The following is a 57,156-nucleotide window of genomic DNA, read 5'->3' on the forward strand; positions in this document are numbered from 1 at the left end:
CTCAAACGCCGGACGGGCTGACTTGTGCCTGGCTGGGCTGAGTAGCTGAGCTGAGCAGAAGCGCCCCTCAGGGGCGCGGGGAACTGCGCGACCAGCCACGACCGACCCGCAGCCGACACACGACCCATCAGGGAGCCCAGGGGCGCAGTCCCTGGCGGGGTCGAAGGGGGCTGCGCCCCCTGTTCAAGCCTGCGCAGCGATCCGCGCGAGGCGCCGCGCCTCCTCCCGCGTAGAGCGGGCAATGGCGTCCTCGTCGACGTGCAGCAGGCGGCCGTTCTCGGCGATCTGCCTGCCGCCCACGAAGGAGGCGGTGACCGGTGCCGCCGCGCCGAAGACGAGGGCGGTGACCGGGTCGGCGATCGAGGCGTGGGCCAGGGTGTCCAGCCTCCACAGCACCAGGTCGGCGAGTTTGCCCGGCTCCAGGGAGCCGATCTCCCTTGCCCTGCCCAGGACTTGGGCGCCTCCGTAGGTGCCGAGGCGTAGCGCCTGACGGGCGTTCAGGGCGGCTTCCCGGTGTGCGCCGAGGCGGTTGATGAGGAGCGCGTTGCGCAGTTCGGTGTGCAGCTCGCCCGACTCGTTCGACGCGGTGCCGTCGACGCCGAGGCCGACCGGGACGCCGGCCGCCAGCATGTCGGGGACCCGTGCGATCCCGGCTGCCAGCCGGGCGTTGGACGAAGGGCAGTGGGCGACACCCGTCTTCGTACGGGCGAAGGCGGCGATGTCGGAGTCGTTCATGTGGACGCAGTGCGCCATCCACACGTCCTCGCCGAGCCATCCCGTGGACTCGAAGTAGTCGGTCGGGCCCATGCCGAACAGTTCCTTGCAGAACTGCTCCTCCTCGACGGTCTCCGAGCCGTGCGTGTGCAGCCGTACGCCCTTGCGTCGCGCCAACTCGGCGCCCTGCTGCATCAGTTCGGTCGACACCGAGAACGGCGAGCAGGGGGCCACGGCCACCTGCGTCATGGCGTCGAAGGAGTCGTCGTGGTGTTCGTCGACGGTCGCCTCGGTGGCGGCGAGCGCGCCATCGAGGGTCTCGACGGCGAAGTCCGGCGGCAGACCGCCGTCCTTCTCGCTGCGGTCCATGGAGCCACGGGCGAGGGTGAAGCGGACGCCCGTCTCGCGGGCGGCGCGGATGATGGCGCCGGACAGGTCGCCGGAACCCTTCGGGAACACGTAGTGATGGTCAAGCGCGGTGGTGACACCGCCGCGGGCCAGCGTGGCGAGTGAGCCCTGGGCCGCCGCGTACGTCATCTGCTCGTCGATCCGCGCCCAGGTCGGGTAGAGCGCGACGAGCCAGTTGAAGAGGTTGTGGTCGGTGGCGAGGCCGCGGGTGAGCCACTGGTAGAAGTGGTGGTGCGTGTTGACCAGGCCGGGCGTCACTAGGTGGCCGGTCGCGTCGATGCGGCGTACGACGTCCTCCAGGCCCTCGGGGGCCTTGCCCGCGCCGAGCGACTCGATGCGGTTGTCAGCCACGACCACGTACCCGGAGGCGTACTCGGTGTCGTCGGCGTCCACGGTCGCGATCGCGCAGTTCTCGATGACGATGCGCTGGGCCATCGTTCGTCCCTACTTTCGTGTACTTTTCCGTGTCCGCGTCAGAGGTTGCTGAGGTCGACCGGGATGTGCGCCTCGCAGCCGTCCCGCAGGACGGTGGCCTCGATCAGGCCGTACGGGCGGTCGGCGGCGAAGTACACAGCTCCGTCGGCGGTGTCGTTCTTGAGGCCGAAAGGCTCCAGGTCCACCAGGAAGTGATGCTTGTTCGGGAGCGAGAAGCGGACCTCGTCGATCTCGTCTCGGTGGTCGATGATGCGCGCGCCCATGGCGTAGAGCGTCTGCTGGAGTGAGAGAGAGTACGTCTCGGCGAAGGCCTGGAGCATGTGCTTCCTGACCTGCTCGTACGACGTCTCCCAGTCGGGCATCTCCTGCTCGTCGTCGGTCCAGTTGAACCGCCAGCGCCCGGAGACCTCGGTGGCCAGGATGCGGTCGTACGCCTCGGGGAGTGTCGTGTACTTGTCCTTGACGTAGCCCCAGAACTCGGAGTTCGTCGAGTTCATCACGACCAGGTCCTTGAGGCCGGAGACAACCTCCCACTGCTCGCCGTCGTACGTGATCTGCGCGAGGCGGGTCTCCTGGCCCTTGCGGACGAAGGAATGCGTGCCCTCCCCGGAGTTCTCGATGCGCTCCCAGGCGTATTCCTCGATGCGGATGCGGGCCCGGTGGATCGGCTGCTGACTCGTCACGAAATGGCGGGCGAGATGGATGCCGAACTGCTCGGCGGAGTCGATGCCGTGCTCCTTGGCGAAGGCGTACACGGTGTTCTTGGTGGTGTCGGTCGGCAGGACGTTCGCGTTGGAACCGGAGTAGTGGACCTCGTCCATGTCGCCGCTCAGCGACACCGAGACGTTGAGGTCCTTGATGTGATGGGTGGCGCCGTCCCGCGTGACGCGTACGACCCTGTTCTCGGCCTTGCCGTACTGGTTCTGTCCAAGGATGGGCATCGGGCACTAGCTCCCTCGGTATACGGAGTAGCCGAACGGGTTGAGCAGCAGCGGTACGTGGTAGTGCTCGCCGGGCGCCACGGTGAAGGTGACGGTGACCTCCGGGAAGAACGCGGCCTCGTCCCGGTGCGCGGAGAGGTACGCCTCGGTCTCGAAACGGAGCCGTACGTGTGTGGTGCCCGGCGGCAGCGCCGGGAGGTCCTTGCAGCGGCCGTCGGCGTCCGTGGCGGAGGCGCCGAGCGCCGTCCACTCGGCGCTGCCGCGTGCCGACAGCGCGACGGGCACGCCCTGGGCGGGGCGGCCGATGCTGGTGTCCAGGATGTGGGTGGACACCGATGCGGTACTCATCAGTCGTCGTCCTGTTCTACGAGTCGGGCCAGGCGGATACGGTTGATCTTGCCCAGCTCGGTGCGGACGATCTCCCGCTCCTGCTCCGGCGAGTTGCCGATCCGTACCTTCACCGCGTCCCGCATCTGCTCGCCTGTCAGGCCGGTGGCGCAGATCAGGAAGACATGGCCGAACTTCTCCTGGTACGCCAGGTTCAGTTCGAGCATCTCCGCCTTGAGCTCCTCGGAGGCGCCGGCCATTCCGCGCTGCTCACGCGAGCTCGTCGGGTCCCCAGGCTTCGGCCGCCCGATCGGCGGGTGCCCGGCCATCGCCTCCGCCAGGTCCGTGCTGGTCAGCTCGGCCATGGCGGCGTCGCTCGCGGCGAGGAGGTCGTCGACGGCCTCGTACGGGCGCCGCACGAGCAGTCGCCCTGCCCACGCCGTCGAGGCGCACACCTCGTGGAGGGCGGCGAGGGCGGCGGGCTCCTCCAGGGCGTTGAAGCGGGCGAGGCCACCGGGTGTCGTACTCGAAGTCACGGAGTCAGCTAACGCCCTCGGAAACCCCGCGTCAACAGTTTGTTGAAGAATTCAGGTGCCGAGGCAGCGAGGATCAGGGCGGCCGACGGGGGCACGAGCCGCATCCGGAACCGCCGAGCCGTTTCCGGCAGTAGATGTCGGAGGGCAGCCTTGTGAGCTGTCGGCTCAGCACGCCCGCACCCGTCGGCCGACCCAAAACCAGCTCGGAAGCCCTTCAGCGGGTCACTTTCAGACCGCGTCGGTGGGTCGAGGTGTGGATCGAGGTTCAGTGCCCCGCGTGTGCGTGCGGTGTACGCACCTTGCCCGCCTTCTCACCCTTCTCGACGACCACGAACTGCCCCATCATCCCCAGGTCCTCGTGGTAGAGCAGATGGCAGTGGTACATGTACGGCGTGTCCGGGTCCGCCGGTCCGTCGAAGCGCATCACCAACTTCACCGTCGTGTTCCCCGGGACGAAGACCGTGTCCTTCGCGCCGCGCAGCTCGGCCGGCGGCTCCTTGCCGTCCACCTCCAGCACCCGGAACTGCACATCGTGGATGTGGAAGTTGTGCGGCGTGCTGTGCTCGTTGCGCACGGTCCAGGTCTCCGCGGTGCCTCGGGTGACCGTCTCGTCGACCCGGCCCATCTCCATCTTCTTGCCGTTGATGCCGGAGGTGCGCAGCCCGAAGAACCGCCCGCGTACCGAGTCCGACTCGTCCGGAACCTCCAGCTCGCCCAGTGTGGCGGGCAGTTCGGGAGAGGACCGCAGGCTCTTCGCTGCCCGCAGCTGCAGTATGTCGAAGGAGTCGTCACCGCCTGCGAAACGTGTCTGCCAGAAGTCCCCGTAGTCGTCCTGCGGGAAGCTGCGCAGAGTGGTCTTCTCGCCCGGCTTCATCCGCACCACGATCTCGGCCCGCTCACCCGGCGACAGCCCGATCCGGTCCATCCGGGTCGTCTTCTCCAGCAGCCCGCCGTCCGTCCCGATCAGCGCGAACTCCCGGCCGTCGGAGAATCCGAAGTCGTATATGCGCGCGGTAGAGGCGTTGAGCAGCCGCAGCCGTACGAGCTCGTCGCCGATCTCCTTGTACGGATCGAGGGTGCCGTTGACCATCGTCCGGTCCCCGAGGAATCCGGTGTCCGACATCAGCTTGCGGCTGTGGTCGAACTTCGCCCCGTCGAACTTCACGTCCTGGACGATGACCGGCAGATCGTCGACTCCGTACTTGTCGGGCAGTGCGAGACGGTCGGACTTCTCGTCGTGAAGGAGGAACATCCCGGCCAGCCCCCGCTGCACATGCTTCTCCGTCTTACCGTGCGGATGCGGGTGATACCAGAGGGTCGCGGCCGGCTGATCCACGGTCCAGCGTGGGGTCCAGGTCGCGCCGGGGGCGACCATCTGGTGCGGACCACCGTCCATCTTCGCGGGCAGGTGCATCCCGTGCCAGTGCACGGTGGACTCCTCCCCCAGCGCGTTCTCGATCTTCACCTGAACCTTCTCACCACGCTTGGCACGCAGCGTCGGCCCCAGGTAATCCCCGTTGAAGCCCCAGGTCGGCGTCTTCTGCCCGGCCCTGAACTCCTTCTCCCCGGCCCGCATCGTCAGATCGAAGACCCGGGTCCCGTCGCTCTTCACCGTCGATGTCGCCAGCGGTGGCACCGCCAGCTCGTTGCTGAAGTCGGTCGAACCGACGGTCGACACCTTGGCGTCGGAGTACAGCCACAGGGCGCCGCCGACGAGCGCGAGGCCGAGGACGACAGCAACGGTCGTGAGAATGATGAGGACGCGTTTGAAGCGAGACATGACTCCAGCGTCCTGGCGGGCGCCGGTGCCGACATCGGGGACGGCCCCCAGCCGCCCCCCACTCAACTCCTCATGGTTCCTCAGGGATTTCCCCTACAAGTTCAGCAGACCAACCGCGAGGCGGAGCACGCAGCCGCACCAGATACGCCAGGAATCCGCCACGCGGGTGCGAGCCGCCTGTCACGGGCGGCTCGCACCCGCTGCCTACCGGCGTGCGTGCGAGTTGTTCGTGGCGTCCGGCGTGCCGGCGATCGCGGCGAGTCGTGCTCTCGTTCGGCATCCCCTTCGCGCTGATCCCACTGGTCCTGCTGAGCCGCCGCAGGGACCTGATGGGAGACCTGGCGAACCGGCCCACGACCACCTTCTTCGGCTGAAAGCGACCGGCTCCGCCGACGCGGCCGTCCGGCCAGGACGTCCGGGGCGGTCGGGTCGGTCGGCGGAGCCCAGTGGTCAGAGGCCTGGCCGCTCGGCAGGTGGTCCCGCTCTGGACAACGCCTCCATCGCCCGCCGCCTCTCCCTCTCCGAAAAGACGGTGCGCAACCGGGTCAGCGACGTCCTGGCCAAACTCCGCGCACGTACCCGCGCGGAAGCGGTGGCCCTGGCCCGGGACGCAGGCCTTGGCCTGCCCTGAAGCCACAGCAGCTCGTCAAAGTCTCCAGGAGCGCAGCTGCTCGGCGACCGCGTGGACGCTGAAACGGGTGTCGCGGATCTTGCGCACGAGATCGGACAAGGCGCCGTAGGGAGGGTCTATGCCCTCACCGGACTGGTCCATGTACTGCGCGGTGACGAACGCCGCAAACAGGCTGTTGCGGTGCGGGAGCGGTTCGAGGCGGACGAGGGTGTGCATCAGCGCGGCCGCGCGCCATGCGGCGTCCGGGTCGGAGGTTTCGAGGGTCGGCAGTCTGGTCTTGTGCCGTGCGACGGCCGCTACGAGCGCGGAGTAGTCCGAGACCGTCATGTCCTCGTGTCCGAGGGCGGTTTCCTGGACATCCAGAAGCCAGGGGACGTCGATGTAGGGGACGGGCGGCATCAGGCTGCTGCGGCCCCGTCGCGTTCGGAGGGCGGCACCTCGTCGGGGAAGGCTGCGTCGAACTCGCCGCGCAGCCTGTCGGCCCACGCGGTGGCGCCGGTGACGAACCGCTGGCGCTGCATCTCGCGTACGCCGAGGTCGTGCAGGTACTGCTTGAGGCTCTTGCCTTCAGCCGCGGCGGCCGCGCGTACGCCTTCCAGTTCCTCGTCGGTGAAGGACACGTTCAGGGATGGCATACCCATGATGGTACCTAGTTGGTGCCTGCCCTGCGAGGCCTTCGGCTCACGCTCCCGTCCGAGCCATGCCGCGCTGCGTCGGTCCCCCTGCCGCGGCGGCTCGGATCAGTTGCCCTTCGCCGCGTTCTCCCTGTTCAGGTAGTTGTAGACGGTGAAGCGGCTTACTCCGAGGGCGCTCGCTACGGTTTCCACGCCGTGCCGTACGGAGAATGCTCCGCGTGCCTCGAGTATCCGTACGACCTCCTGCTTGGCCTTGCGGTCGAGTTCGGCCAGCGGCTTGCCCTGCTTGCGCTCCAGGGCCGCCAGGATGTGGTCCAGCGAGTCGGCGAGCTGCGGCAGGCGTACGGCGACGACGACGGCGCCCTCCCAGGTGAGTACGACATCGTCCTCGCCGGCCTGGTCCGGCGGGAGCATCTCGCCGCCCATGGCGTCGACCAGTGGCTTCACGGCCGTGATGAAGGGCTCGTCCCCGGTGCCGGTCACGCCTCGCCCTCCGCGATCACGTTGAACTGCAGCGAGATCCGGGTGGCGCCGGACTCGAGGGTCTTGCGCAGCAGGGCGTCCACGGCGGTGAGCACGGCGTCGGCGCTGCCCTCCGCGGTGTTGCCGAACGGGCCGACGTCCACCGCGTCCAGCTCTGCCGCCTCGATGACCTCGCGGGCGACCAGCGCGTGCGGCGGCGCCTCGTCGAGGTCGAAGGGCTCGGTCGTGAACTCCACTCTCAATCGCACGCGCTCAACCTAACGCGCGCGGGGCGGCCACGGGGGGCCGCGCCCGGATCGGGCTCCGCCCGCTGCCGGGTCACGGGCCCGGACAGGCCTCCCCCCGGCCCTGATAGGTCCTGTAGAGCGGCGACTTGTCTTGCCGCTCCTCCGGGAAGGTCACCACGGGTACGGGTTTGCACACCGGCCAGCGCCCGATCACGGCCTCTTCTTGCTCCTTGTCAAGCTTGATGTTCTCGTTCGCGAAGGCGAAGACGCCGCTCGCGCCTGGTACGCATCCCCCGACGCAGCCTTCGGAGGTGTTGAGCCGGCTCAGTTCGTCGTAGATGTCGCGGTGGCGGATGGGGTCGACCCCGTTGGTCTCGGCCTCGGTCACAGCTCTCCCCACGGCGGTGAGAGCGTCGTGGTACATCACGGCGTAGCCATCGTTCAGGGCGTTGTCCTGCTCCTCACCGAAATACTCCTCGTAGGAGCGGGCGAAGCCACTGAAGTACTGGGGAACCTGGTTGTCACCGCTGCTCCCCGCACGCCAACGAGGTGCGTCCACGGCGGCCGCGGTCACGATCTCGACGTGCTTCCGCTCCGCGATGTCGCGCATCGAGGGCTTCTCGGTGACCGGGTCGCGGCCCGTGCTGACGCGCAGGATGCGCAACGGCTCGTCGTCCGTGCCCTGGTCACAGGAAGGCTCCCGGCCGACTGCCGTCAGGAAGGGCGGCAGGTCCACATCGCGGCCCGCCAGGAACACCGTCTTGGCGCGGGCCGCGCACATCCTGGTCACCGCCTGCCGGAATTTCCGCTTCTCGCCCTCTGCAGAGCCCTGCTGACCCAGATACGTCGCGATCCGCGAATCCACCGCGCCGTCGTCGATGCCGTACTCCTCGCCGAACTCCGCGAAGAAGACCTTGCGGAGATTGTTGACGTAGTTGTCGGACTTCTGGTCGTCGGCGATCATGAACGTGTCGGCGCGGTTCACGCGGTTCGCCTTCGCGTTCACATAGCGCTTGAGAGCGTCGACGAGATGGTCGGTGGAGGGCGAGACCTTGAAGAGGTGGGGGTCCTCCATCTCGCGGGAGCTGAGCACCGCGCTGACCGCCGGGATGTCGTAGCGCCCGAGTCCCTGCTTCACGGAGTCGAGCGTTTCGTCGTTGCTGTTGGGAAAGCCGATGGCGGCGACGAGGGGGGCCCGGCCCTTGACCCGGGATTTCAGTTCGTCGGTCACGGTCCGCCAGTGGTTCAGGTTCTCGCCGACGTTGGCGAAGAGGAGCCGGATGGCGGTGTCGGAATCCTGGTTGTTGTCGCGCTGGGCGACGTAGGCGCCCTGGAGGGAGCGCCGGATCAGGCTTTCCGACACGGCGGCGCCCTCGGTCTCCTGGGTGTACGGCATGACGACGGCGACGCTCACCACCTGCTTGCGCGAGTGAAGTGCTGCCTCGTTCTCCTTCTCGATCTTTCCCAGGACGTCGGTGAGGTCCGGGGCAAAGGGGTACGCCGAGGCCGTGACGCCGATGCACTCGTCGCCCATGCGCCGCAGCTCCTGGTTCTCGGTGCAGTAGTCGCGGTTGTCCCGGTAGGCGTCCAGACCCCACCAGGCACCGGCTCCCACCAGCGCGGAGACCACCACCCACAGGGCCACCACGTCGATCAGGCCGAGCACCCGGAAGCGCAGCCGGCTCGGCAGCCAGACCCAGTTGCGGCGGTCCGTACGGCTGCTCATCGCGTCCCTCCCGTTCGCGGCTGGTCGCCCTGCCAGTGGCGTTCGAGGGGCCAGTCCTCGCCGTCCTTCACGGCGCGGGGCCAGCGGATGGCGGCCTGGGCCAGGACCGCTCGGCCGGTCAGATGCTGGGCGGAGAGGAAGGACAGGTCCTGGCCGATCCGGTCGACCAACGTCCGGTCCGCCTCGGCCAGTTCGTCGGCCGCGTACCACAGGGCGTGCAGGAGCCGGTTGACGGCCTGCTTCTCCAGGCCCACTTCCGGGTCCGCCTGGAGTTGCAGCCGGTCCCTGCGCCCCTTTCCGACCTCCTGGCACTGCTCGAACCAGATGTCGCCCGGCGGGCGTGGCGCATGGGCCACGGTGCGCAGGATGTGCAGCCAGTCGACCGCGTCGCCGTCGTCCCTGAGGAACTCCGCGTGCAGCCAGGCGACGACCTCCTGCGCCTCTCCCCCGGCGAGCCGGTGCCACAGAAAGCGGGACCGCTCGGCCCTTTCCGCCTGCCCCGAGCGGCCTTCGGCCCGCTGCCGGTGGTGCTCGGCGAGCAGGGCGTGCGCGCTGAACCAGTCCACCCCGCTGCCGCCGCGCCCGCTGCGCATCTGATGCACCAGCAGGGCACGCAAGAACCGGTCCGTGATGAACGGCCGGCTGCCCGTTCCCCGGGACCAGCGCTCCCGCTCCAGCTGGGCGGCGGCGCCGTCGGCCGCGGGCAGGCCGTCGATCCGGCGCGGCACCCATCGCTCGGCCAGTTGCTCGGCCGCCTCCCGGTCCCAGGCCAGGGAGAACAGGCACAGCTCGTCGTGGTTCTCGCTGCCGACAAGGGTGTTGAGCAGCCGCCAGATGACGGATTCGCCGACGCCGTCGGGATGGGTCAGGTCGAGGAGTTCCTCGGCCGTCACCCACCCCTCGGTGCCTGCCTTGCGCACCACGGCGTCGCACAGGCGGCGGGCTCCCATGGGGTGGCCGCGGGTCAGATCGTGTACGGCGGTGGCGATGTACGGGTCGAAGGAGGCCTGCTCGTCGCGCTTCAGCATCCGCTCCACGTGCTCCGTGTCGAGCGGTGGAAGCGGCAGGACCAGTACGCCCGCCGAGGGAGCGGTGCCGCTGCGGGTCCACCTGGAGTTCGTGCCGACTTCGTGCAGGGAGCGGTACGTGGCCTCCGGATAGGGGTCGTTCTCCTCGTCGGGGGTGTCGTCCCGGGTGGCCGGGTTGTCGTCGCCGCGCAGCTCGGTGGCGATCACGACCAGCTGGTCGCGGGCGTCACGGCTCTGCCGCGCCCGTTGCTCCAGGAGCAGTTCGAGGAAGTCGCGGCCGATGTCGGTGTGCACGTTGTCGAGGAGGAGCAGCGGGCGCGGGGCGCGGTTCGCCCGCCGGAAGGGCCCGTAGCGCACATCCGCGAGGAACGCGGCCATCAGCATGCGCTCGACGCCACGTCTGAACCCGCGGCCCTGGTGGAACTCCCGGCAGAGCCGGGCCACGGCACCCGCACGCTCCGCGGCCGGCACCGGACGCGCATGCGCGTCCGCGCCCGGCGGCAGTCCGCGCAGCCGGTTGTCGGCCTCTCTGCGGTAGTTCTCGTACCAGCCGACGAGGTGGCGGGAGGCGAGTCTGCGCGAGCGCCATCGGTACTGCCTGCCCAGATACGTACGCACCGCCGCCTCGGGAAACGCCGCGGGGTCCGGTGTGACACCGTCCGGGGGAACGGACAGCGCCGGGCGGAAGAGCGTGTCCCAGGTGGGCGGCGGGCCCTCGCCCGGCGACTGCCCCATCAGAGCGGCCGCGTGCCGGTCGGCCACCCGCAGTTCGTCGTCGTTGCCGGGGCGCCGGGCGGACACCACGGCGAGCAGCCCGGCGGTGGTCCGGGGAAAGCGGAGCCGCCCGAACCCGGCGACGGGACGCGACAGTTGGGTGACGAGCTCGACCAGGACCTCCACCGCGTGGGAGTTGTTGGAGATCTCCGGGCCGACTCTGACCCGCTCCTCCAGTGCCGCGCAGTTGATCCGCGCGAACGGCACGCGCGGCCCCGGCCAAGGCCCGGCGTCAGGCGCGTAGGCCTCCTTGAGATCGTCCAGCAGGGCGCTCTTGCCGGTGCCGTGCCGCCCGCTGAGCAGCACCACCGGCAGATCGTCGGCGAACTCGTGGTGCCGGCGTCTGCGGTGCCAGTCGCGTTCGAGGCCGACCAGGCGCGGCACCAGCTGCCGCAGCAGGGGCTGACGTGCGTACGCCTCCGGAATCTGGCCCTCGGACACGAGGGCGGGGCCTGCGGGATCGCTCATCCCAGCCTCAGCATCGACTGGATGATCTCCGAAACCATGCCGGAGGCCATGTCCCTGCCCACCGACCTGGACCCCGCCTGTGCCAGGTCACCGCTGTGCTGCAGGAAGCGCTGCAGCATTCCCGGGTCGGGCTCGGCACCGCGCCGTGAGGCGTCGGTCAGAGCCTCGGCCAGCTCACGCACCTGCTGCAGCTCGCTGTCGCTCTCCGAAAGGTCGGGGCGGGACGCCTGCACCAGCTGGGCGAGCTGCTCGAAGGACAGGAACACTCCGGCGCCCTGTTCGGTGACGCCGACGCGCACCGGAGTGGGCAGGCTCAGGTGGTCCTTGGCGTACTCCAGGTCCTCGAAGGCGAGCTGCCGGCCGCAGTAGAAGGCCTCCCTCGTCCAGAGGAAGGCCTCGGCGTTCGACTCGCCGCTCTGATGCTGCCCGGCCCGGTCCCACCAGGCGAACAGGGCCGCCTTGGCGTACCGGCGCCGGGTGTCCCGGTCGGCGTACGCCTCGTCCCAGGCCCGCACCTCCGCGAGCCCGGCGCCGGTCGGGCTGACGAGCGGCGGTACGGCGCCGGAGTCGTTGTGCACGGCGATCCAGCCGAGGGCGGCAAGGCGTTCCACGATGCCCTCGACCAGCTCCAGGCTGCACCGCTCATGGTGTGCGTACTCGTCGCTGGCCACTCGCCGGCCGGCGACGCCGCCGCTCTTTTCGGCCAGCCAGAGGAGAAAACGCGCGGATGCGGCCCCCGTGTCGTCGTACACGGGGGAAAGGCCATCCGTAGGCACTGCCCGGGATCCGATCAACGTACGCCCCCAACTCCCGTGACCACCATGCGCGTTCGCCTTCCCCGAACAGCGATGTCACACACGTGACACTTGAGCTTCCTTCACACGGGCGTGCAGCTCACGGTTCACCGACCGGTGACAGCACGGACTCGATGGCACCCTCCCCCTCCACAACCCCGACTACCGGGCGGTAATGTCGCCACCCGCCGGACGGCAGACGACACGGAACCGGCAGGTGAGCGTGAAGGGGCCCCATGGCGACGGACATGCCTGCAGAGACCATGCCTGCGGAAGCCATGCATGCACAGACGTCGGCAGCCGACGACCGTTGGCAGCGCATGTGGAGCCACCGCGAGCATCTGCTCAAGGTGGCCCGGCGCAGGTCCATGAGTCTTGAGGACGCCGAGGACGCGGTGCACGAGGCGATGCTGCGCGCAGCGGAGCGCCCGGACCTGGACGACGAGCGGCTCGCGGCCTGGCTTACGACGGTGACGATGCGGCTGTGCATCGACCGCTACCGGCAGGTGAACCGCGAGGCCGAGGTCCGTACGAGCCCGACGCTGATCGCACCGGGACCGGTGTCCGTCGAGGAGGCGGTGTGCGACCGGGCCGAGGCCAGGTGGCTGGCCGTACGCAGCGGCGAGTTGCCCGCGCGCCAGGCGGAGGCGCTGCGGCTGAAGTCCGAGGACCTGGACGTCGGTCAGGTCGCCGTGCGGATGGGGCTGAGCTACCGGACCGTCGAGTCGCTGCTGGCCCGGGCCCGGCGGACGCTGCGCAACTCACTGGCGGCGACCCTCGGGGTCGCGCTGTACCTGCTCGGGCGCGGACGGCCGCACGGGGGCGGCAAGGCGCAGGCCGTGGCAACCGCCTCGACGGCGGCGACCCTGGCGGTGGTGGCGGGGTTCGTGCTGCCGTACGCGTATGACGGGGACGGGGGCGGGCCGCCTCCGCGGCCCACCGTGTCGGGGCCCGCCGAAGCGCTCCCGTCTGACGGTCCCGCCCGGGAGGGCGCCTCAGACGCGCGCGAGGCGGCCACGGACGCGACGGCGGCTCCCGAGCCCGGGGCATCCCCGTCGGCCGACGACCGATCGCTCCTCCCCCTGTCCGTGCCGCCCCTGCCGGAAGTCTCGCTGCCGGAACTGTCCGCCCCGGAGGTGCCACAGCTGCCACAAGCACCTCAGCTGCCATCGGTACCGAGCACGCCCGATGCCCCGGACCTGCCGGACACCAAGTCCCTGCGCCGCGCCGAGCCCATCGCCGAGGCGACCCCGGACACTCCGTCCGCACCGGCTGCCACGCCCACCCCCAGCGACGTACCCTCCCCGAGCACACTCCCGTAGCCCCGCCTCCGCACTCCCGCACACGGCCGGTCAGGCTCCCGATCACCCCCGTCAAAAAAATCCGCACTCATCGCGACGGACCCCCCGCCCTTCCCCGTAGAGCAGATGTCGGAGCTGCTCCACGGCTGGCTGAAGGGTGTACCGGATGGGTGTCGAGATCTGTGTGGAAGGGCTGACCAAGTCCTTCGGGCAGCAGGTCATCTGGCAGGACGTGTCGCTGACGCTGCCCGCCGGGGAGGTCTCGGTCATGCTCGGGCCTTCGGGGACGGGCAAGTCGGTGTTCCTCAAGACGCTCGTGGGGCTGTTGAAGCCGGAGCGGGGGTCGGTGCGGATCGCCGGCCGGGACATCACCAAGCTCCGGGAACACGATCTGTACGAGGTGCGGAAGCTGTTCGGTGTGCTGTTTCAGGACGGCGCGCTGTTCGGGTCGATGAGCCTGTACGACAACATCGCCTTTCCGCTGCGCGAGCACACCCGTAAGCCGGAGAGCGAGATCCGGCGGATCGTGCTCGAGAAGATGGACATGGTCGGCCTGATTGGCGCCGAGGAGAAGCTGCCCGGCGAGATATCCGGCGGAATGCGCAAACGGGCCGGGCTGGCGCGGGCCCTGGTCCTCGACCCCGAGATCATCCTCTTCGACGAACCCGACTCGGGCCTCGACCCCGTCCGCGTGGCCTACCTCAACCAGCTCATCGTCGACCTCAACGCCCAGATCGACGCGACCTTCCTGATCGTCACGCACGACATCGCCTCGGCCCGCCAGGTCCCGGACAACATCGGGCTGTTGTTCCGCCGCGAGCTGGTCATGTTCGGGCCCCGCGAGAAGCTGCTGACCAGCGACGAGCCCGTCGTACGGCAGTTCCTGAACGGCCGGATGCAGGGGCCGATCGGCATGGCGGAGGAGAAGGACGCCGCCCAGGTCGAGCAGGAGCTGGCGCAGCTGGACGCCCCCACCAAAGCTCCCGGCAGCCAGGCTCTGACTCCCCGCCTGCTGCCGGGTCCAGGCATCTCGCGCCCGCCCCGCTGGCAGGCGATCGCGAGCCGGGAGGCCGAGTCGCACCGGAAGGAGGTGGCCGGCGCATGAGCCTGTCGCCCACCGGAGCGCTCAGGCAGTCCGGCAACCTGTTCGCGATGGCCCTGGACGTCGTCCGGACCATGCCCCGGCGCCCTTTCCAGGCACGGGAGTTCATCCAGCAGGCCTGGTTCGTCGCGAGCGTGACCATCCTGCCGACGGCCCTCGTCTCGATCCCCTTCGGCGCGGTCATCGCCTTGCAGATCGGCAGCCTGACGCGGCAGTTGGGCGCCCAGTCCTTCTCGGGCGCGGCCTCGGTGCTCGCCGTGCTGCGGGAAGCCTCGCCGATCGTCACCGCGCTGCTGATCGCGGGCGCGGGCGGCACGGCGATCTGCGCGGACCTCGGGGCGCGCAAGATCCGGGACGAGATCGACGCGATGCAGGTGCTCGGCATCGACCCGATCCACCGCCTCGTCGTGCCCCGCGTACTGGCCTCGATGGTGGTGGCCGTGCTGCTCAACGGCCTGGTGTCGGTGGTCGGCGTCGCGGGCGGCTACTTCTTCAACGTCATCCTCCAGAACGGCACCCCCGGCGCCTACCTGGCCTCCTTCACCACCCTCGCCCAGCTCTCCGACCTCTGGGCGGCCGAGATCAAGGCCCTCGTCTTCGGAGCGATCGCCGGGATCGTCGCCTCGTACAAGGGACTGACCGCGAAGGGCGGTCCGAAGGGCGTGGGCGACGCGGTGAACCAGTCGGTGGTGATCACCTTCATGTTGCTGTTCGTGACGAACTTCGTGATGACCGCCGTGTACTTCCAAGTCGTTCCGCAGAGGGGCTAGCCGATGCGACTTCTCGACCGCCCACTGCGGTCACTCGAAGAGCTGGGCAGCCAACTGGCCTTCTACGGGCGCTCGTTGGCGTGGACAGGCCGTACCCTGCGCCGCTACAAGAAGGAGATCCTGCGGCTGCTCGCCGAGGTGAGCTTCGGCCGTGGCGCGCTCGCCGTGGTCGGCGGCACGGTCGGTGTCATCGCCTTCCTGTCGTTCTTCACCGGCACGGAGGTCGGTCTCCAGGGCTACGCGGCGCTCAACCAGCTCGGCACCTCCAACTTCGTGGCGTTCCTGTCGGCGTACTTCAACACCCGGGAGATCGCCCCGCTGGTGGCCGGGCTCGCGTTGTCCGCGACCGTCGGAGCCGGGTTCACCGCCCAGCTCGGCGCGATGCGGATCAGCGAGGAGACCGACGCCCTCGAAGTCATGGGCGTGCCCTCGTTGCCGTTCCTGGTGACGACCCGGATGATCGCCGGGTTCGTCGCCGTGATCCCGCTGTACGTGGTCGGGTTGCTGTCCTCGTACCTCGCCGCCCGGACCATCACCACCGGCTACTACGGGCAGTCGGCGGGCACGTACGACCACTACTTCCAGCAGTATCTGCCGCCGGTCGACGTGTTCTGGTCGTTCGGCAAAGTGATCGTCTTCGCTGTCCTGATCATCCTGGTGCACTGCTACTACGGCTACTACGCGAGCGGCGGACCGGCGGGCGTCGGCGTCGCCGTGGGCCGCGCCGTGCGGACGTCGATCGTCGCCATCAACGTCCTGGACTTCTTCCTGAGCCTCGCGATCTGGGGCGCCAACACGACCGTACGGATCGCGGGGTGAGCCGCCGTATGAGGGTGCTGAGACTGCGGTTGTACGGCGTCGTCTTCCTCGCCGTGCTCGCGCTGCTGCTGTCGCTCGCCGTGGCCGTCTACCAGCAGGCGTTCACCCCGGTCGTGCGCATCACGCTGGAGGCCGACAGCCTCGGCAACCAACTCGATCCGCGCGCCGACGTCAAGCTGCGCGGGCTACTGGTGGGCGAGGTGCGCGCGGTGCGGGCCGACGGCGAGAAGGCCACGCTGGACATCGCGCTCAAGCCGGAGCACGTCGCGCACATTCCCGCCGACGTGCACGCGCGGCTGCTGCCCAAGACGCTGTTCGGCGAGAAGTACGTCGATCTCGTGGCACCCCGGGGCGCGTCCGCCCGGGCCATCCGCGCCGGGGACGTCATCACCCAGGACCGTACGAAAGTCGGTATCGAGTTGCAGCAACTGCTGAACGATCTGCTGCCGTTGCTGCGGACCGTGCAGCCCGGCAAGCTCAACGCCACGCTCTCGGCGTTCTCCACCGCGCTGGAGGGGCGCGGCGACCGGATCGGCGACAACCTCGTCCGCGTCGAGGACTATCTGCGCCGCCTCAACCCGCACATGCCGTCCCTGAAGGAGGACATCGCGCGGTTCGCCGACGTCGCCGAGGTGTACGGCGACGCGGCGCCCGACCTGATGAAGATCCTGCGCAACACCGTCACCACCAGCCGCACCCTCGTCGAGAAGAGGGACCAACTGGCCGCCGCGCTCACCGCGACCACCGGCGTCGCGGGCACCGCGGACGAGTTCCTCGACGACAACGGCGACCGGCTGATCACCCTCGGCCGGGTCTCCCGCCCCACGCTTGACCTCTTCGCCCGCTATTCGCCCGAGTACCCCTGCCTCCTCGAAGGCCTGGTCCGGCAGGAGGAGGCCGCGGAGGAGGCGTTCCGCGGCGGCAAGATGCGCATCACCCTCGAAGTCGTCCGGCAGCGGCCCGCGTACGAACCGGGTGAGGAGCCGCGCTACGGCGAGCGGTCCGGGCCCAACTGCAGAGGTCTGCCCCATCCGCGGGTGCCCGCACCGCCCACGAAGCTCAACGACGGTACGTCATCGGGGAGTTCGGGCAGCAGCCTGCCCGGCGGAATCGATGTGTCGGCCACCGAAGCCGAACAGCGCGCGGTCGGTTCCCTCGTGGCGCCCGCCATGGGCGTGCCCGCCGACGAGGTACCGCCGGTCGCGACCCTGCTGTTCGGCCCGATGGCCCGCGGAACGGCGGTGAGCGTCGCATGAGCACAGGACGTACGAAGACGACGGGAGCCCGGCAGGCCGCCGCGCCGCTCATCAAGTTCAGCCTGTTCGCGGTGGTGACGATCCTGGCGACGGCCCTGCTCGCCGCCACGATCGTCAACATCTCCTTCACTCCCGAGCACACGTACCGCGCGCTGTTCAGCGACGTCACGGGCCTGGAGGAGGGCGACGACATACGGGTGGCCGGGGTGCGGGTCGGCGAGGTCGAGGGCATCCGGATCAAGGACCGTACGCGGGCGGAGGTGAGCTTCACGGTCAGCGAGGACCGTCCGCTGCTGCGCAGTACCGGCGCGGTCGTCCGCTACCGGAACCTGGTCGGACAGCGGTACATCGCGCTGACCGAGGGCGCGGGCGACGGGAAGCGGTTGCGGCCCGGCGGCACGATTCCGCTGTCCCGGACCCGGCCCGCCCTGGATCTCAACGCACTGCTGAACGGGTTCAAGCCGCTGTTCGCCGCGCTCAGCCCCAAGGACGTCAACCAGCTCGCCACCGAGATCATCAAGACGCTTCAGGGCGAGGGCGGCACCGTCAACAGCCTGCTCGCGCACACGGCTTCGCTCACGACCACCCTCGCGGACCGCGACCAGCTGATCGGTTCCGTGATCGACAACCTCAACACCGTGCTGAAGACGCTCGACCGGCGCGGCACCCGCTTCTCGGGACTGCTCAAGCAGCTGCGGCGGGTGATCTCCGGACTGTCCGCCGACCGCAAGCCCATCGGCGACTCGCTGGTGAGCATCGGCGACCTGGCCGCGGCCACCTCGGGACTGCTCGAGGACGCGCGCCCGCCGCTCAAGGACGACATCACCGAGCTGACCGATCTGGCCGGAACGCTGAACAAGAACGAGAAGACCGTGGAGGGCGTCCTGAAGCGGCTGCCGAACAAGCTCAACGAGCTGACGGGGACGGCGTCCTACGGCTCCTGGTTCAACTTCTATCTCTGCGACTTCGACGGCCGCATCGTGCTGCCGAAGACGAAGCAGGTGCTCACTCCCGAGCTGCACGTGGCGAGGGCGAGGTGTGGCGGATGACCCGCAAGCACCGTCCGGAGCCCCTGGTGAAGGTCCGCATCGACCCGCCGAAGCTGCCCAAGATACGTCTTCCCCGCATACGGATACGCCGCCCGCGCCTGGCCCCGTTCCGGGACCGGAACCCCGTCGTCATCGGCGCCGCCGGCCTCACCGCCCTCGCGCTGCTGACCTTCGCCGCGTTCAACGCCGACAGTCTCCCGCTGATCGGCGGCGGCCGGACGTACAGCGCGGCCTTCTCGGAGGCGGGCGGGCTCAAGGCGGGCGACGAGGTGCGGATCGTCGGGGTCAAGGTCGGCAAGGTCGAGGAGGTCGATCTGGACGGCGACCACGTCAAGGTCACCTTCAAGGTCAAGGGCGAGCCGGGGTTCGGCCCGGCGACCGGTGCGTCGATCCGGGTCAAGACGATCCTCGGCGCGAAGTATCTCGCGCTGCATCCGAAGGGGCCGGGGCAGTTGAAGCCCGGCAGCGAGATCCCGCTGCGGCGGACGGTCGCGGCGTACGACGTCGTGCAGGCCTTCAGCGATCTGACCACCACGACCGAGGAGGTCGACACGGAGCGGCTCGCGCAGGCGCTGGACACCATCTCCGCCACCTTCCAGGACTCACCCGCCGAGGTGCGGGCGTCCGTCAAGGGGCTGTCGCGGATCTCGAAGACGGTGGCCTCTCGCGACAAGGCGCTGCGCGAACTCCTCGACCACGCGAACGGGGTCACCGGGGTGCTGGCCGAGCGTTCCGAGGACTTCTCCGCACTCGTCAAGGACGGCGACAAGCTGTTCAAGGAGATCAACAAGCGGCGCACGGCGATCCACAACCTGCTCAAGAGCTCCGCCGCGCTCGGCATCCAGCTCTCCGGTCTGGTCGAGGACAACAGCAAGGAGATCGGGCCCGCTCTCAAGGGCCTCAACACCTTCGTGAAGATGCTCGAACGCAACCAGTCGAGCCTCGACCGGAGCGTCAGGCTGCTCGCGCCGTATGTGCGGGTCTTCTCCAACACCCTCGGCAACGGCCGCTGGTTCGACAGCTACATCCAGAACATGGTCGCCGCTCCGGTGGTGCCGCGGACGGGAGGCTCGCGATGAAGTCACCACTGGTGAGGGGAAGTTCACCTGTGGTCCGCCGGATGGCCCTGGTCACCGCACTGGCCGTGGTCGCCACGCTCGCCGTCGTGCTGTGGCCGCACTCGGAGCCCGTGCGTGTCACCGCGTACTTCCCGCGCACCGTCGGCATCTATCCCGGCTCGGACATCCGCGTCCTCGGCGTCCGGATCGGCGAGGTCAAGAAGATCACGCCGGAGGGCGAGCGGGTGCGGGTGGAGCTGGAGTACGACGAGGGGCGCAAGGTGCCGGCCGACGCCAAGGCCGCGATCATCAACTCCTCGGTGGTCAGCGACCGTTACGTACAGCTGCTGCCGGTGTACCGAAAGGGCCCGGTGCTGCGGGACGGTGACGTGATCCCCGAGGCGCGTACGGCCGTACCGGTAGAGCTGGACCGGATCTTCGACAGTCTGCACACCACGTCGGAGGCGCTCGGCCCGAAGGGGGCGAACGAAGACGGCTCGCTGTCACGGCTGTTGGGAGTGAGCGCCGACAACCTCGACGGGCAGGGCGAGAACCTGAACCAGACGGTCGAGGACCTTTCGCAGGCGGTCACGACCCTGTCCGACGGACGGGGGGACCTGTTCGGGACCGTACGCAACCTGCAGGTGTTCACGGCCGCGCTGGCGGCCGACGACAAGAGCGTGCGGTCGTTCAACGGCAGCCTCGCCAAGGTGGCGAAGCAGCTCGCCGGGGAGCGCAAGGACCTCGCGGCGGCGCTGAAGCACCTGGGGACGGCGCTCGGGGACATCTCCGAGTTCGTGAAGAAGAACAAGAAGTCGCTTACCTCGAACGTGAAGGGCCTCAGCAAGGTCACGAAGGTCCTCGTCACCCAACGGGCCGCTTTGGAGGAGCTGTTGGAGGTCGCGCCGACCGGTCTGTCCAACCTCCAGAACGCCTACAACGCGTCCTCCGGCACCCTCGACACCCGCAACAACCCGGACGGGCCGCAGGATCCGGCGGCGGTGCTGTGCTCATTGCTGAAGACGACCGGGGACGAGGGCGGCAAGAACCCGGACTGCGGGGATCTGAAGAAGCTCTTCGACTCCCTGCCCGAGGTGCCGCGGGCCCCGGCGGTGCCAAGCACGGGCACGGTCGACCGGACGCTCGGCGGAATTCTGGGGGCGAACGCATGAGCATGCTGCGCAAGGGCGGGGCTGTCGCCTGGGCGGCGGTCGGTTCGGTGCTGCTGTCCGGCTGCGAGTTCAACGGCTGGTACGACGTCGAACTGCCCGGTGGCGCCGCCGCGGACGGTCACGCCTACCACGTCACGGTCGAGTTCAGGGACGTACTGGACCTTGTGCCGCAGTCGGCGGTCAAGGTCAACAACGTCACCGTGGGCGCGGTCGAGAAGGTGGAGCTGGCAGGCTGGCACGCGCGGGTACGGCTGCGCGTCGCCGACTCGGTGAAGCTGCCCGGCAACGCGGTCGCCGAGTTGCGGCAGACCAGCATGCTCGGCGAGAAGTACGTGGCGCTGTCCGCCCCGCCGGACACCGACCCCGTGGGCCGACTCGGCAACGGCGACCGGATCCCGCTGTCCCGCAGTGGCCGCAACCCGGAGATCGAAGAGGTGCTGTCCGCCCTGTCCGCACTCCTCAACGGCGGCGGAGTGGCCCAGCTCAAGACGATCACCGTGGAACTCAACAAGGCTCTGGCGGGCCGGGAGAACCGGGTCAAATCCCTGCTCAAGGAGTTGAACACGTTCCTCGGCGGCCTGGACGAGCAGCGCAAGGACGTCGTGCGCGCGCTCGAGGGCATCGATCGGCTGGCCAAACGGCTGGGCAAGGAGAAGAAGACCATCGCGCGGGCCGTCGACACCATGCCGCCCGCGCTGAAGGTCCTCGCCGACCAGCGACGTGATCTGACGAAGATGCTCACCGCGCTGTCGAAGCTCGGCAAGACCGGCACCAAGGTGGTCAACGCCTCGCGGGACGACACGGTCGCGAACCTGAAGCAGCTGAGGCCGATCCTGCAACAGCTCGACAAGGCGGGCGACGATCTGCCCAACTCCCTTGAGATGCTGACCACTTACCCGTTTCCGCGCAACGCGGTGGACGCCGTCAAGGGCGACTACGTCAACCTCAAGATCACCGCCGACCTCGATCTGACGGGCATCTACGGCAACCTCACCGACGAGCCCGGGGAGGGGGGTGGAGAGGACAAGGGCCAGGACGCCGGGCCCGAGGTCCCGGATCTGCCCGAACTCCCGGACGTACCGGACGTACCGGATCTGCCGACCCCCACGGCGCTGCCGAGCACGCCGAGCCTGCCGGACGCGCCCGTCGAGCCCTCGGCGCCCTCGGACGGCGATCCGCTGTGCCCACCGGTGTGCACCAGCAGTTACGCCGCCCACGGGACCTCGGGTGACCTTCCGTCAGGGGTCGACCTCGCGCTCGCGGAGCTCATGCTGAAGGGGATACAGCCGTGATCACACGTACGGTCAAGGCCCAGCTGCTCGCCTTCGCCACCGTCACCGCCGTCGGGGTGTCGTACGTCGGCGCCGAGTACACGGGCCTGGTGGACGAACTCCTCGACCGCGGTTACACCGTGCGGGCCGACTTCGCCGACTCCGGGGGTATCTTCTCCGGCGCCGAGGTCACGTATCGCGGGGTGCCGGTGGGCCGGGTCGGCTCGCTGCGGCTCACCGGCTCCAAGGGCGTCTCGGTGTCCCTCGACATCGAGGGCGACGGACCGCGCATCCCGGCGGACACCCTGGCCGTGGTGGCGAACCGTTCGGCGGTGGGTGAGCAGTACGTCGACCTGCAGCCGCGCGACTCCGGCGGCCCGTATCTGCTCGACGGCAGCACGATCCCGCGGGAGAGCACGCGGGTTCCGCTGCCCACCACGGACATGGTCCTCAGTCTTGACCGGCTGGTCACCTCGGTCGGCAAGAACGATCTGCGGGTCACCGTCGACGAGTTGGGCAAGGCCTTCGCCGGCACCGGACCGCGGCTGAGCCGACTGGTGGACTCGGGCAACGCGCTCGTGGAGTCGGCGTCCGACTCGCTCCCGCAGACGGTCTCGCTGATCGAGGACTCACGGAAGGTCCTCAAGACGCAGGCCGACCAGGGCTCGTCCATCAAGTCGTTCTCCCGCGATCTGGCGGCGCTCACCGCGGAGTTGAAGTCGAGCGACGGGGACCTGCGCAAGCTGATCGGCAACACGGCACCGGCCGCGCAGGAGGTCAACTCGCTGCTCAAGTCCACCAGTCCGGATCTGCGGGTCCTGCTGGCCAATCTGATCAGCGGGGGTCAAGTCACGGTGGCGCGGCTGCCCGGCGTGGAGCAGGCCCTGGTCACCTTCCCGGTGGTGGTCGCCGGCAGCTACACCGTCATCCCGGGCGACGGCACCACCCACTTCGGCCTTGTCCTCAACGCCGACGACCCGCCTGCGTGCACCGAGGGATACGGGACGCGGCGGCGCGATCCCGCGGACACGAGCACGCGCCCGGCGAACACCGACGCGCGCTGCACGGCTCCGCGCGGCGGGGACACCTCGGTGCGCGGCGCGCAGAACGCGCCCGGCGCGTCAGCCGGTTCCGGTTCCGGCGGTGCCGGCCGGGCGGCGTACGTCGCGCCGTACGACCCGGAGACCGGCACCGCGACCGGCCCGGACGGAACGCCCGTCGAGATCGGCTCGACGGGCGGACAGCAGACCGTGTTCGGAAAGGAATCGTGGCAATGGCTGCTAGTGGGACCGATGGCATGACCGATGGCGTGATCGGGAAGCTGCAGACACTGAGCGCCGCCCTGGCGTTCGCCGGGCGTCGCGGGGCCCTTCTGCCGTCCCCCCGGCGGCACAGGGCCCTGTCGGCGGGACTCGCCGTGGCGACTGCCGTGACCACCGCGCTGATCATCTGGCTGAGCCTCCAGTTGTTCGAGCAGCACGAGGCGGAGCAGCAGCGCCAGGACGTCCTCGCGGCGGCCCGTCAGTCGGCGCTGAACTTCACCTCGCTCGACTACCGGCACTACGACCGGGACAGCGGGAACGTGCTGAAGGGCGCCACCGGCGACTTCAAGGAGCAGTTCGCCGCGCAGACCGAGGAGTTGACCGCGCTGGTCGCCCGGAACAAGTCGGTGTCCGAGGGGCGGGTCCTCGATGCGGGCATCGTCCGGTCCGACGAGCGCTCGGCCCGAGTCCTGGTGGTCGCCGACAGCAAGGTGACCAACACGGCCGTGCCCGACGGGGAGGCGCGTACGTACCGGCTGCAACTCGACCTCGTCCTGAGGGACGGTCGCTGGCTGACGTCCGACGTGGAGTTCGTCGGCTGACCGCTCTCCACCCCGCCGTACAACCAGTAAGGAGTAAGACCGTGGCGAACCCGACTTCCCGAACGCGCGGCGCCGGCTCGCCCGCCCGCCGCACCCTGACGGCGGCCAAACGCGCGGCGGCCAAGCGCGCGGAGCGCGTCACCGGCGATCCCGGGGGCCCGGACGATCCTGGGGTCCCGGCCCCGGTGGAAGAGGCCGCCGGCAAGACACCGCGGCGGCCGGAAGGGCAGGAGGCCGGGCCCACGGTGCTCATCGAGGTTCCGGACGGCTGGGACGACCCGCCGGAGCCGTCACCGGAGTCCTTCGAGGAGGATCCACCGGAGGGCGAGGACGCGATCGAGAACGAGGGCGGGACCGGCTCAGGTACCGCTGCGCGGCGGTCCCGCGGGAGGCTGCTCACCGCGATCCTGTCCGTCCTGCTCGTGGCGGGTCTGGTCGCGGTCGCCGTGCTCGGATGGCAGTACCGCGAGGGGCGGCGGGCCGAGCAGGCACGGGGGCAGGCACTCACGGCCGCGCGGAAGGCGGCGCCCGTCGTGCTGTCGTACGACTACCGGCGCCTGGACCGTGACTTCGCCGCGGCACGCGCCCACCTCACCGGGGACTTCCGCGACGAGTACGGGAAGACCACGAAGACGGTGGTCGGGCCGACGGCCAGGAAGTACGAGGGCGTGGTGAAGGCCACCGTCGTGGAACCCGCCGGCGGCGGCACTCCCGCGGCCTCGGTCGTGTCGGTCTCACCGGACAAGGCGGTCGTGCTGCTCTTCGTCAACCAGGTGACCAGGAGCACCCAGGTGTCGGGGCCGCGCGTGGATCTGAACCGGGTGCGGATGACCCTGGACCGCACCTCCGGGGGCTGGAAGGTGAGCGCCGTCGACGCGCTCTGAGCACACTCCTGACCACCTCTCCCTGGCCATGCCCTCCGCGCATCCCGCGCGGGGGGCGTTTTTCTGCGCCCGCTCTTGACAGGGTTCCCCAACCTTGGGCAGCCTTTCCATTAAGCAGAAATAAACTTCCGCATTATGAAATTTCAAGGAAAGGGAGCGCCGATCCCGATGCCAGGTTCCGAATGGGCCACAGCCACAGACCAGCGCTTCAACGTCAACCTGTCGATCCTCTTCACGGAACTCCCGCTCCTGGAGCGCCCCGCGGCAGCCGCCGCGGCGGGCTTCACCGCGGTCGAGCTGTGGTGGCCCTGGGCCGACTCCCCCACCCCCGACAAGTCCGAACTCGACTCCCTGAAGCAGGCGATCGAGGACGCGGGCGTGCGGCTGACAGGCCTGAACTTCTACGCCGGGCAGCTGCCGGGCCCGGACCGGGGCGCGCTGTCGATTCCTGGCGAGGAGTCGGAGAGGTTCCGCGCGAACGTCGACGTGGTGGCGGACTTCGCCCAGTCCCTGGGCTGCGAGGCGCTCAACGCGCTGTACGGCAACCGCGTCGAGGGCGTGGACCCGGCCGAGCAGGACGCGCTCGCGCTGGAGAACCTGGCGCTCGCGGCCCGGGCCGCCGACCGTATCGGCGCGATCCTCCTGATCGAGACCCTCAACAAGCCGGAGTCGCCGCGCTACCCGCTGGTGTCCGCCCCGGCCGGCATCGGCATCGTCGACAAGGTCAACGAGGCGACCGGCCTCGGCAACGCCAGGTTCCTCATGGATCTCTACCACCTGTCCATGAACGGCGAGGACCTGCCGTCGGTGATCGAGCAGTACGCCGCGAAGACCGGCCACGTCCAGATCGCCGACAACCCGGGGCGCGGCGCTCCGGGCACGGGGACGTTGCCGCTGGAGGACCTGCTGGACCAGCTCAGGAAGACGGGTTACGAGGGCTGGGTGGGCCTGGAGTACAAGCCGGGCGCCCGCCCGAGCACGGAGGCCTTCGAGTGGCTGCCGCGCGAGGCACGCACCGCCCGCTGAACGGCAACCCACAGACGTAGTACGGCAGTTGGAGAGGCACCCTGATGAGCAGCAGACTTCCCAAGGTCGCGTGGATCGGGCTCGGCATCATGGGCTCCCCCATGTCCGAGAACCTGATCAAGGCGGGTTACGACGTCACCGGCCACACCCTGGAGCAGGACAAGCTCGACCGCCTGGCCGCCGCCGGTGGGACCCCGGCCGGCTCCATCGCCGAAGCCGTACGGGACGCCGACGTCGTGATCACGATGGTGCCCGCATCGCCGCAGGTCGAGGCCGTCGCGTACGGCCCTGACGGCATCCTGGAGAACGCGCGGTCCGGCGCCCTGCTGATCGACATGTCGTCCATCACCCCGCAGACCTCCGTCGACCTGGCGAAGGCCGCGGCGGCGAAGGGCATCCGCGTCCTCGACGCCCCGGTCTCCGGCGGCGAGGCGGGCGCCGTCGAGGCCGTACTGTCCATCATGGTCGGCGGCGAGCAGGCCGACTTCGACGAGGCGAAGCCGGTCTTCGAGGCGCTCGGCAGGACCATCGTGCTCTGCGGCCCGCACGGCTCCGGCCAGACCGTGAAGGCCGCGAACCAGCTGATCGTCGCCGTCAACATCCAGGCGTGCGCCGAGGCCGTGGTCTTCCTGGAGAAGTCGGGCGTCGACCTGAAGGCGGCCCTCGACGTCCTGAACGGCGGCCTCGCGGGCTCCACGGTGCTGACCCGCAAGAAGGACAACTTCCTCAACCGCGACTTCAAGCCGGGCTTCCGCATAGACCTGCACCACAAGGACATGGGCATCGTCACCGACGCCGCCCGCAACGTCGGCGCGGCCCTGCCCGTCGGCGCCGTGGTCGCCCAACTCGTCGCCTCCCTGCGCACGCAGGGCGACGGCGACCTGGACCACTCGGCGCTGCTGCGCACGGTCGAGCGCCTCTCCGGCGCGCAGGTCTGACGCCCTCCGATGACTCCGGGTGGCGCCGCCGCTTGACATCCGTCCTGTCGCGCCCGGGCGCCGGCGCCATCCGGACACACAGTGAGCGCCGGGCACGGACGGTTCCGTGCCCGGCGCTCGCTGCGTCCCGCCCGTACGCCAGGGTGCGTACGCCACCTACGAAAGCCTCAAGAGAACCTCTGAACCCGTGCCCAGGGGCTTCAACTCACCCCACCTGCGGGCACATCCTCAGCACATGAGGCCCGCCGGCACGGGGGCGGCGGGCCTCATACCGACTGGCTGCTCAGGTCTTCAGCGCCTTGATCGACGTAGGCGCATGCCCCGGCTCCGTAGCGACCTCCTCGAACTCCACCACAGCGCTGATGTCGTTCGTCGTGGACATCGAGATGTTGGTGACGCGCTCCAGGATCACCTCGACCACGACCGGCACCCGGTGCTCGGCGGCGAGCTTCAGCGCCTGCTCGAAGGCCGCACCCAGCTCGCTCGGGTCCGTTACGCGGAGTGCCTTGCAGCCCAGGCCCTCGGCGACCTTGACGTGATCTACGCCGTAGACGCCCAGTTCGGGGGAGTTGAGGTTCTCGAACTCGAGGTTGACCTGGAAGTCGATGTCGAATGCACGCTGCGCCTGGCGGATCAGGCCCAGGTAGGAGTTGTTCACCAGTACGTGGACGTACGGGATCCTGTGCTGGGCGCCGACGGCCAGCTCCTCGATCATGAACTGGAAGTCGTAGTCGCCGGAGAGGGCGACCACGGGCGCCTCCGGGTCGGCCTTCGCCACGCCCAGGGCGGCCGGGATCGTCCAGCCCAGCGGGCCCGCCTGGCCGCAGTTGATCCAGTGGCGCGGCCGGTAGACGTGCAGCATCTGCGCGCCGGCGATCTGCGAGAGGCCGATCGTGGACACGTACCGGGTCTCGGGTCCGAAGACCTTGTTCATCTCCTCGTACACGCGCTGCGGCTTGATCGGGATGTCGTCGAAGTGCGTACGCCGCTGGAGCCGGGCCTTCTTCTCCTGCGCCTGGCGAGCCCACGCGGACCGGTCCGGCAGGGCGCCCGCCGCCTTCAACTCCCGTGCCGCCTCCACGAAGAGCTCGAGCGCCGCCTTCGCGTCGGAGGCGATGCCGTAGTCCGGCGGGAAGATTTTCCCGATCTGTGTCGGCTCGATGTCGACGTGCACGAACTTCCGGCCGGCCATGTAGACGTCCAGCCTGCCGGTGTGGCGGTTGGCCCAGCGGTTGCCGATGCCGAGGACGAAGTCGGATTCCAGGAAGGTGGCGTTGCCGTAGCGGTGCGAGGTCTGGAGGCCGACCATGCCGGCGTTCAGCTCGTGGTCGTCGGGGAGGACGCCCCAGCCCATGAGGGTGGGGACGACCGGGATGCCGGTCAACTCGGCGAATTCCACGAGGAGTTCGGAGGCGTCGGCGTTGATGACTCCGCCGCCCGCGACGATGAGCGGGCGTTCGGACTCACCCAGGAGCGCGAGGGCCTTCTCGATCTGGGCGCGGGTCGCGGACGGCTTGTAGGCCAGGAGTGGCTCGTACGTGTCCGGGTCGAACTCGATCTCGGTGAGCTGGACGTCGACGGGCAGGTCGATCAGGACGGGCCCGGGGCGGCCGGAGCGCATCAGATGGAAGGCCTGCTGGAAGACGCCCGGCACCTGCGCCGCCTCCAGCACGGTGACCGCCATCTTGGTGACCGGCTTGGCGATCGAGGCGATGTCGACGGCCTGGAAGTCCTCCTTGTGGATCACGGCGGTCGGCGCCTGGCCGGTGATGCACAGGATCGGGATGGAGTCACCGATCGCGGAGTACAGGCCGGTGATCATGTCGGTGCCGGCCGGGCCGGAGGTGCCGATGCAGACGCCGATGTTGCCGGGACGGGTGCGGGTGTACCCCTCCGCCATGTGCGAGGCGCCCTCGACATGGCGGGCGAGGGTGTGGTCGATCCCGCCGGAGGCCTTGAGCGCGGCGTAGAAGGGGTTGATCGCCGCGCCCGGGACACCGAACGCGTCGGTGACGCCCTCCCGCTTGAGGATCTCAACTGCCGCGCGGGCAGCGGTCATTCGAGCCATTGCGTACTCCTGCTTCGACGGTTGGATGCAGGCTCCCGTCGCGCCCCGCGGAGAGCTTCATGTTTCCACCGGAATTCGCAATGAATTCCATATTGTGGAAATTAATTTCTACTATCTGGAAGCAATGTAAGCGGGGTCCCAAGGGCCGTCAAGGCACGGCACCCATCCGGCAGGAACCACTCCGCCTGCCCCGACGTCTCTTGCTCGCCGTGATCGCGTACGCGTCCGTGTAGTGCGTCGGACGCCCGTTGTCCGAACTCCCTGCCGTGGATCGCCCGCTTGGAGGACGATGGGGGTCTGTCCCGTGGGGCGTTTGTGGATGTGACGTTTCTGGAGTGGTCATGGCCGAGAGCGTGCCGGTGCGGTGTCCGGCCTGTCGGCGCGAGCATGTGTATGCGGCGCCGTCGTATCCCTGTGTGTGCGGAGCGCCTGTCACGCCCGAACTTGACCGGGACGCTGTCCCGGAGGCCCTCACGCACCACACCTGGGACGACGACTGGATCACGGTCCAGTGCACGGCCTGTGGCCGCCAGGACCAGTGGCCGCGGCCCGAACTGGGGTGTCCCTGCGGCACTGTGCTGCGGGTGCCGCTGGTTCAGGAGCGGTCGGGGCGGGAGGATGCGTTGACGGAGGAGACGCAAGGAGAGAGCGACTCGGGTGCCGGTACGGGCCGTGAGTCGGAAACCGCGGACTCCGGCGCCGACGAAGGCACCGGCCAAGCTGCGCCCGCGCCATCCGACTCCCGTCGTCCCCGCATTCCTCTCCCGCGCGCCGCCCCTTCTCCCCGGCCCCCCTTCCACCCGGTGACGATCCGTACGGCCCGGGACGCCGTGACCGCCTCCGCCCTGTACCTCCGCTGGCTCGGTTACCAGGAGATCCGGCGGGCGGACCAGCGCCCGCCCTCGGGGATCGGGCTGGCCGCGCGCGGCGTCCTCGCGCAGATCGACCCGACGCTGCGGCCGGCCTCGCTGCGCGACGTGGAATGCCTGTGGCTGACGGCGATGACGGAGTCGACGGGCTGCGTCTACTTCTCCCTGGCCGGGTACGCGGAGGACGCCCGCTCCGTCGCCGACTCCCTCGGCGTCCCCCTCTTCGTACTGGACCTCACGGGCACGCCCCAGCCGGTCAACAGCTTGGCGGACGAACTGGTCGCCACGGGGGCCTGACTTTGGCCGGGACCCCGCTGGGGGCTCCGCCCCCAGACCCCCGTACCGGCCTGAACGGCCTCGTCCTCAAACGCCGGACGGGCTGGTTTATTCATGCGGGACTCAGCTGCAAAGTTCGCATACTTGGCCCATGCCCATAAGACCCGCCACCCCCGCCGACCTCCCCCTCCTCCAGGACATCGAGCGCGCCGCAGGCGAACTCTTCCGCCCCCTCGGTATGCCGGAGATCGCCGCCGACGAGCCGCCCGCGCTCGACGAACTGGAGCGCTTCCGGCAGTCGGGACATGCCTGGGTCACCGATGACGACGTCACCGGGCGAGTCGTGGCGTATCTGATCGGGGAGCCTGTGGACGGCGCGTTTCACATCGAGCAGGTCACCGTCCACCCGGACGCGGGCCGCCGGGGCGTGGGCCGGGCCCTCGTCGCGTACGCCGCCGAGCGCGCACGCGACGAGGGCCTGCTCGCTCTCACTCTGACCACCTTCACGGAGGTCCCCTGGAACGCCCCGTACTACGAGCGCCTCGGCTTCCGCGTCCTGACCGGTCCCGAACTCACCCCGGGCCTACGGAAGATCCGCGCCACGGAAGCCGAACACGGCCTGGACCGTTGGCCCCGGGTCTGCATGCGCAAGGACATCGCCGACTAGGCGCGTGTCGAAAGCGCTTTGAAGGTCGCGCGGACAAGCGGCGGATGCAGCAGGCAGGAACGGGGCAGGCGCAAGTTCCGTGATCATGGAGTTGCTGACTGTCCGCGCGACCTCTTATAGACGGAAGTCATGCGCTCCTGGACGAAAGACGGATGCCCGACCGCCGGCTGTCTCTCTAGCGTCGACCGGACCGATGACGTCGACTACGCGGTGAAGTACGCGGTCAACGCCGCGATGCTCGGCGGTGTCGCCGCCCTTCTCCTCATGGCCACCCGCCAACTGCGTCGACAGGAGCCGAGCGCATGCTGACCGTCCGCGGCATCTCCTACCTGGTCGGCGAGGCGAGCACCGATGACGTGCGGCGGGACCTGGAGGTCATCGCCCGGGACCTGCACTGCACCACGGTGATGCTCATCGGGGACGGGAAGCGGTTGATCGATGCCGCCCGCACCGCCCTCCATACCGGTCTCGGCGTCTACATCCGGCCCCACGTTCCCGAACTGCCTCAGCCGAAGCTGCTGGAGCACCTGGACGCCGTCGCCGAGGCGGCCGAAGAACTTCGCCTGGAACACCCGGACCGGGTGACGCTCCTGGTCGGCAGCGAGTTCTCCCACACCGTTCCCGGCATCGTCCCCGGACCTCGCTCGTTCCTGCGCCTGAAGCTCATCGTGCGTTTCCACCGCGTGCTGCGGCGCCGGATCGACCGGCGGCTCCACCGGCTGCTCGCCACCGCCGTGACCACCGCGCGGCGCCGCTTCGGCGGGCCGGTCACCTACTCCGCGGCCGGGTGGGAACACGTCGACTGGTCGCTGTTCGACCTGGTCGGCGTCAGCTTCTACCGCTCCGGCCGCAACCACGCCACCTACACGGACCGCCTGCGCGCCCTGGTTCGCGACCACGACAGGCCCGTCGTCATCACCGAGTTCGGGTGCGGTGCCTTCACCGGAGCCGACCAGCGGGGAGCCGGTTCCTTCTGGATCGTCAACTGGTTCGCCACACCCCCGCGCATCCGCGGCGACCACCCCCGCGACGAGGCCGTCCAGGCCCGCTACCTCGGTGAACTCATCGACCAGTACGACGCGGAGGGCGTGCACGGCTGCTTCGTGTTCACCTTCGCCATGCCCGACTTCCCGCATCACGACGATCCTCGTCTCGACCTCGACAAGGCCGGCTTCGGGGTCGTGGCGGTGACCGGCGACGGTGCGTGCAGCCCCAAGGAGGCGTTCCACGAGGTCGCGCGGCGCTACGGCGACATGGCCGTGGAGGAATGACCGAAAGATGAGCGGCCCGGAAGACGAGCCGCCGGCCGAGTGGGCGGCCCGGCACGAGAGACGCAGGTCACATTCGCGGATGTCACATCTCGCCGAGCCGAGCCGTCGTAGAGGTGAAGCCACCAACAACGACGGAGGAGCTCATCGTGGAAGCTCGCTTGGACATCATGGCCCGCCCGGGCGCAGCCAAGGCCTTCAAGCACATCGTCGCGGCGGGCAAGGCGCTCGCGGACTCGACTCTGCCGCTCTCGACGCAGGAACTGGTGAAGCTTCGCGCCAGTCAGATCAACGGCTGCGGCTTCTGCACCGACATGCACAGCAAGGACGCCATGCACGCCGGGGAAACCTGGACGCGCCTCAACCTGGTCGCGGCCTGGCGGGAGGCCACCGTGTTCACCGAGGCCGAACGCGCGGCCCTGGAACTGGCGGAGCAGGGCACCCGCATCGCGGACGCGGCCGGTGGTGTCACGGACGAGGCCTGGGCGAACGCCGCCAAGTACTACGACGAGGACCAGCTCGCCGACCTGGTGTGCGTCATCGCCATCATCAATGCCTTCAACCGCGGGAACGTCATGCTCCAGACACCCGCAGGCGACTACCAGCCCGGCATGTTCGGATAACTCGGATTAAGAGAACCACCGCGGCACACGCACGCCCCGGGCACCTCTCGCAGGTGGCCCGGGGCGCTGCGGCTGTCTAGTCCGCGTATGTCTCCCGCAGCTCCACCTTCCGCACCTTCCCCGACACCGTCATCGGAAAGGACTCCAGGATCCGCAGCCGACTGGGCACCTTGTAGTGCGCCAACTGCCCCGCGCAGAAGGCCCGTAGCTCCTCCAGGGTCAGCGGGTCGGCGGGGTCGCGCGGGATGACGCAGGCGAGTACCTCCTCGCCGTACCGCTCGTCGGGTACGCCCACCACCTGGACGTCCGCGATCTTCGGGTGCGCGTACAGGAACTCCTCGATCTCGCGCGGGTAGATGTTCTCGCCGCCCCGGATGATCATGTCCTTGATCCGGCCGACGATCTGGACGTATCCGTCGTCGAGCATCACGGCCAGATCCCCGGTGTGCATCCAGCGCCCGGAGTCGACGGCCTCGGCGGTCTTCTCGGGTTCGTTCCAGTAACCGAGCATCACGCTGTAGCCGCGGGTGCACAGTTCACCGGCGGAGCCGCGTGGCAGCGTCACCCCGTTCGCCGGGTCGACGATCTTGACCTCGATGTGCGGCAGTACGCGGCCGACCGTGCCGGTGCGGTGTTCCAGGTCGTCGTCACGGCGGGTCTGGAGGGAGACGGGCGAGGTCTCGGTCATGCCGTAGCAGATGGAGACCTCGGCCATGTGCATCTCGGACACGACCCGTTTCATGACCTCCACGGGGCAGGGCGAGCCCGCCATGATGCCGGTACGCAGGGAGGAGAGGTCGTACGTCGCGAAGTCCGGGAGGTTCAGCTCGGCGATGAACATCGTCGGGACGCCGTAGAGGGACGTACAGCGCTCCTGTTCGACGGCCTTCAGCGTCGCCGCGGGATCGAAGGACGGGGCCGGGATGACGACGCACGCGCCGTGGGACATGGCGGCCAGATTCCCCATCACCATGCCGAAGCAGTGGTAGAAGGGCACCGGCACACACACCCGGTCCTGCTCGGTGTAGCCGACGGTCCGGCCCACCCAGTAGCCGTTGTTGAGGATGTTGTGGTGGGAGAGCGTGGCCCCCTTCGGGAAGCCTGTGGTGCCCGAGGTGTACTGGATGTTGACCGGGTCGTCGCAGCTCAACTCGGCTTCCAGGCCAGCCAGTTGTTCGTACGGGACCGATGCCGCGCCCGCCACCAGCGTGTCCCAGCTCTCGTCGCCGATGTACACCGTCTCGCGCAACTGCGGGCACTTTCCGCGCACTTGGTCGACCAGCGCCCGGTAGTCGCTGCCCTTGTGCGCGAGTGAGGCGACCAGGAGCGAGATCCCGGCCTGCTTCAGTACGTACTCCAACTCATGGGCGCGGTAAGCGGGGTTGATGTTCACCATGATCGCGCCGAGGCGGGCGGTCGCGTACTGGATGAGCACCCACTCGGGACAGTTGATCGCCCAGATGCCGACCCGGTCGCCCTTCGCGACCCCCTTGGCGAGCAGCCCGCGCGCCACCTCGTCGACCGCGGCGCCGAACTCCTCGTACGTCCAACGCCGTCCGGAGGGCACATCCACGAGCGCGTCCCGCGCGGGATATGTGGCGATCGCCCGGTCGAGACGGGATCCGATGGTGTCGCCGAGCAGGGCAGTATCGCTCGTCCCGTGCGCGTACGAAATCTCGGTCACCGGAAGTCCTCCTCGCGGTACTCGGCGTCCGACCCCGCGGCCGTCGCCTCACGCAGCTCGATCCGGCGGATCTTGCCCGACACGGTCTTGGGGAGGTCGCCGAACTCCAGGCGGCGGATGCGCTTGTACGGGGCGAGGGTGGTGCGCGCGTGCTCGAAGAGGATCTTCGCCGTGTCGGGGCCCGGCTCCCAGCCCTCCGCGAGCACGATGTACGCCTTCGGGACGGCGAGCCGCAGTTCGTCGGGCGCGGGGACGACGGCCGCCTCGGCGACGGCCTCGTGCTCCAGGAGCGCGCTCTCCAGCTCGAAGGGGCTGATCTTGTAGTCGCTGGCCTTGAAGACGTCGTCGGCTCGGCCCACGTACGTGATGTAGCCGTCCGCGTCCCGCGAACCGATGTCCCCCGTCCGGTAGTAGCCGCCCGCCATCGCCTCCGCCGTACGGTCGGGGTCGCCGTGGTAGCCGGTCATCAGCCCCACGGGCTTGCCGGACAGGTCCAGCGCGATCTCGCCCTCGTCCGCACCCGGCGCACCCGACACCGGATCGAGCAGTTCGACCCGGAAGCCGGGGCTGGGCCGCCCCATGGAGCCGGTCTTCAGTGGCTGCCCGGGGCTGTTGGACACCTGCACGGCCGTCTCGGTCTGCCCGAAACCGTCCCGGATCGTCACGCCCCACGCCCGCCGCACCTGCTCGATGACCTCGGGGTTCAGCGGCTCCCCTGCGGCGACGGCCTCGCGCGGCGGGGTCCGCAGCTGGGTCAGGTCGGCCTGGATGAGCATGCGCCACACGGTGGGCGGAGCGCAGAAGGTCGTCACTCCCGCGCGGTCCATCTCCGCCATCAGGCGGGTCGCGTCGAAGCGCGTGTAGTTGTGGATGAAGACGGTCGCCTCGGCGTTCCAGGGGGCGAAGAGGTTGGACCAGGCGTGCTTGGCCCAGCCGGGCGAGGAGATGTTCAGATGGACGTCGCCGGGCTTGAGGCCGATCCAGTACATGGTCGCCAAGTGGCCGATGGGATACGACACATGGGTGTGCTCGACGAGTTTGGGGCGCGCGGTCGTGCCCGAGGTGAAGTACAGCATCAGGGGGTCGTCGGGGCTGGTGGCGCCGTCGGGCTCGAAGTCCGCGGGGGCGGCGTACGCGTCCTCGTACGACCGCCAGCCGTCCCGCTCACCGCCGACCGTGATGCGGGTGTAGCGGCCGGGCACGTCGTCGAACTTGGCGGTGTCCTCGGCCCGTACGACCACATGCCGTACGCGCCCGCGCTCGACGCGGTCGCGCAGATCCGCGGGGCCGAGCAGCGGTGTCGCGGGGATGACGACGGCGCGCAGCTTCATCGCGGCGAGGGCCGTCTCCCACAGCTCGGCCTGGTTGCCGAGCATGACGAGGACGCGGTCCTCGGGGCGTACGCCCATCTCGCGCAGCCAGTTGGCGGCGCGGGCGGAGCGTTCGGACATCGCGGCGAAGGACAGCTCGACGCGCTCGCCGTCCTCCTCGACGATGTGCAGGGCCGTGCGGTCGTTGCCGCGTGCGATGACGTCGAACCAGTCGAGGGCCCAGTTGAAGTACTCCGGCCGGGGCCAGGTGAAGCCCTCGTATGCCGTGGCATAGTCCTCGCGGTGCTTCAGCAGGAAGTCCCGCGCGCTGCGGAAGCGCTCCGTCGGCGTCGTCATCCGTCGTCCTCCTCGAACCCGGCCACATTGCCGGGCGGCTCAATGACATCGTGTATGCGTGACGTGGATCTCACTACCCCCGAACGGGGGGTGCGCCGCGGCGGAGGGACGGGCAGATGACAGCAGATGTGATCGGAGCGGTGGAGATGCGGGGCGCCCTGATACGGCTGCGGCGCACGACGGGACTGCCGGTCGCCTTCGGCGGGCTGGTCGAGCCGGATCGCGGGCAGGTGCGGATCAGCGAGCTGAACGGTGCGAGGACGATGGCGCTCAGGTCGCTCGCGGTGACGTCGGGCAACGGGCTCGGCGGCAAGACCGTGGCCCTGGCCCGGCCCTGTGCCGTCACCGACTACTCCGCGTCGCGGCAGATCAGCCATGAGTACGACGCCGCGGTCGCGGCGGAGGGGCTGCGGTCCGTCCTCGCGGTGCCGGTTGTCGTACGCCGCCGGGTGCGCGGGGTGTTGTACGGCGCGCTGCGTACGGCTCAGCCGCTGGGCGACCGGACGTTGAGCGCGGCGGTGGAGGCGGCGCGGGACGTGGAGCAGTCGCTGGTCGTACGGGACGAGGCGCAGGGTCTGCTGGCGGCGGCGCGTGAGCCCGAGGCTGGCGCGGCGTGGGAGCAGGTCCGGGAGGCGCACGGGGCGTTGCGGGCGCTGGCCCCGCGGGTCGCGGACCCGGAGCTGCGGGCCGAGCTCCTCGCGGTCTGCGACACCTTGGCGGCCGCTCCGGCTCCGGCCACGGCGGCAGGTGGGGTGCGGCTCACCCCGCGTGAGCTGGACGTTCTGGTCTGTGTGAGCGCCGGCGCGACCAACGCGGTTACCGCGGAGCGGCTGGGGCTGCGGGCCGAGACGGTGAAGGCGTATCTGCGTTCGGCGATGCGGAAGCTGGGGGCGCATACGCGGCTGGAGGCAGTGGTGGCGGCTCGGCGGGCGGGGCTGCTGCCCTGAGGACGAGTGAGGCTGCCGCCCTGAAGTCAGGTGCCATTCATACTCGGGCGCCCTGAAATCCCGTATACGAAAACCTGCCCCCACGCTGAACCTTGTTATTTCCCTCACGGTGCACCCCTCCGAAATTCAGGGGGTCTTTGCTTAATATTGAAACGGACACGACATGAGAGGGGCGGTGCGCGTGCGACGGGATACCGAAGAGCCTGTCAGACCCCGTTCCGACCAGGTCATCGGCCGGGACGAGCTGCTGGGGCGGGCGCGTGACCAGCTCTCCGGAGGGGGCAGCGTGCTCTTGCACGGGCCGCCCGGAATCGGAAAGTCGACCATGCTGCGCGCACTGGGCGCGGAATACGCCAACTCGGCCCGGACCGTGTTGCGTTGCTCGGCCACCGAGTCGGAATCTCACCTCCCCTTCCTGGCCCTCGTCGATCTGCTCGGCCTCGTCGCCGACGAGGTGGCGGACGCGCTGCCCCTGCCGCAGCGTGCCGCGCTCGAAGCCGCGCTCACCGGCCGCGCCGAATCGTCGCTGCACCAGGACGGCCTGGCACTGCGCCTCGCGGTCCTTTCGGTGCTGCGCGCCCTGGCGGCCAGAGGTCCCGTTCTCCTCGTCGCCGACGACCTTCAGTGGCTGGACGCGCCCAGTGCCGAGCTGCTCGGTTTCGCGGCCCGTCGCCTCGGTGGGATGCCGGTGCGGATGCTCGGCGCGGTGCGTACGCGCACGGAACCGAAGGAGCAGGAACACCTTCCGTATCTACGCGCGTATCCTCCGGAGTCACTCGCCCTGCGCCTGACCCCGCTCACCCACTCCCACGTGTCCGAACTTCTCGCCGCCCGCGGTTACACCGGTCTGCGCCGCTCGACCGTCCGGGACATCCACCACACCAGCGGCGGCAACCCGCTGTTCGCGCTCGAACTCGGCCGCGCCCTGGCCGAGAGCCCCACGCCGCCCCGCCCCGGCGAGCCGCTGCCGGTGCCGACCTCGTTGCGTGCCCTCGTCCTCAGCCGCCTCGACCTGCTGTCCGCCGAGGCCCGGCGCACGCTGCTCGTCGCGAGCGCCGGGGCACGCCCCACGCTCGCTCTGCTGCACGCCGCGGGCCGCACGGACGCGGAGTCCGAGACGGCGCTCGCGGCCTCCCTCGGGCTGGTGGCGACAGGCGGTCCGGACGGCCAGGAGGGAACCGTACGGTTCGCGAATCCACTCGTCTCGGCCGCGCTCTACGCGCAGGCGACGCCCCAGGAGCGGCGGGCCGCTCATGCCGCGCTGTCCACGGCGGCCTCCGACCCGATCGAACGGGCCCGCCATCTGGCCCTGGCCACGACCGGTACGGACGAGACGGTCGCCGCGCGGCTCGCCGAGGCCGCGACCCTGGCCCGGGACCGCGGCGCCCCCTCGGTCGCGGCCCAACTCGGCCTGCTCGCGGCCCGGCACACCCCGCAGGACGTCCAACCGGGCGCGGACGAACGCCGGTTGACGTCCGCCGAGGACGCGCTGACCTCCGGTGACATCGACCTCGCACGGGAGGTGGCCCGCGACGTACTGGACCGGGCGACCGATGCGGCGATCCGGGTACGCGCCTGGATGGTTGTGATCGACGCGGCGGGCCAGGCGATGGCCGAGGTCGAGTCCGTCTTCCCGCAGGCCCTCGCCGACGCGGGCGAGGACCCGCGGCTGCTCGCGCTGGTCCGCTACCAACTCGCCTGGCGGGCCTTGCTGGTCGAGGGTGAGATGACCAAGGGCCGCGAGGAGGCCGCGCACGCCGCGCGGCTCGCCGCCACGGCCGCCGACCGGCGCACCGAGCTGATGGCCCTGTCGTTCCAGGCCCAGATGGAGACCCTGATGGGGCACCCCGAGGCCCCGGCGACCCTGGAACGGGCGCTCACCGAGCCGCAGGACCCGAGGGTGACCTGCGATCACAACGGCGCGGGCGCCACCCGGTTCCGCTGGCAGATCATGAGCGACCAGCTCACCGAGGCGCGTACGACGATCACCGGGCTCCTCAGCGAGGTCCGCAAGCGCGGCATGGTCGAGGCCGAGGTGCACTTCCTGCGCGGGCTCGCCGACACCGAACTGCGCGCCGGGCACTGCGGCCGGGCCCTCGACCTCGCCCACGAGAGCCTCGCGCTCGCGCGGGACACGGGGATCGGCGAGGCGGCGGGCAACATGTTCACCTCGCTCGCCGAGGCCGCGGGCGGTGACGTGGACCGGGCCCTCGCCCTGGCCGGCGACGCCGTCAGCCGTGCCGAGGAGGACGGCGACCTGATCTATCTCTCGCGTGCCCTGGGCGCGCTGGGACACGCCCAGCTCGTGGCCGGGGACGCCGCGGGGACGGTCCAGTCACTGCGCAGGGCACGGGAGTTGGAACAAGGGCTCGGCATCTTCGATCCCGCGCGCGGCCGTTGGCACGGTGACCTCGCCGAGGCACTGATCCGGATCGGCGAGCTCACGGAGGCGCAGGACGTCATCGACGCCACGCGCGAGCACGCTCAGCGGCTGGGTCGGGCGAGTGTCCTCGCCGTACTGGACCGGGCGGAGGCCCTGTTGAAGGCCGCGCACGGTGAACACGAAGCGGCCGTACGGCAGTTGACGTCCGCGCAGGAGCGGCTGGCGAAGCTGGGATACGGGCTCGAAGAGGCGCGTGTGGCACTGGAGTTGGGGCGACTTCAGGCGGAACGGTCAAAACGGGTGGGGGGATCGGGGCGGTCGGCACGGGGTGCGTACGACGAGGCAACGCGGCTGTTGCGGCGGTGCCGGGCTGTGCCGTGGCTGCGGCAGGTGGAGGCGGCTGTGGTGGGTTCCACGGGTTCTGCGAGGGCTGTGGGCTCGATGGCTGCGATGGGTTCCGTTGCCGGCCCCGGGTCGCCGGTCGGCGGCCGGTCCGCTCCTGTGGAACTCGACCGGCTCGCCTCGACGGAGCGTCAGGTCGCCGCGCTCGTGCTCGAAGGGGCCACCAACCGGGAGATCGCGGCACGGCTGTTCATCAGCGTGAAGACGGTCGAGGCGACGCTGACGAGGGTCTACCGGAAGCTGGGGATCCGGTCGCGGGTCGACATCGTGCGGTTGGCGGCGGGGCAACAGCGGACGGGGTGAATCGGGGGCGCGCGGAGGGTGACCGAGAGGGCGTACGGGTCTTGTGCGCGGGTCGAGCACGACGTGACCGAGGGGTCGTACGGGTCTGGCGACTGCGGTGGCGCGAAGGGTGGTAGAGGGTTTCCCCTCGCCAACTCCCGCAGGGCGTTCCCTAATTGGGAAACGGTGAGCCCGCTTCTAGCGTGAGACCCACGCCCGCAGGCCGTCGCAGCCACCCCCCACACCGCTCCCCCCCACAGTGCAACCCCCCACCGGCACTCCTGAGGAGACTCATGTTCGGGCTCACCTTTGCCAAGAAGGCCCTCGCCGTCACCGCGGCGGTCGCCGCCGCCGCGACGACCGGATTGCTCGGCGCGACCACCGCAAGCGCCGCTCCCAACCCCATCGTCGGCGGCACGACGACCACGGCATCCGCGTACCCGTACGTCATGCAGATCACCGACTCCTCCCAGAACCAGTTCTGCGGCGGAACGCTCGTGTCGGCGACCAAGGTCATCACCGCCGCCCACTGCATGGTCGGCGAGTCCACGAGCGGCGTCAGAGTCGTCGGCGGCCGCACCTACCGCAACGGCACGAACGGCACCGTGGCCAGAGTCAGCAAGATATGGATCCACCCGGACTACAGCACCGTCACGCGGGGCGACGATGTCGCCGTGCTCACCCTGTCGACGTCGATGCCGTACTCCCCGATCGGCTACGTCTCCTCCTCCGACACCGGCGTCTACGCGGCCGGCGCCACGGCCCGCATCCTCGGCTGGGGCACCACCCGCTCGGGCGGCTCCTCCTCCAACCAGCTGCGTACCGCGACGGTCCCGACCGTCTCGAACTCCTCGTGCTCGTCGGCGTACGGCTCGCGGTTCGTCGCCAGCGACATGGTGTGCGCCGGCTACACGCAGGGCGGCGTCGACACCTGCCAGGGCGACAGCGGCGGCCCGTTCGTGATCGGCGGCAGGCTCGCCGGCATCACGTCATGGGGCGACGGCTGCGCCGACGCGGGCGTCCCCGGCGTCTACACCCGGCTGACGACGTTCTCGTCGCTGGTGACGACACAGATCAACTCCTGACCAACTGACCAACAGACTCCTGAGCAACCAACTCAGGTAACGCCAGGGGGCGTTGCGGGCCGCCACGAGCGGGTCGCAACGCCCCCTATCCATGTGCCTGATCCAGTCGATGATCGGCGGCGCGGGCGGCTGCGCGATGACTGGGCTGGGCGTGACGGTGGCGGCGACGGGCCGGGCGGACTGAGGTTCTCTGTCCCCCTGGTACGTACGACCGCCTCTTCATGCGCGTACGACGGTGCCGAACCGGATGTCGTACGAGGCAGCCGCGCTCAGGACCGACAGCATCCGCTGCCCTTCCTCGACGACCTGGTCACGCTCGCCCTCGGTGAGGGGGTCGAACGGCTCGACGGTGAGTACGGCGCGGTCGCGTGACTCCTCCAGCCGCCATACGCCCCTGAGGAAGCCGTCGACGAGCAGCGTGCGGTACGCCTGATTGCCCTGCCAGCTGCGCCCCTTGTATTCGGCGGGGACCACTCGGGAGCGGTCGGCGTGGGAGAGGAGCAGGTTGTCGAACTCGGGCAGGAGGCGGGGCGGGGCCGGGGTGTCCGGGTCCGGGCGGGGTGCGTCCGGGAGGTCGAAGAGTTCGACGTCGTTCTCGTCGCGGAAGGTGATCAGCCGGGGTCGTAGCCGTTCGAAGGTCTCGCGCAGCCGGGTGAGGCCCGCCCAGGTCTGCATGTCCTTGACGGAGGCGGGGCCGAAGGCGGCGAGATAGCGCAGCACGGTGTCGTCGGGTGCGGGGACGGGCGCGGCGGGGCGGCCCAGCCAGTGTTCGGCGGTGGTGAGCGCGACCTGGCCGCTTCTGCCCCACATGCCGCGCGGGGTGACCTGGACGAGAGGCAGTCGGCAGCGGGCCGCGACGGTGAGGGCGAGCGGGTCGGCGTCGGGCCACTCGGCGAGCAGCGCCTCGCGCAACTGCTTCATGGTGCGCGGTTCGGCCTCGACGAGCTTCCGGCTGATCACGGCGAGCCGGTCCAGGTCGACTCCGGCGAGCCCCTTGCGGAAGCCGTACAACTCCCGCTCGCGCGCGGCCTGCACCAGCGGCCGCAGTATGAGGCAGTCGTCGGCGGTGTGCATATGGATGGTCGAGCGCATGGTCACGATGCGTACGACCGCGCGGGCGCCCATCGCCGCCGAGAGCTCCTCGGGGTCGAAGCCCTCGATGCGGGCGGCGAGCGCGTAGTACGGGGGCTTGACGTTCTGCGCCTGGAGGCCGACGAGTTGCTCGACGGCGTCCGTTGCGGACAGGACGGCCCGACGCAGGAGCAACTGCCGGTCGAGGGTCGCCCGGTTCAGGGCGCGGGCGCTGAGCACGGGGGCGGTCGAGGTCTTTGTCATGCTTCGCACGTTAGCGGGGGAGGCGGACACGGTCTGTCCGCATACAGGGGCGCCTTCAGCGAATTCCCTGCGATCAGTCAGACTCGGGGTAAGCCTGACTCGATGATGAGCGAGGCTGAGGGACAAGCAGGGACAAGAGACAGCCATTCGACTCGACACGGGAGGCAGTCGCGATGCCGGAGCGCCGAGCCCGCCCCGCACCCACCGCGAAGAGCAACCGCAAGTCGGTGTGGCGACGCGCCGTGACCCCGTCGGGACCACCGTCCTCGGAGCCGTCGGCACCTCGCCCGACTCCTTCGCCCACGACTGAGGCGGAACCGCGCAGCATCGTGCAGGCGGCGCTCTATCGCGACGGCGTACGCGTCTCCACCCCCGAGTCGCTCGCCGAGACCTTCCGTGAGCTGCGCAAGCAGCAGGACGGCATGGCGTGGATAGGGCTCGCCCGTCCGACGGAGGCCGAAATCCTGTCGCTGGCGGACGAGTTCGACCTCCACCCGCTCGCCGTCGAGGACGCGATGGAGGCCCATCAGCGACCCAAGCTGGAACGCTACGGCGAGACCCTCTTCGTGGTCCTGCGCGCCGCCCGCTATCTCGACGCACCCGAGGAGGTCGACTTCGGCGAGCTGCATGTGTTCGTCGGCCCCGACTTCCTGATCACGGTCCGGCACGGCGCGGCGCCGGATCTGTCAGCCGTCCGTCACCGCATGGAGGAATCACCGGAGTTGCTGAAGCTCGGCCCGGAGGCGGTCCTGTACGCGATCCTGGACGCGGTGGTCGACGGCTACGCACCGGTCGTCTCCGGCGTCCAGAACGACATCGACGAGATCGAGACCGAGGTCTTCAGCGGGGATCCCTGGGTCTCCCGCCGTATCTACGAACTCTCCCGCGAAATGGTCGAGTTCCAGCGCGCCACCCGCCCCCTGGTCGGCATGCTGCACGGTTTGATGGCGGGCTTCGCGAAGTACGGCACAGACGAGGAACTGCAACGGTATTTGCGCGATGTCGCCGACCACGTAACCCACACCAGCGAACGAGTCGACGGCTTCCGCCAGGCCCTCACCGAGATCCTCACGGTGAACGCGACGCTGGTCACGCAGCAACAGAACGCGGAGATGCGAGCGTTGGCGGAGGCGGGCTTCGAGCAGAACGAGGAGATCAAGCGGATCTCGTCATGGGCGGCCATTCTGTTTGCTCCCACACTCGTGGGAACCATCTACGGCATGAACTTTGAGGACATGCCCGAGCTGGGCTGGCATTTCGGATACCCCTTCGCTATCGGCTTGATGGGGGTTATCTGTGCCGGTTTGTACGTGATTTTCAAGCGTCGAGACTGGCTCTAGAACCCTCATCTCGCATCCAGCTCCCTTTCACTCTTTGCTCTCGCATCACTCAGGGATTGAGCAAAGAGCGGTCGTGGGGAGTCTGTGGGGAGAAAAGATGCGGGTGATCTCCTCGCCCTCCCCCTGACAAGCCACTGACCAGCTCTTTTGGGCGTCGGCGAATGCTGGGGGAGAACCCGGGGAGAAACGAATGACAGCCCACGCCTTGCACCTCCCACAACGAGCCCGCCTGGCTTCCTGTTCGGCGCTCCCCGCAGAGCCCGCTGGCCCTGCGGCGCATCACAGACAGCGACATCTACGCGCCACCTTGGCGCTCCCAACAGCTGGATCTACCCCGGCGACCATGTGCCCCGCCGGGGGCGCTCTCTGATGAGCTGGTCGGGCGCGGGGCGACAGCGCCCAACCCGGCGTTTCGACACCTGGTGCTGCTTCGCGGGCGGCGGGACGGGGCCGAACTCGTGACACGGACTTCTGTCGCCAATCCGGCCTGCGGGACGGCGTGTTCCATGCCGGTGCGCTGTTTCGTCGGGACCGCCGAGAAAGCTTGGGCGCCGGCCCGGAGCCAGGCGGTCAGGCAGGCAGGTGGAGGCGCAGACGGCGGGCGGCGGCGGCCACGGCCGCGCCGGCTGCCAGGGCGATCCCGGCCAGCGCCAGGAAGTAGGCGGGCAGGGGCAGGACGGCGGTCAGGCGGAAGAGCTGCCCGCCGAGGACGACTCCAACGGCGGCGAACATGCCGTTCAGCGCCAGGAATCGGTTGAGGTAGCCGGGTGGGGCGGCCGCGGCGGCCAGTGCCAGGCCGGCCGGGGCGAGCACGACCTCGCCCAGGGAGTACAGCAGGTAGACGGCGATCAGCCAGGCCACCGAGACGTCGCCGGTACGGGCCATGACGGCGGCCGCCGTCATGACGATGAAGCTCAGCCCCGCCGCGGCCAGGGCTCCGGCGAACTTGGTGGTCGTCGGCGCACGCAGCCGGCCGGCGAAGGGCGCCAGGAGCAGGACGAACAGCGGGTGCACGGACTGCAGCCAGCTCGCCGGGACCGTGAAGCCGAGAACATCGCGGTCGGTGTGGTGCGCAGCGAAGAGCGACAACGCGGTACCGCTCTGCGCGAAGATCATCCAGAAGGCCGCCGACGCTGCCATGACCGCGGTGAAGGCGGTCAGCCGGTGGCGTTCGACGGCGCTGCGGCGGCCCAGGGCACGCAGATAGAGAAACGGCAGGCACACCGTGGCCAGGCCCAGCAGGGCCAGCACCGCGAGCAGCGGCAGCACACCGAGGACGACGGTGGTCGCGGCGACGGCACCGACCGCCACCACCACGGCGGCACGCCGGGCGGCGGTCCGGGCCTCCGCGCGGGTCAGGGGGCGGGTGGGTGCGCTGCTGACGCCGTCGAGGACGCGCAGGCCGATACGGAACTGGACAAGGCCCGCCACCATGCCGAAGGCGGCCGCGGCGAAGCCCAGGTGCCAGGTGACCTTTTCCGCGAGGAATCCGGTGACGACCGGGGCGAGCAGTGCGGAGACCTGGATGCACATGTAGAAGCGGGAGAAGGCCTCCTCCCGCTTGGCCGTGCCGCTGACCGCGGACACCATGGCAGCCAGGGACGGCTTGACCAGGCCGGTGCCCACCACGACGAGTGCGAGCCCGGTGTACAGGGCGGGGGCAGCCGTGACCGCGAGAACGGCGTGGCCGCAGGCGATGAGCGCGCCGCCCGCCAGTACGGCCCGGCGGGCCCCGAGCACCCGGTCCGCGAGCCAGCCCCCGGGCAGCCCGGCCATGAAGTTCAGGGACATGTAGGTCGCGAAGAGCGCGGTGGCCGTCTGCTGGGACATGCCCAGGCCGCCGTCGGCGGGGGCGGCGGTGAGATAGAGGACGAGGATCGCCGCCATGCCGAAGAAGCTGAAGCGCTCCCACAGGTCGACGCCGAGCAGGGTGAGAAAGCCCCGGCGGACCCCGGGGCCTGCGACGCCGCCCTCCCGTACGGCGGGCGGGTCCGTCCATGCGGCGGACCGGCTGTGCCCGCCCCCGGTGTCCCCACGTACCCCGGCACCGCTGTGGTCGCGTGTCCGGCTCGGGCTGTCCACGGTCTCTCCTTCGTGCGGTTCGGATCAGGCGACGGCCGGGTCGTGCGCGCGCAGCGGCTCCCACCAGGCGCGGTTGTCGTGGTACCAGGCGACTGTCTCGGCCAGAGCCGTGTCGAAGTCCTTCGACGGCCGGTATGCGAGCTCGGTGCGGATCTTCGTGAAGTCGACGGAGTAGCGCCGGTCATGGCCCTTGCGGTCGGGCACGAAGTCGACCATCTCCCAGCCGACGCCGCAGGCGTCGAGGAGACGCTGTGTCAGCTCCCGGTTCGAAAGCTCCGTGCCGCCACCGATGTTGTAGATCTCACCGGCCCGCCCCTGGCTGCGGACCAGTTCGATGCCGCGTACGTGGTCGTCGATGTGCAGCCACTCCCGCACGTTGAGGCCGTCGCCGTACAGCGGCACCTTCCGGCCTCGGAGCAGGTTGGTGATGAACAGTGGGATGACCTTCTCCGGGAACTGGTGGTGCCCGAAGTTGTTGGTGCAGCGCAGGACTCGCGTGTCCAGACCGTGGGTGCGGTGGTAGGAGAGGACCAGCAGGTCGCTTGCGGCCTTTGACGCCGAGTACGGCGAACTGGGGTGCAGCGGGTCCGTCTCGGGGCAGGCGTGGTCGACGGAGCCGTACACCTCGTCCGTGGAGATGTGGACAAAGGTGCCGATGCCGTGCCGCAGGGCCGCGTCGAGCAGGATCTGGGTGCCCACGACATTCGTCTGTACGAACGGGTCGGCGCCGGTGATCGAGCGGTCCACGTGGGTCTCGGCCGCGAAGTGGACGATCTGGTCGTGCTGCGCCACCAGCCGGTCCACGAGAGCGGCATCGCAGATGTCACCCTGCTCGAACGCGAAGCCGGCGCTGTCGCGCACGGCGTCGAGGTTGGCCGGGTTCCCCGCATAGGTGAGCTTGTCGAGGACGGTGACGCCGACGTCGCCGGGGCCGTGGGCGCCGAGCAGCGTGCGGACGTAGTGCGAGCCGATGAAGCCGACTCCTCCGGTTACCAGAATCCTGTTCGTCATGAGGAGATCTGCACCTTGCTGTTGTCTCCGAGGATCAGTCGGTGCGCCGCACGGGTCCGGGGCGCCGGGGTGACCTGGACGTTGCGTCCCACGAGGGAGGACTCCAGCCGGCGGACGCCGATGATGGAGGAATCGCCGAGGACGATCGAGAACTCGATCTCACTGTCCTCCACGCGGCAGTTGTCGGATATCGAGGTGAAGGGGCCGACGTACGAGTCGGTGATCGAGGTGCCCGCTCCGACGACGGCAGGTCCGACGATGCGCGATCTCCGCACGACGGCGCCTTCGGAGATCTCCACCCGTCCGATGATCTCGCTGGCGTCGTCCACGTCGCCCTCGATCTTGGTGATCAGGGCCTCCAGGACAGTTCGGTTGGCCTCGAGCATGTCCTCGACGCCGCCGGTGTCCTTCCAGTAGCCGGTGATCGTGGTGGAGCGGACGCTTTTGTCCTGCTTGATCAGCCATTCGATGGCGTGGGTGATCTCGAGTTCGTCACGCCAGGACGGCTTGATCGCGCGTACCGCCTCGTGGACGGCGGACGTGAAGAGGTAGACGCCGACCAGGGCGAGGTCGCTCTTGGGGTGGATCGGCTTCTCCTCCAGGCCGATCACCCGGCCGGACTCGTCGAGTTCGGCGACGCCGAAGGCCCGCGGGTCGGGCACCCGGGTGAGGAGGATCTGGGCATCCGGGCGCTCCCGGCGGAACTCCTCGACGAGTCCGGTGATACCGCCGAGGATGAAGTTGTCGCCGAGGTACATCACGAAGTCGTCGTCGCCGAGGAAGTCCCGTGCGATCAGCACCGCATGGGCCAGGCCCAGCGGCTCTTCCTGCGGGACATAGGTGACGCGCAGCCCCATCTTCGAGCCGTCCCCCACCGCGTCCATGATCTCCTGGGCGGTGTCGCCCACGACGATGCCGACCTCTTCGATCCCGGCGTCGGCGATGGCCTCCAGGCCATAGAAGAGGACGGGTTTGTTCGCGACGGGGACCATCTGTTTCGCCGAGGTGTGGGTGATCGGACGCAGCCGAGTCCCTGCCCCTCCGGACAGGACGAGTGCCTTCACGTGTTCGCTCCGTGGGTCTGCGGCGCTTCGCCGGCAAGGTGGGTGGGTGGGGGCCCGGGGGATGTCACCGAGCGCGGTGCTGGGCGGTCAGGCGTTCGAGGATCGGGACGGTGTCGTTCGGGGTGGGCTCTACGAGGGCCTCCTGGCGGAGGCGTTCGGCGGCTTCCCGGAAGGACGGCTCCTCCAGGATCCGGACGAGGTTCTCGCGCAGAAGGTCCGGCTTGAGCTCACCGGCAGGGATGTAGAGCCCCGCACCGACGCGCTGCAGGTGCCGGCCCTTGACCGGGGTGTCCCAGGTGGCGGCAATCACGATCTGGGGGACCCCGTACAGCATGGCCGTGCCCCAGGTGCCCGAGCCGCCGTGGTGGACGATCGCCGAGCAGCTCGGCAGGAGGGCCTGCAGCGGGATGAAGTCGGCCAGCCGGGTGTTGTCCGGCACCTGGCGCAGGTTCTCCCGCTGGAGGCTGTCCATCGTGGCGATGATCTCGATGTCGAGGTCCGCCACGGCGTCGAGCAGGTCGGCCTGGGAGATGTAGTCCAGGCCGCGCTCGCGTCCGGCGACACCGAGGGTGAGGCAGACGCGGGGGCGCTGCGGGGGCTCGTACACCCACTGGGGCACGACGGAGGGGCCGTTGTACGGAACGTACCGGCTGGGAACGATCTTCAGTGCTGACTTGAGCCGGGCACTCTCGGGCAGCAGGTCGACCGTCCACTGGCCGGTGACGAGTTCCTCGTCGAAGGTGTCGCCGAAGCGCGCGGCCACGCCGCCCAGCCAGTCGGCGAGCGGGTCGCTCTGCTGGTCCGCCGGGCGGGCTCGGTTGAGCGCGAGGAACTCCTCCCGGGCGCGCATGGTGACGTCCTGGCCCCAGACGATACGGGCGTGGGCGGCACCGACGGCGCGCGCGGCGACGGCGCCGGCGTACGTGCCGAGCTCCCAGAGCACCAGGTCGGGCTGCCAGGTGCGGGCGAAGTCCACCATCCCGTCCACGAAGGTGTCGTTGTTGAGGGTGGTGTGGAACCGGCCGACCAGGGCCTCGTGCAGTTCGTGCAGATAGTCCCAGGTCAGGGTCTCCGGGGTGGAGAAGGTGAAGTCCCACTCGCGGCTGTAGGAGGTCGTGCCCGAGGGCGCGGGGGCGAACATGGTGTGGTCGGTGCCCACCGCGACGGCGGTCAGGCCGGCCCGGACGATGTCGTCGACCAGGACCGGGTGGCTGGCGACCAGCACCTCGTGCCCGGCGTTCTGCAGCGCCCACGCCGTGTTGACGATCTTGTAGAAGTGCGTCTTGATACCGGCACAGGCCAGGAGTACTCGCATGATCAACCTCTCGATTCAACGGCCCGGTCGGCCAGCATCTGCAGTACGCCGACGAGGGTGGCGGCCGCCACGAGCTGCCGGTTCGCAATCAGCTCCGGCATGTCCCGCAGCGGAATCCACGCCATCGCGTCGGATTCGTGTGGGTCGGTGGGCGCGCCCACCCGGGTGGCCGAGGCAGCCCGGAAGACGTGCTGCTCGGCGTTGGTGATCCCGGTGATCGGCTGGACGTAGCCGATCGGGGTCACGTCGGACGGGAGCCAGCCGGTCTCCTCGACCGCCTCACGGACGGCCGCCTCGGCCGGCGTCTCGCCCTCCTCCACCGCGCCGCCGGGAAGTTCCCAGCTCCAGGTGTCCGTGGTGAAGCGGTGCCGCCACAGCATCAGCACCCGGTCCTGGTCGTCCGTGATGGCCACGGCCACGGACGGCGGGATCCTGACGAGGTGGTGGTCCCGGCGCGAGCCGTCCGGGAACTCGATGTCGGACAGCAGCAGGTCCACCCACTCGCTCTCGTAGAGCGGGCGTTCGCCGTGCACGATCCACCGCATCGCCGGCCCCCTACACCCGGCTCGGAGCGGTACGGACGGCGACCTCGGCGACCAGTGCGGCCAGGGCGGCGGACCGGTCCGCGACGGGCTGCCAGCCGGTGATCCGGGTGAAGGCCGACGCATCGACCTCCATGCCCTGGAGGTCGGTGGCTTCCGCCTCGGTTGGCGGCGGGACCTCGACGACCGGGACGGGGTCCGCTCCGGTGTGGTCCGCCACGGCCGCCGCGATCGCCGTGAACATGTCGCCGAGCGGTTCGCTGCGGCCGGTCCCGATGAGCCAGTGCCGGCCCGCGAGGGCGTCGGCGTGGTCGAGGGCGGCGGCGAAGGCGCGGGCGACGTCCGTCACATGGATCATCTCCCGGCGGACGGTCTTGTCCCACAGCTCCAGACGCCTGCCCTCGAGGGCACGCCGGATCATGGTGACGACCACGCCGCGGTCGGCGGCCGTCTCCTGAGGGCCGGGTCCGAAGATGGTCGGCATCCGCAGGGAGACGGCCCGGATCAGGCCCTCGTCGCCGGCCGCCTTCAGCGCCAGCTCGGCCTGCAGTTTCTGCCGCGGGTAGGCACTCTTGGGGTCGTCCGGCTCGGAACCGTCGATGCGGACCTTGCCGGGGACGCCGACCGAGGCCACGGTTCCGGCGAACAGCACGGCCGGACGGCGGCCCGGTACGGCGTTCTCCCGCAGCACGCGTACAAGGTCGTGCACCAGCCCGACGTTGACCCGCTCGACGGCCGGGTCGGCGCCCGCGCCGCGCCACGAGGCCGCGCCGGAGATGCGGGCGGCCAGGTGCACGATGGCGTCCGCACCCTTGACGGCGGCGGCGAGCTGCCCGGGGCGGGTGAGGTCCGCGGCCACGGTCTCGACTGCGGCGCGGGCCCCCTCCGGTACGGCGGCCGGGCGGCGCGAGACCAGCCGCAGCTGAATGTCCCGTACGGCGAGCTCGCGGGTGAGGGCGGTGCCCAGATAGCCGGAGGCGCCGAGGACGACGACGAGCGGCCGGGGCGCGGCGGCGGTCACAGCGCCGCCTCGAGCGCGCAGCTGGTCCGGTAGTCCGGCAGGAGACCCAGCTCGAGGGCCTGCTCCAGGGTGGGGGCCACGATGTCGCGCTCCGACAGGATCGGCTCGACGCCCTCGATGGTGACGGGCAGTCCGAGTGCCGGGTCGAGCGGGGAGACGGCGTGCTCGTTCTCCGTGACGAACGGCCCGGACATCAGGTACACCATCGCGGTGTCGTCCTCGAGGGCGACGAACGCGTGGCCGACCCCGACGGGCAGGTAGGTCGAACGGAAGTGCTCCTGGTCAAGCAGGACCGAGTCCCACGTGCCGAACGTCGGCGACCCCACCCGCAGGTCGACCACCAGGTCGAGCGCCCGGCCTCGCGCGCAGTAGACGTGCTTGGCCGTGCCCGGCGGGGTCGAGGTGAAGTGCACACCGCGCACCACGCCTCGCCGGGAGTGGCTCTGGCTGGCCTGGTGGACAGGGAAGGCATGCCCGGTCGCGTCGGCGAAGAGCGGTCGCTGGTACGTGGCCACGAACAGGCCGCGGTCGTCGGGGAAGACCTTGGGCGTGAACTCGAAGGCGCCCTTGACGGCGAGTTCGCGGACGCCCGCGGCCGCGGTCGCAGTGGTGTCGGCGTGTTCGGTCATCATCTGTGGGTTCCCTGGGTCGTCACAGCTCGACGGCGTGTGAGGTGAGCAAGGCCATGAGCGTGCGGGCCTGCACGTTCACGTAGCGGCCGTACCGCAGCAGCGTGTTCAGCTGCCCCGCGGTGAGCCAGCGGTAGCCCGGCGGCGGCTCGTCGGGAGCCTCGGTCTCGTCGGCCTCGACGATCAGATAGCGCGCCTGTGCGTTGAGGAACCGGCCGCCTTCCTCCGAGTGGACGGCCTCGTAGCGGATCCGGTCGGGACCGGCGCCGAGCACCAGGTCGAGGAAGGGGGGCCGGGCGTCCCCGGTCAGGTGCGCGTAGTGCCGGGGCGTGTACTGGACGGTGGGCGAGAGCTCGATGGAGTCGATGAAGCCGGCCTCCACCCGGGCATGCGCGAGCAGGTGGGGGACGCCGCCGATCTTCCGAGTGACGAAAGCGATGACGCCCTGGCCGCGGGGTTCGAACAGCGGCTGGGTCCAGGATCCGACCTCGCGGTTGGACGCCTGGGCCCGCACGGCCACCACCCGGAAGTACCAGTCGCGTTCGTGGTCGATGGACTGGCCGCCGCGCCGCCAGCCCGAGACGCCGTGCAGCGGGATCCGGCGGACGTCGACGGAGTGCCGGGAGCGCTCCGCCGCGTACCAGGACAGCAGCTCTGCGTCGGTGTGCAGGGCACCGGTCTCCTCGAAGGGCACCGGGAGGCAGGCGAGCACGGTGCGCGAGTCCATGTTGACCACGTCGTCGCGGCGCAGCAGCTCGCCGATCTGACCCAGCGTCAGCCAGCAGAAGTCGTCCTGCAGGACGACGTCCTCCGTAGTCTCGACGATCACGTTGCGGTTGAACTTGCGGTAGAACCAGGCGCCGTGCTCGGACTGCAGGACGTCGGCGAGTACGGTCGCCCCGGCCGCCCCCGTGAAGTATTCGAGGTACTTCACGTCGGCGCCCTTGTGGACCTTGGTGTAGTTGCTGCGCGTCGCCTGGACGGTCGGTGACAGCTGGACCAGGTTCGCGTTGCCCGGCTCCATCTTGGCCTGCATCAGGAAGTGCAGGACACCGTCGAACTCCTTGGCAAGGATGCCGAGAATGCCGACCTCGGGCTGGTTGATGATGGGCTGCTGCCACTCGGGGAAGGGGCCCTCCCCCACCGTGACATGCAGGCCCTCCACGCTGAAGAACCGGCCCGTGTCGTGGACCAGGTTCCCGGTCGCCGGGTGGAACGACCAGGACTCCAGGTCGGCGAACGGAATCCGTTCCACCCGGAACCGGTTGACCAGGGACCGGTGGGCGAACCAGCCCGTGAAGTCGTCGACGGACATGCCCGATCCGGCGCCGGCAGCGGCGGACCGGGCCAGCCGCGCCGGCAGCCCGACATCTTCACGTGCGCTGAGCGTTGCTGTGGTCGACATCGGCTCGTCCTCGTCCGTCGTCCGGTCACTCGCCCCACTTCATGTAGATCACCGGCGGCTCGCGGCCCGGCAGCTGGCGCAGCGGGGCGTGGTCGAGGCCGAAGACCTCCCGCAGGGCCGTGGTCTCGCCCGGCCACTTGGGGTGGGCGAGCTCGTCGAAGGCGAGGATGCTGCCCTTGGTCAGGTGCGGGCGGATCGCCTCGAGCAGTTCCTTGGTCGGCTGGTACAGGTCGAGGTCGAAGTAAGCCATCGCGATGACCGTCTCCGGGTTCTCCTCCAGGTACTGCAGGACGGTCTCGCGGACGTCGCCCTGGATGACGAAGGAGCGCTGCGTGTGCCCGAACGGCTCGGACAGCTCGTGGGCCGCGAGGACCTCGCGCAGGTGCTCGACCTCGCCGTCCGGCACCGCGAACCGGCCGGGGACCGCGCTGGTGCTGACCTTGTCGACCTCCTCGATGTCATCGGGGAAGCCGGTGAAGGTGTCGAAGCCGATGATGCGGCGCAGCGAGTTGTAGGGCTCGTAGATGCTGCGCAGGGCCGTCAGGGTCGCCAGGTGGCGGCCGTGGAGGACACCGAACTCCATGATGACGCCCGGGACCTCGGGCAGCATGCGGTACAGCGCGTCCATGGACAGCAGGTCCGCCAGCTGGTGGCGGCGCAGGTACACCGGCAGGTTGTCGATCAGGTACTTGGGCGGGATCGGGCTTTCCTCGAAGAGCTTGGTGAGCCGCTCACGCGCTTCGCGCTCCTGGTCCGACTCGTGGGGAACGATCCGCGGGTCGGTGAATCCGTCCTTGGCCATGAGGGCCGGTCCTTTCGTCGGTGAGTCAAGAGAGCCAGGCGTCGGGTGCCGGTCCGCCACGGCCGACCGGGGGGAAGAGCGCGTCGAGCCGGTCCAGTACGTCCTGGGGCAGCGGCTTGTGCAGGGCAGCGAGGGCGCCGTCGACGTGGGCCGCGGTACGGGGGCCGATGACGAGCCCGGTCACCCCGGGGCGGGACAGGGCCCAGGCCATGCCGACCTCGGCGGGGTTCCGCCCGAGGTCGGCGCAGAGCTTCTCGTACGCCTCGATGGTGTCCCGGTGGTGTTCCAGGGCCTCCAGCGCACGGCCCTGACCCGATTTCACGGCGGTGTTCTCCCGCAGCTTGCGCAGAACGCCGCTGAGCAGTCCGCCATGCAGGGGCGACCAGACCAGGACGCCCAGGCCGTAGGCCTGTGCGGCCGGGAGCACTTCGAGCTCCGCGTGCCGGGTCACGAGGTTGTACACACACTGCTCGGAAGCGAGACCGAGAAAGTGCCGTCGCCGAGCGGCCTCCTGCGCGGAAGCGATGTCCCAGCCGGCGAAGTTGGAGGAGCCGACGTAGCGGACCTTGCCCTGGGCCACGAGGATCTCCATGGCCTGCCAGATCTCGTCCCAGCCGACGGCACGGTCCACGTGGTGGATCTGGTAGAGGTCGATCCAGTCGGTGCCGAGCCTGCGCAGCGAGTCCTCGCAGGCGGAGATGACGTTCCGCACCGACAGGCCCTGCTGGTAGGGACCGTCCCCCATGGGGTCGCCGACCTTGGTCGCGAGCACGATCTCCTCGCGCCGGGACGGGCGGGCCGCCAGCCAGCTGCCGATGACCTCCTCGGCGTGGCCCTTGTGGACGCGCCAGCCGTAGGTGTTGGCGGTGTCGAGGAAGGTGACTCCCTGCGCGACGGCGTGGTCGACCAGGCGGTGGGCACCGGACTCGTCGAGCCGGCCGCCGAAGTTCACGGTGCCGAAGGCGAGTTTGCTGATCTCCAGCCCAGTCCGGCCGAGCCGGGTGTGGAGCGGGCTGTGCGTCATCTGTCGAACTCCCCACTGTGTCGGCGGCTCTTGCGCTTCGGGTCCCAGCATGGAGAGGCCGTCTCGAACGGCCCTGGTGTCCGGCTGGGCCGCCGCCGGAGCATGAAAACGGTGTGGGGCCGGCGGGCCGGGAATCTCCCGGGCCCGCCGGCCCCACACCGTGTGCTGTCCGGCTCAGCCGAAGATGTGGATGTTCTCCTCGACCCAGTCGCGCAGGGTCAGCGGAGCCTTGCCGGTGATCTTCTCGACGGAGTCGGAGATCTTCCAGTCCCAGGCGGCCGACTGGCGCTTGAGCTCGAGCAGGGCTTCGAGGCGGGGACCGCCCCAGCCCAGGCGGTCGAACTCGGCCTGGGTCTCGGCCTGGGTGCGCTCGACGACCCTGACTTCCTGGCCGAGGGCTTCGCCGATGATCTCGCCCTGGCGCTGCGGGCTGAGGGCCTCGCCGCCGGTGAGGGTGTAGGCCTGGCCCTCATGGCCGGAGGTGGTGAGGACCTTGGCGGCAACGGAGGCGATGTCCCGCGGGTGGATCATCGCGGAGACCGGGTCGCCCTCGGTGACGTACATGGTCCGCTCCTTGCCGATGGTGTCGGCGTAGCCGTACAGGTAGACCATGAACGTGCCGGGGCGCAGGATGGTCCACTCCAGGCCGGACTCCTGGATGACCTGCTCGCCGGCGCGGTGGCCGGAGGTCAGCGGGTCGGTGGCGCCGTAGCCGACGCCGCTGGTGGAGAGCTTGACCAGGTGCTTGACACCGGCTTCGCGGGCGGCGGCGACGAGGGTGCGCTCCTGGACCGGGCCCTCGGGCCCGTAGCCGGGCGGGCAGACGAAGACGCGGTCGACACCGGCCAGGGCGGCGGGCAGCGTCTCGGGCTTGTCGAAGTCGCCGGCGACAACCTCGACGCCGGCGGGGAAGTTCGCCTTGCCGGGGTTGCGGGTCATCGCCCGCATGGGCACGCCGTCGGCGGCGAGCTGGGCGACGAGTTCGGAGCCGACGTTGCCGGTGGCACCGGTTACGAGAATCATTGCGTGTGTCTCCTTGGGATGTGCGGCACGGCGGAAGTCCGTGCGAGGGGCCACTCGTGGAGTGGGTGAGTCGGGGTTCGCCGCGGAGGCGGAGAGGGAGGCGGCGGCGGTGTCGTCGCCGGACTACTCGGACTCGGCGCCGCCGTGGCCGTGACCGCCGGCGAGCTTGACGTCCTTGAGGAAGAGCGCGGTCACCAAGCCGATCAGCGCGATCGGGATCACCGCGTAGAACGTGGCACGGAGCGAGTCCGCGTAGATGTCGACGACTTCGGCGCGGACGGAGCTGGAGAGGCGGCCGAGCACCTCGGGCGAGAGCGAGCCGTCCTTGTTGAGGCGGGCGCCGGCTTCGCCGCTGAGCCGCTCGTGGAGACCGGTGCCGAGCCTGGAGGTCATCAGGGCGGCGAAGAGCGAGACACCGAGGCCGGTGCCGAGCTGCCGCATGAGGTTGGTGGTGCCCTGTACGGCGCCGATGTCCTGCATGCTCGCGGTGTTGCGGGCGGCGAGGCTCAGGGCCTGCGAGTTGAGGCCGGCGCCGATGCCGAAGAGCATGACGTACACGACCGTGAGCGGGACGCCGGTGTCGGGGCCGGCGGTGGAGAACAGCACGCCCGCGAGAGCGAACACCGCCATGCTGAGCGCCGGGAACCAGCGGTAGGACCCGCTGTGCCCGATGACCTTGGTGCTGAGCCATGAGGTCACGACGACCCCGAGCATCAGGGCGGTGAGGGCGTAGCCGGACTGCTGTACGTCGAGGCCGAGGACGGTCTGCAGCCACAGGACCAGGTAGTTCAGCACGCCCAGTCCGATGAAGCCGGCGATGAAGCTGAGGATGACGACGATCGTGAAGGTCCGGTCGGCGAAGAGCCGGAGCGGGATGACCGGGTCGACGGCGCGACGCTGGGCGAGGATGAAGAGCGCCACGGCGAGGGCGGATCCGACGGCCAGGCCGAGGATGACGGGCGAGGTCCAGGAGTACTTGACGCCGGCCCAGCCGGTGAGGAGGTTGAGGGCGACGATCGCGGCGACGAGCAGGACGACGCCGGCGTAGTCGATGTGCGCCTTCTGGCGGGTCTGAGCGGGCAGGCGCAGCAGTGCGGAGACGACGACGAGGACGACGAGGCCGACGGGCAGGTTCACGAAGAACACCCAGCGCCAGTTGGCGAGGTCGGTCAGGATGCCGCCGAGGGTGGGGCCGAGGAGTGAGGCGGCGCCGAAGGTGATGGCGAACCAGCCGTAGTAGCGGGCGCCTTCACGCGGCGAGAACATCTCGCCGATGAGCGCGAGGACACAGATGAACAGGCCGCCGCTGCCGATGCCCTGGATGACGCGGAAGGCGATGAGCTGACCCATCGTCTGGGCGAGGCCGCACAGGGCGGATCCGACGAGGAAGACGACGATGGAGGCCATGAAGACGCGCTTGCGTCCGAAGAGGTCGCCGAGTTTGCCGTAGACGGGCACGGCGGCGCTGCCGCCGATGAGGTAGCCGGTGGTGACCCAGGCGAACTGGTCCAGTCCGCCCAGGTCGCTCACCACGTGTGGCAGTGCGGTGGCGACGATCTGCGTGTCCAGCAGGGACAGGAAGACCGCCACCATGAGGGTGAACACGACCGTGTTGGTGCGAGTCGGTGAAGCGGGTGCGGCGGAGGCGTTGACAGCCGGTTTGGCTGCAGGGGAAGCCATGAGAAATCCTTGTAATCGAGGAGCGGTGCCGTGATACGCAGGCGCCACTCGGAGTGGGAGTACGCAGAACGAACTCGATGAAGAACGCTGCTGTTGTCGCAGCGGAGATGGGGTGGTCGGATCCAGTCCGACTCCGGCCTCTTCGGCCCTCTCAACCACTGATCAGTCGTCAGTTGACTGCTGATCCTGGTTCTTCGCTGTCCGTTGCTGGGTGGCCACATCCTCCGTGTCGATTACAGACGCCC

52 protein-coding genes are annotated in these 57,156 nt (G+C 69.7%); 24 read left to right on the forward strand and 28 right to left on the reverse strand.

The window, feature by feature from the left end:
* Positions 1–183 precede the first annotated feature (183 nt).
* The 5 genes from OP79_RS29885 to OP79_RS29905 all read right to left on the reverse strand — a co-directional run bounded on the left by OP79_RS29885 (position 184) and on the right by OP79_RS29905 (position 5,141).
* Positions 184–1,557, reverse strand: coding sequence for an 8-oxoguanine deaminase (locus OP79_RS29885; RefSeq protein WP_033324605.1), 1,374 nt, complete (start codon positions 1,555–1,557; stop codon positions 184–186).
* Positions 1,558–1,595: 38 nt separating this feature from the next.
* Positions 1,596–2,498, reverse strand: coding sequence for a factor-independent urate hydroxylase (gene pucL, locus OP79_RS29890; RefSeq protein WP_033324606.1), 903 nt, complete (start codon positions 2,496–2,498; stop codon positions 1,596–1,598).
* Between the two features lie 6 nt (positions 2,499–2,504).
* Complete coding sequence (uraH, locus tag OP79_RS29895; protein ID WP_033324607.1) at positions 2,505–2,846, reverse strand: hydroxyisourate hydrolase; 342 nt, start codon at positions 2,844–2,846, stop codon at positions 2,505–2,507.
* Positions 2,846–3,361 (reverse strand): 2-oxo-4-hydroxy-4-carboxy-5-ureidoimidazoline decarboxylase, encoded by a 516-nt coding sequence (gene uraD / locus OP79_RS29900; protein ID WP_033324609.1) that lies wholly within the window; start codon positions 3,359–3,361, stop codon positions 2,846–2,848. The genes uraH and uraD overlap by 1 nt, the downstream gene beginning before the upstream one ends.
* 265 nt (positions 3,362–3,626) lie before the next feature.
* On the reverse strand, positions 3,627–5,141 hold the full coding sequence (locus tag OP79_RS29905) for a multicopper oxidase family protein (RefSeq protein ID WP_051745026.1): 1,515 nt from the start codon (positions 5,139–5,141) through the stop codon (positions 3,627–3,629).
* A gap of 499 nt (positions 5,142–5,640) precedes the next feature.
* Between OP79_RS29905 and OP79_RS52310 the strand changes: the two genes are divergently transcribed.
* Positions 5,641–5,772, forward strand: coding sequence for a LuxR C-terminal-related transcriptional regulator (locus tag OP79_RS52310; RefSeq protein WP_425428626.1), 132 nt, complete (start codon positions 5,641–5,643; stop codon positions 5,770–5,772).
* Between the two features lie 15 nt (positions 5,773–5,787).
* On the opposite strand, the gene OP79_RS29910 is transcribed toward OP79_RS52310, so the two are convergent.
* The 7 genes from OP79_RS29910 to OP79_RS29940 all read right to left on the reverse strand — a co-directional run bounded on the left by OP79_RS29910 (position 5,788) and on the right by OP79_RS29940 (position 11,865).
* The gene (locus OP79_RS29910) at positions 5,788–6,171 is read right to left on the reverse strand and encodes a hypothetical protein (RefSeq protein WP_033324611.1); all 384 of its coding nucleotides are present in this window, start codon (positions 6,169–6,171) and stop codon (positions 5,788–5,790) included.
* The gene (locus OP79_RS29915; protein ID WP_033324707.1) at positions 6,171–6,407 is read right to left on the reverse strand and encodes a hypothetical protein; all 237 of its coding nucleotides are present in this window, start codon (positions 6,405–6,407) and stop codon (positions 6,171–6,173) included. The genes OP79_RS29910 and OP79_RS29915 overlap by 1 nt, the downstream gene beginning before the upstream one ends.
* Positions 6,408–6,512: 105 nt before the next feature.
* Entirely contained in the window at positions 6,513–6,890 is a 378-nt protein-coding gene (locus OP79_RS29920) for a helix-turn-helix domain-containing protein (RefSeq protein ID WP_033324613.1), read from the reverse strand.
* The gene (locus tag OP79_RS29925) at positions 6,887–7,138 is read right to left on the reverse strand and encodes a YkoF family thiamine-binding protein (protein WP_033324615.1); all 252 of its coding nucleotides are present in this window, start codon (positions 7,136–7,138) and stop codon (positions 6,887–6,889) included. The genes OP79_RS29920 and OP79_RS29925 overlap by 4 nt, the downstream gene beginning before the upstream one ends.
* A 70-nt stretch (positions 7,139–7,208) precedes the next feature.
* Positions 7,209–8,843, reverse strand: coding sequence for a hypothetical protein (locus tag OP79_RS29930; protein WP_033324617.1), 1,635 nt, complete (start codon positions 8,841–8,843; stop codon positions 7,209–7,211).
* A complete protein-coding gene (locus OP79_RS29935; protein ID WP_033324619.1) occupies positions 8,840–11,113 on the reverse strand; it encodes a hypothetical protein in 2,274 nt (757 codons plus the stop codon). Before OP79_RS29935 ends, OP79_RS29930 begins: the two co-directional genes overlap by 4 nt.
* Entirely contained in the window at positions 11,110–11,865 is a 756-nt protein-coding gene (locus OP79_RS29940; protein ID WP_033324621.1) for a hypothetical protein, read from the reverse strand. The genes OP79_RS29935 and OP79_RS29940 overlap by 4 nt, the downstream gene beginning before the upstream one ends.
* A 290-nt stretch (positions 11,866–12,155) precedes the next feature.
* On the opposite strand from OP79_RS29940, the gene OP79_RS29945 reads away from it, so the two are divergent.
* From OP79_RS29945 to OP79_RS30010, 14 genes are all read left to right on the forward strand, one after another.
* On the forward strand, positions 12,156–13,229 hold the full coding sequence (locus tag OP79_RS29945) for an RNA polymerase sigma factor (RefSeq protein WP_342669562.1): 1,074 nt from the start codon (positions 12,156–12,158) through the stop codon (positions 13,227–13,229).
* A 145-nt stretch (positions 13,230–13,374) separates the two neighbouring features.
* On the forward strand, positions 13,375–14,313 hold the full coding sequence (locus OP79_RS29950; protein WP_033324625.1) for an ABC transporter ATP-binding protein: 939 nt from the start codon (positions 13,375–13,377) through the stop codon (positions 14,311–14,313).
* Complete coding sequence (locus tag OP79_RS29955) at positions 14,310–15,080, forward strand: MlaE family ABC transporter permease (protein ID WP_033324626.1); 771 nt, start codon at positions 14,310–14,312, stop codon at positions 15,078–15,080. The genes OP79_RS29950 and OP79_RS29955 overlap by 4 nt, the downstream gene beginning before the upstream one ends.
* 3 nt (positions 15,081–15,083) lie before the next feature.
* A complete protein-coding gene (locus OP79_RS29960; RefSeq protein WP_033324628.1) occupies positions 15,084–15,899 on the forward strand; it encodes an MlaE family ABC transporter permease in 816 nt (271 codons plus the stop codon).
* A gap of 8 nt (positions 15,900–15,907) precedes the next feature.
* Positions 15,908–17,155: an MCE family protein gene (locus OP79_RS29965; RefSeq protein WP_033324630.1), complete on the forward strand. Its 1,248-nt coding sequence runs from the start codon at positions 15,908–15,910 to the stop codon at positions 17,153–17,155.
* Entirely contained in the window at positions 17,152–18,204 is a 1,053-nt protein-coding gene (locus OP79_RS29970) for an MCE family protein (RefSeq protein WP_033324632.1), read from the forward strand. Before OP79_RS29965 ends, OP79_RS29970 begins: the two co-directional genes overlap by 4 nt.
* A 98-nt stretch (positions 18,205–18,302) precedes the next feature.
* Positions 18,303–19,283 (forward strand): MCE family protein, encoded by a 981-nt coding sequence (locus OP79_RS29975; RefSeq protein WP_033324709.1) that lies wholly within the window; start codon positions 18,303–18,305, stop codon positions 19,281–19,283.
* 41 nt (positions 19,284–19,324) lie between these two features.
* Positions 19,325–20,434, forward strand: a complete 1,110-nt coding sequence (locus OP79_RS29980; RefSeq protein ID WP_033324711.1) for an MCE family protein — start codon at positions 19,325–19,327, stop codon at positions 20,432–20,434.
* Positions 20,431–21,726: an MCE family protein gene (locus OP79_RS29985; RefSeq protein WP_033324634.1), complete on the forward strand. Its 1,296-nt coding sequence runs from the start codon at positions 20,431–20,433 to the stop codon at positions 21,724–21,726. Before OP79_RS29980 ends, OP79_RS29985 begins: the two co-directional genes overlap by 4 nt.
* Entirely contained in the window at positions 21,723–23,006 is a 1,284-nt protein-coding gene (locus OP79_RS29990) for an MCE family protein (RefSeq protein WP_033324635.1), read from the forward strand. The genes OP79_RS29985 and OP79_RS29990 overlap by 4 nt, the downstream gene beginning before the upstream one ends.
* Positions 23,003–23,569, forward strand: a complete 567-nt coding sequence (locus OP79_RS29995; RefSeq protein ID WP_245685500.1) for a hypothetical protein — start codon at positions 23,003–23,005, stop codon at positions 23,567–23,569. Before OP79_RS29990 ends, OP79_RS29995 begins: the two co-directional genes overlap by 4 nt.
* Before the next feature lie 41 nt (positions 23,570–23,610).
* Positions 23,611–24,453, forward strand: a complete 843-nt coding sequence (locus tag OP79_RS30000) for a hypothetical protein (RefSeq protein WP_033324637.1) — start codon at positions 23,611–23,613, stop codon at positions 24,451–24,453.
* Between the two features lie 168 nt (positions 24,454–24,621).
* On the forward strand, positions 24,622–25,479 hold the full coding sequence (locus OP79_RS30005; RefSeq protein ID WP_033324638.1) for a TIM barrel protein: 858 nt from the start codon (positions 24,622–24,624) through the stop codon (positions 25,477–25,479).
* Positions 25,480–25,523: 44 nt separating this feature from the next.
* Positions 25,524–26,417 (forward strand): 2-hydroxy-3-oxopropionate reductase, encoded by an 894-nt coding sequence (locus OP79_RS30010; RefSeq protein WP_033324640.1) that lies wholly within the window; start codon positions 25,524–25,526, stop codon positions 26,415–26,417.
* Positions 26,418–26,700: 283 nt separating this feature from the next.
* Here OP79_RS30010 and gcl read toward each other — a convergent pair whose 3' ends face one another.
* Complete coding sequence (gene gcl / locus OP79_RS30015) at positions 26,701–28,485, reverse strand: glyoxylate carboligase (protein WP_106972509.1); 1,785 nt, start codon at positions 28,483–28,485, stop codon at positions 26,701–26,703.
* Positions 28,486–28,826: 341 nt separating this feature from the next.
* On the opposite strand from gcl, the gene OP79_RS30020 reads away from it, so the two are divergent.
* The 5 genes from OP79_RS30020 (at position 28,827) to OP79_RS30040 (ending at position 32,188) form a co-directional block, all read left to right on the forward strand.
* Entirely contained in the window at positions 28,827–29,651 is an 825-nt protein-coding gene (locus tag OP79_RS30020) for a hypothetical protein (protein ID WP_033324644.1), read from the forward strand.
* A 130-nt stretch (positions 29,652–29,781) separates the two neighbouring features.
* The gene (locus OP79_RS30025) at positions 29,782–30,297 is read left to right on the forward strand and encodes a GNAT family N-acetyltransferase (protein WP_033324646.1); all 516 of its coding nucleotides are present in this window, start codon (positions 29,782–29,784) and stop codon (positions 30,295–30,297) included.
* Between the two features lie 129 nt (positions 30,298–30,426).
* A complete protein-coding gene (locus OP79_RS30030) occupies positions 30,427–30,606 on the forward strand; it encodes a hypothetical protein (protein ID WP_033324648.1) in 180 nt (59 codons plus the stop codon).
* Entirely contained in the window at positions 30,600–31,568 is a 969-nt protein-coding gene (locus OP79_RS30035) for a glycoside hydrolase family 113 protein (protein WP_033324650.1), read from the forward strand. Before OP79_RS30030 ends, OP79_RS30035 begins: the two co-directional genes overlap by 7 nt.
* Positions 31,569–31,714: 146 nt before the next feature.
* Positions 31,715–32,188 (forward strand): carboxymuconolactone decarboxylase family protein, encoded by a 474-nt coding sequence (locus OP79_RS30040; RefSeq protein ID WP_033324652.1) that lies wholly within the window; start codon positions 31,715–31,717, stop codon positions 32,186–32,188.
* A gap of 76 nt (positions 32,189–32,264) precedes the next feature.
* Here the strand turns inward: OP79_RS30040 and OP79_RS30045 are convergent, their stop codons facing one another.
* A complete protein-coding gene (locus OP79_RS30045) occupies positions 32,265–33,872 on the reverse strand; it encodes an AMP-binding protein (protein WP_033324654.1) in 1,608 nt (535 codons plus the stop codon).
* A complete protein-coding gene (locus tag OP79_RS30050; RefSeq protein ID WP_033324656.1) occupies positions 33,869–35,539 on the reverse strand; it encodes an AMP-binding protein in 1,671 nt (556 codons plus the stop codon). Before OP79_RS30050 ends, OP79_RS30045 begins: the two co-directional genes overlap by 4 nt.
* A 116-nt stretch (positions 35,540–35,655) precedes the next feature.
* Between OP79_RS30050 and OP79_RS30055 the strand changes: the two genes are divergently transcribed.
* From OP79_RS30055 to OP79_RS30065, 3 genes are all read left to right on the forward strand, one after another.
* Positions 35,656–36,486, forward strand: a complete 831-nt coding sequence (locus tag OP79_RS30055) for a helix-turn-helix transcriptional regulator (RefSeq protein ID WP_033324658.1) — start codon at positions 35,656–35,658, stop codon at positions 36,484–36,486.
* Between the two features lie 181 nt (positions 36,487–36,667).
* Positions 36,668–39,574: a helix-turn-helix transcriptional regulator gene (locus tag OP79_RS30060; RefSeq protein WP_033324715.1), complete on the forward strand. Its 2,907-nt coding sequence runs from the start codon at positions 36,668–36,670 to the stop codon at positions 39,572–39,574.
* 272 nt (positions 39,575–39,846) lie between these two features.
* Entirely contained in the window at positions 39,847–40,638 is a 792-nt protein-coding gene (locus OP79_RS30065; protein WP_033324660.1) for a S1 family peptidase, read from the forward strand.
* Between the two features lie 219 nt (positions 40,639–40,857).
* Here the strand turns inward: OP79_RS30065 and OP79_RS30070 are convergent, their stop codons facing one another.
* Positions 40,858–41,973 carry a winged helix DNA-binding domain-containing protein gene (locus tag OP79_RS30070; protein WP_033324661.1) on the reverse strand — a complete coding sequence of 372 codons (1,116 nt, stop codon included), beginning with the start codon at positions 41,971–41,973 and terminating at the stop codon, positions 40,858–40,860.
* Positions 41,974–42,146: 173 nt separating this feature from the next.
* Between OP79_RS30070 and OP79_RS30075 the strand changes: the two genes are divergently transcribed.
* The gene (locus OP79_RS30075; RefSeq protein ID WP_078492097.1) at positions 42,147–43,313 is read left to right on the forward strand and encodes a magnesium and cobalt transport protein CorA; all 1,167 of its coding nucleotides are present in this window, start codon (positions 42,147–42,149) and stop codon (positions 43,311–43,313) included.
* Positions 43,314–43,883: 570 nt separating this feature from the next.
* On the opposite strand, the gene OP79_RS30080 is transcribed toward OP79_RS30075, so the two are convergent.
* From OP79_RS30080 to OP79_RS30135, 12 genes are all read right to left on the reverse strand, one after another.
* Entirely contained in the window at positions 43,884–45,395 is a 1,512-nt protein-coding gene (locus tag OP79_RS30080; RefSeq protein ID WP_078492098.1) for a peptide MFS transporter, read from the reverse strand.
* Between the two features lie 24 nt (positions 45,396–45,419).
* Entirely contained in the window at positions 45,420–46,406 is a 987-nt protein-coding gene (rfbB, locus tag OP79_RS30085; RefSeq protein ID WP_033324663.1) for a dTDP-glucose 4,6-dehydratase, read from the reverse strand.
* Positions 46,403–47,470 (reverse strand): glucose-1-phosphate thymidylyltransferase, encoded by a 1,068-nt coding sequence (locus OP79_RS30090; protein ID WP_033324665.1) that lies wholly within the window; start codon positions 47,468–47,470, stop codon positions 46,403–46,405. The genes rfbB and OP79_RS30090 overlap by 4 nt, the downstream gene beginning before the upstream one ends.
* Positions 47,471–47,534: 64 nt before the next feature.
* Positions 47,535–48,785, reverse strand: a complete 1,251-nt coding sequence (locus tag OP79_RS30095; RefSeq protein ID WP_033324666.1) for an activator-dependent family glycosyltransferase — start codon at positions 48,783–48,785, stop codon at positions 47,535–47,537.
* A 2-nt stretch (positions 48,786–48,787) separates the two neighbouring features.
* Complete coding sequence (locus OP79_RS30100) at positions 48,788–49,330, reverse strand: NUDIX hydrolase (RefSeq protein WP_033324667.1); 543 nt, start codon at positions 49,328–49,330, stop codon at positions 48,788–48,790.
* Positions 49,331–49,340: 10 nt separating this feature from the next.
* Positions 49,341–50,348, reverse strand: coding sequence for an NAD-dependent epimerase/dehydratase family protein (locus tag OP79_RS30105; protein ID WP_051745027.1), 1,008 nt, complete (start codon positions 50,346–50,348; stop codon positions 49,341–49,343).
* Entirely contained in the window at positions 50,345–50,980 is a 636-nt protein-coding gene (locus OP79_RS30110; protein WP_078492099.1) for a dTDP-4-dehydrorhamnose 3,5-epimerase family protein, read from the reverse strand. The genes OP79_RS30105 and OP79_RS30110 overlap by 4 nt, the downstream gene beginning before the upstream one ends.
* A gap of 19 nt (positions 50,981–50,999) precedes the next feature.
* Positions 51,000–52,382 carry an NDP-hexose 2,3-dehydratase family protein gene (locus tag OP79_RS30115; RefSeq protein WP_033324668.1) on the reverse strand — a complete coding sequence of 461 codons (1,383 nt, stop codon included), beginning with the start codon at positions 52,380–52,382 and terminating at the stop codon, positions 51,000–51,002.
* Between the two features lie 25 nt (positions 52,383–52,407).
* On the reverse strand, positions 52,408–53,184 hold the full coding sequence (locus OP79_RS30120) for a class I SAM-dependent methyltransferase (protein ID WP_033324669.1): 777 nt from the start codon (positions 53,182–53,184) through the stop codon (positions 52,408–52,410).
* Between the two features lie 25 nt (positions 53,185–53,209).
* Positions 53,210–54,208, reverse strand: coding sequence for an aldo/keto reductase (locus OP79_RS30125; protein ID WP_033324670.1), 999 nt, complete (start codon positions 54,206–54,208; stop codon positions 53,210–53,212).
* 174 nt (positions 54,209–54,382) lie between these two features.
* Positions 54,383–55,231: an SDR family oxidoreductase gene (locus tag OP79_RS30130; RefSeq protein ID WP_033324671.1), complete on the reverse strand. Its 849-nt coding sequence runs from the start codon at positions 55,229–55,231 to the stop codon at positions 54,383–54,385.
* Positions 55,232–55,354: 123 nt separating this feature from the next.
* Positions 55,355–56,911 carry an MDR family MFS transporter gene (locus OP79_RS30135; protein WP_051745028.1) on the reverse strand — a complete coding sequence of 519 codons (1,557 nt, stop codon included), beginning with the start codon at positions 56,909–56,911 and terminating at the stop codon, positions 55,355–55,357.
* Between the last annotated feature and the right edge of the window lie 245 nt (positions 56,912–57,156).

Origin of the sequence: Streptomyces yerevanensis, assembly GCF_000716805.1 — a bacterium.
GTDB classification, from domain to species: domain Bacteria; phylum Actinomycetota; class Actinomycetes; order Streptomycetales; family Streptomycetaceae; genus Streptomyces; species Streptomyces flaveus.

What these genes read in the sequence shown, in the direction of transcription:
- OP79_RS29905 (WP_051745026.1), bottom strand. Translation starts at nt 5,141, where the DNA reads ATGTCTCGCTTCAAACGCGTCCTCATCATTCTCACGACCGTTGCTGTC.
- OP79_RS30035 (WP_033324650.1), top strand. Translation starts at nt 30,600, where the DNA reads ATGCTGACCGTCCGCGGCATCTCCTACCTGGTCGGCGAGGCGAGCACC.
- OP79_RS30100 (WP_033324667.1), bottom strand. Translation starts at nt 49,330, where the DNA reads ATGCGGTGGATCGTGCACGGCGAACGCCCGCTCTACGAGAGCGAGTGG.
- OP79_RS29910 (WP_033324611.1), bottom strand. Translation starts at nt 6,171, where the DNA reads ATGCCGCCCGTCCCCTACATCGACGTCCCCTGGCTTCTGGATGTCCAG.
- OP79_RS30005 (WP_033324638.1), top strand. Translation starts at nt 24,622, where the DNA reads ATGCCAGGTTCCGAATGGGCCACAGCCACAGACCAGCGCTTCAACGTC.
- OP79_RS30135 (WP_051745028.1), bottom strand. Translation starts at nt 56,911, where the DNA reads ATGGCTTCCCCTGCAGCCAAACCGGCTGTCAACGCCTCCGCCGCACCC.
- OP79_RS29915 (WP_033324707.1), bottom strand. Translation starts at nt 6,407, where the DNA reads ATGCCATCCCTGAACGTGTCCTTCACCGACGAGGAACTGGAAGGCGTA.
- OP79_RS29955 (WP_033324626.1), top strand. Translation starts at nt 14,310, where the DNA reads ATGAGCCTGTCGCCCACCGGAGCGCTCAGGCAGTCCGGCAACCTGTTC.
- OP79_RS30070 (WP_033324661.1), bottom strand. Translation starts at nt 41,973, where the DNA reads ATGACAAAGACCTCGACCGCCCCCGTGCTCAGCGCCCGCGCCCTGAAC.
- OP79_RS29885 (WP_033324605.1), bottom strand. Translation starts at nt 1,557, where the DNA reads ATGGCCCAGCGCATCGTCATCGAGAACTGCGCGATCGCGACCGTGGAC.
- OP79_RS30020 (WP_033324644.1), top strand. Translation starts at nt 28,827, where the DNA reads ATGGCCGAGAGCGTGCCGGTGCGGTGTCCGGCCTGTCGGCGCGAGCAT.
- OP79_RS30130 (WP_033324671.1), bottom strand. Translation starts at nt 55,231, where the DNA reads ATGATTCTCGTAACCGGTGCCACCGGCAACGTCGGCTCCGAACTCGTC.
- OP79_RS29965 (WP_033324630.1), top strand. Translation starts at nt 15,908, where the DNA reads ATGAGGGTGCTGAGACTGCGGTTGTACGGCGTCGTCTTCCTCGCCGTG.
- OP79_RS30075 (WP_078492097.1), top strand. Translation starts at nt 42,147, where the DNA reads ATGCCGGAGCGCCGAGCCCGCCCCGCACCCACCGCGAAGAGCAACCGC.
- OP79_RS30010 (WP_033324640.1), top strand. Translation starts at nt 25,524, where the DNA reads ATGAGCAGCAGACTTCCCAAGGTCGCGTGGATCGGGCTCGGCATCATG.
- OP79_RS29950 (WP_033324625.1), top strand. Translation starts at nt 13,375, where the DNA reads ATGGGTGTCGAGATCTGTGTGGAAGGGCTGACCAAGTCCTTCGGGCAG.
- OP79_RS30050 (WP_033324656.1), bottom strand. Translation starts at nt 35,539, where the DNA reads ATGACGACGCCGACGGAGCGCTTCCGCAGCGCGCGGGACTTCCTGCTG.
- uraH (WP_033324607.1), bottom strand. Translation starts at nt 2,846, where the DNA reads ATGAGTACCGCATCGGTGTCCACCCACATCCTGGACACCAGCATCGGC.
- OP79_RS29960 (WP_033324628.1), top strand. Translation starts at nt 15,084, where the DNA reads ATGCGACTTCTCGACCGCCCACTGCGGTCACTCGAAGAGCTGGGCAGC.
- OP79_RS29970 (WP_033324632.1), top strand. Translation starts at nt 17,152, where the DNA reads ATGAGCACAGGACGTACGAAGACGACGGGAGCCCGGCAGGCCGCCGCG.
- OP79_RS29980 (WP_033324711.1), top strand. Translation starts at nt 19,325, where the DNA reads ATGGCCCTGGTCACCGCACTGGCCGTGGTCGCCACGCTCGCCGTCGTG.
- OP79_RS30110 (WP_078492099.1), bottom strand. Translation starts at nt 50,980, where the DNA reads ATGATGACCGAACACGCCGACACCACTGCGACCGCGGCCGCGGGCGTC.
- OP79_RS29985 (WP_033324634.1), top strand. Translation starts at nt 20,431, where the DNA reads ATGAGCATGCTGCGCAAGGGCGGGGCTGTCGCCTGGGCGGCGGTCGGT.
- OP79_RS29945 (WP_342669562.1), top strand. Translation starts at nt 12,156, where the DNA reads ATGCCTGCAGAGACCATGCCTGCGGAAGCCATGCATGCACAGACGTCG.
- OP79_RS29930 (WP_033324617.1), bottom strand. Translation starts at nt 8,843, where the DNA reads ATGAGCAGCCGTACGGACCGCCGCAACTGGGTCTGGCTGCCGAGCCGG.
- pucL (WP_033324606.1), bottom strand. Translation starts at nt 2,498, where the DNA reads ATGCCCATCCTTGGACAGAACCAGTACGGCAAGGCCGAGAACAGGGTC.
- OP79_RS29995 (WP_245685500.1), top strand. Translation starts at nt 23,003, where the DNA reads ATGACCGATGGCGTGATCGGGAAGCTGCAGACACTGAGCGCCGCCCTG.
- OP79_RS30025 (WP_033324646.1), top strand. Translation starts at nt 29,782, where the DNA reads ATGCCCATAAGACCCGCCACCCCCGCCGACCTCCCCCTCCTCCAGGAC.
- OP79_RS30030 (WP_033324648.1), top strand. Translation starts at nt 30,427, where the DNA reads ATGCGCTCCTGGACGAAAGACGGATGCCCGACCGCCGGCTGTCTCTCT.
- OP79_RS30095 (WP_033324666.1), bottom strand. Translation starts at nt 48,785, where the DNA reads ATGCGAGTACTCCTGGCCTGTGCCGGTATCAAGACGCACTTCTACAAG.
- OP79_RS29935 (WP_033324619.1), bottom strand. Translation starts at nt 11,113, where the DNA reads ATGAGCGATCCCGCAGGCCCCGCCCTCGTGTCCGAGGGCCAGATTCCG.
- OP79_RS30115 (WP_033324668.1), bottom strand. Translation starts at nt 52,382, where the DNA reads ATGTCGACCACAGCAACGCTCAGCGCACGTGAAGATGTCGGGCTGCCG.
- rfbB (WP_033324663.1), bottom strand. Translation starts at nt 46,406, where the DNA reads ATGACGAACAGGATTCTGGTAACCGGAGGAGTCGGCTTCATCGGCTCG.
- OP79_RS30055 (WP_033324658.1), top strand. Translation starts at nt 35,656, where the DNA reads ATGACAGCAGATGTGATCGGAGCGGTGGAGATGCGGGGCGCCCTGATA.
- OP79_RS30125 (WP_033324670.1), bottom strand. Translation starts at nt 54,208, where the DNA reads ATGACGCACAGCCCGCTCCACACCCGGCTCGGCCGGACTGGGCTGGAG.
- gcl (WP_106972509.1), bottom strand. Translation starts at nt 28,485, where the DNA reads ATGGCTCGAATGACCGCTGCCCGCGCGGCAGTTGAGATCCTCAAGCGG.
- OP79_RS30065 (WP_033324660.1), top strand. Translation starts at nt 39,847, where the DNA reads ATGTTCGGGCTCACCTTTGCCAAGAAGGCCCTCGCCGTCACCGCGGCG.
- OP79_RS30120 (WP_033324669.1), bottom strand. Translation starts at nt 53,184, where the DNA reads ATGGCCAAGGACGGATTCACCGACCCGCGGATCGTTCCCCACGAGTCG.